This window comes from Paraburkholderia sp. J41 (assembly GCF_905220235.1).
In the GTDB taxonomy this organism is placed as follows: Bacteria; Pseudomonadota; Gammaproteobacteria; order Burkholderiales; family Burkholderiaceae; genus Paraburkholderia.
In genome coordinates this window covers 57,192-114,862 of record NZ_CAJMZE010000008.1, presented here as the reverse complement: position 1 = coordinate 114,862, position 57,671 = coordinate 57,192, and the positions used below count along the sequence as shown (strand labels likewise).

The window sequence follows — 57,671 nt, the reverse complement described above, 5'->3', positions numbered from 1 at the left end:
CAAATGCGCGCCGCCCCTCCGGCGTATCGAGATCCATTGCGTCACGTAGATCGTCGCGCGAATCGTGCAACGCCCGCATCCCTACCGTTATCGTCAAGCTTGCGTCCTGCGGGAGATCGTCGGCGGGACGCTCATAGGCTTCTCGCGGCATGAAGCTCGCCATCACGGGGTCCATGCGCCCTTCCCTGATCCACCAGTTCATCAAGCCGCGCCGGCCGTCCACGCTCTCGAGGTCGAAACGCCAAAGGTCGTCGCGTACGCAATGCAACGCGCTCAGGCCGCGCGTTATCGGAACGCCAACGTCCTGTGTCACCCCGGAATCCGTTTCGGAATAGGTATGCGCAGGCATGAACGACTCGAACGAAGGGTCGTGACGCCCCACGCTCAACCACCAGCGGAGCAGGTGAAGCCGGCCGTCCCGCGTGGAGAGATCGAGCGACGCCAGATCCGGGCGGCTGAGTTGCAGCGCGTGCAGGCCGCGCGTGACGGGCAGCGCAAGATCCTGAATCACCCCGGGGTCCGGCTCGCCGTAGGCAGAAGCAGGAATGAAGGCCGTCAACGCGGGATCGCCCCTGCCGGCCTCCATCCACCACGCGATCAGCTTCTGCCGACCGCTGTGGGTCGTCAGATCGAAAACCGCAAGGTCCTCGCGCGCCATGTGCAGTGCGAGCAAGCCGCGCGTAATGGGCAGCGCGGCGTCCTGCTCGATCTGAACTGCCACTTGCGAGTAGTACTCCGCAGGCAAGAAACGGCTCACGTGAGGATCGCGCATGCCGTCCTGCATCCACCAGACGACCAGGGCGCGGCGCCCTTCGGGCGTATTCGTGTCGATCGCCTCGCGCAAATCGGGACGTGCATCGGCGAGAGCACGCATGCCACGCGTGACAGGCAGCGGCATGTCCTGGCGCAGCGCCGGATCGACTTCCCGGCACGCGTCGAGGCTCACGAACTCGACGTAACGCGCGTCGTAGCTTCCGGCCAGCATCCACCAGCGCAACGCGTCGCGCCGCCCTTGTGCCGACTCCATGTCGAAAGATTCGCGCAAATCATCGCGGGCAAGCCACGTTGCGTGCAAACCGCGCGAAATTGGCAATATGGCGTCTTGCGGCAGTTCGTCGTCGGCTTGCGCGAGCCACGCAGTTTGCCTCGCGTCGATTGCGATGCCCTGATTCAGATAGACGGCCGCGCAGTGCAAGGGCCGCATCGGGTCGAGATACGCCTGCAACACGCGATTGCCCAGCCACAGGCCATCGATGATGGGCGTTCGCGCGAACGGCCTGTCGCCTTCGCTGGCGAACACCGCGTCGAACCCGCCGGGGCGCCGGTGGTCGCGCAAGTCGCGGCCCGGCTGGACGATCGGGTTGTTGAAGAGAAAAACGTTGCGCTCGACAACCTGCGTAAGCTCGTCGGGAATCGTACGCGCGTCGCGGGACAACCCCCGCGAATGAAGCCACGTGTAATCGACGATGCGTGCGCCGCTCTCGCGCAGGCGCATGGAAAGCCCGTGCTCGTCCAGAATCGACATCGCCTTCGACTGAAAGCGCACGAGATTGGCCGCTCCCATCTCGAATACGGAATGCCACTTGCCGTGCGGCAAACCTTCTCCGGTCAGCCAGTCGACAAGATATTCGCGATAGTTGGCGGAGAGCGGAGCGTCATCGCGAAACGGTGTCGACGCGTCGGTACTGAAAACGTCGTCAAAGCCCAGTTGCCCCGTGAAAGAACCCAGCGCGCGAATGCGCCGAGGATGCGCCAGCAGAAACTTCGAACATCCCCACGTCTGGAAGGTGCGGCCCAGCATGCGTGCCGGCGCGGGATACGCATCCACATGCGCCAGCACGACCTGCGGATTCAGCGCCGCATAATCGAACATTGCACGATTGATGTACGGATAGAAGCCGTTGTACTCGTTTTCGAAAGCCGACGTGACGACATGCACCAGATCGTAGGACTCGAGCGCGTCCCCCACTTTCGCGAGCGCGCTGTCCCAGCCGCTGAACTCGCGGCGTGTATTGTCGCCGCCGATCAGCATCGCACGCGATCCGAGCGGCACCGCGCAATCGAGCGGCATCGCGGTGTCGATCAGAAGCGCATCGTAGTCGATGCCGTCGATCCGTTCGTACATTTCGCACAGGCGCTTGAACGCACCGCGATAGTCCTTGTCCGCGTAGCGGACAAATAGCGTCAGCACCTTCATTCTTCCAGCTCCACTTCGAAGATGATTTTGTTCTGGTCAGCGTTGGTCCAGCCCACGCGCTCGACATCGAACTGCTCGGTGCGATAGAAGAATTCGAGCCGCTCGAGGCAGCGATCCGTCGAGACTTCTTCGATGAGACGGCTGGCAAGCGTCAGAAGGTCTTCGGCGGCCGCACGCCAGCCGTAGGGCGCAGCGGGCGCGAGCGGCTGGCTGCGACGAGCCGTCCAGCCCGCGGCGTCGTCGAGCACGTCGGCCACGGCGGTCAACAATTCGTTGCGCGATTCGAACGGCACGATGCCCTCGACCGGGCTCACGCGCGCGCCGATCTCGTCCAGCAGCGTGCTGTTGCGCGCGATAACGCGTTTGCCGAAGGAAAGCGCCTTGATGATCGGCAGTCCGAATCCCTCGTAGTGCGACGGAAACACGAGGCAGGCCGACTCGCGAAAGAGGCTGTCGACATCTTCGTGCGAAAGCTGGCCCGAAGGATGTTGCTCGACGTTCGGATACTGTTCCGCGATTTCGCCCAGCACCTTGAAGCGCGTTTGCGGAAACGAAGCCGCCAACACATGCACGACCTCGTACAGCCCCTTGTGATAGTACTGGTTGCCGACAATCAAGACATAGGGCTCGTCCGCGGCCTGCGCCGGCTCTGCGGGCGCCGCCACGAAATATTCCGCCGGATCGAGCGAGCACCATGACACGACGGACGGCGCCTTCGCCGCCTGCGGAAAACGCTGCGCGAACGCGCGCTGCGTGTAGCCGCTGTTGTAGACGAAACCATCGGCGGTCGCGGCGGCCGTGCGCCAGACCCCGTCGATATGCGGCATGCGGATGTAGTGGCAGTCCCACGCGATCGCATCCATGATCAAGTACATGTTGACGAGCGCGAGTTTCGTCTGATCGCGCAGCTCGCTAAAACTCCAGGGCTGCGACAGACGCACGCAGGCATCGTATAGCGCATCGGCGGGCAGTTCGTAGACGAGCCGCTCGTGCATCGACCGATCGAGACCGTGAAATTGCGCCGACTGCGGCGAGACCCAGAACGACGGCTCGATGCCAAACGTTTGAGCCAGTTCGAGCAGCGGCGGAATCAGCGAGAGGATGTGCTGCGCCGTGCCGTTGAAGCCCGGCGCCAGGTTGCGGATGTCGAACAGCACGCGCCGCGCCGGCTTGGACTTGAGGCGATACCACAGCAGCTTCTCGAGCACCTGCTCCGGGAACGCGGCGCGGCGCTCGATCGCCCGATAAAGATCGCTTGCCCGCGCAAGCGCGGGCGCGGCCGCCGGCCCCTCGTAGCGGCCCGTTTCCGGAGCGAAAAACATCGCGCGATGACTGACGACCGCGCTATGCCCACGGCGGTTCGCTCGAATGAACAAACGTGCGAGCGCGTCGGAAAGATCGAACGAGTCGCCCTCGAGCCGTCCGAAATTGTCGAGCACGCTTGCTCGCACGAGAGCGGGCGCGGCCACCACGATACCGCCGCCCGCGTATTGCGGCAGATGCGCGAGCAGGGCGTCGAACGCCTGCGCCGTGGCGACGGGTTCGTCGCCACGCGTGCGCGGAATCGGCGCCGAGCCGCCCACGTTAGTTCGCGGCACGGAGAAACCGTACAAAGGGTCCGCGCTCATTGCGTGGCGCAAGGCATCGACCGCGGTCTCGTCGAACTGATATTGCGGCGAGGAAAAGAGCACGTCGGTGCGGCTCTCGATCAGCGGATACAGCACGCGATTGAGCGACGAGTGCCATCCACGCGCGTCTTCGACGATGACGATCTCGACGCGCGCGGCGTCGAGGCTGCCCAGCGCCGCCACGTCGGTGCCGGCCGTGACGAATACGACGACTTTCGACGCAAGCGCCGCGAGACGCCTGACTTGCGCGGCTTGTGGCAGGCAGCCCTCGGCGGGCGTAAATACGACGGCAAACTCGTTATTCAGCATGCGCTTCTTCCGTTTCAAGTAACCGGCAGTTGTCGATCGCCTCCGCGAAGGATCGGTAGACGTTGCCCGCTTCGAAATGCTCGCCAATGAAAGCATGGGCCGCAAGTTGCAGCGACTGGCGCCGCGTGTCGCTTTCGAGCACCGAGGCAATGTCCCGCGCGAATTCGACTACGTTTGTCGCGATCAGCACCGGAACGTCGCCCAGTTCGCGCAGGCCGTCGGCGGCCGAGGGCCACGCCACGTGCGCTTTGCCCCAGGCGAGGGCCTCGATGGTCTTGATCTTCAGGCCGGTCCCGACCCGGCAAGGATTCACCACGACCTGGGCCTCTTCGTACTCGCGCTCCAGATTCTCGACGAAACCGAGCAACGACACCGAAGGATCGTCGCACCAGACCTCGCGGCACACGCGGCCGATCACGTGCAAATGCGCGCCAGGATTGCGTGCCTTGACGAGCGGCCACGTGTAGCTGAGAAAGTCCTGCGTGCCGCGAACGTTGAACTCGTTGCCCGACGCGACGATGAGCACGCGCCCCGCCACCATGCGCGAGGGAACGGCGTGATGGATATCCAGATCGAAGCTCGTCAACAGCGCCTTGCGCTCGGGAACCAGCTTTTCGATTTCGTCCTGCTCGACGCGCTGAATCGCGAGAATCGCATCGGCGCGCTTCAATAGCTTGCGCTCCTGCTCGTCAGTGAGACTGAGCCCGTAGTCCTTGATGCCGTATTGCTCGACCGTTGCCTGCTTGCGGCAAAAAAGGTCGTGCGCGTCGATCACACGCAGCGTATCGGCGCATTCGGGCAGCGTGAGAATGCGGCTCATGAACACATACTGGGAGACCACGACATCGGGCCGCACGGCGGCGGCGATCGCCGCGATCTCATCGACGAACCATGCCGGACAGAATCCGTCCTGCAACTCGCTGAGCCGCGCGTCGTCGAGGTCGGAGTCGATCAGGGCGGAGGTGCGCGCGTTCGGGCCCGCGGGGCGCGGAATCACGCGATTGTCGAATACATAAAGATTATCGACGACGCCGCGCAGACCGGAAATGCACTCGTTCGACACTTCCTCGTCGCCGAGCGGCTTGATCACGAGCGTCATGGCGTAACCCTGCGCGCGCAACCAGCGCAACATCTTGTAGATGCGAATTTCGTTGCCCGCAGCGGGCGGGTAAGGCAACACGTGCGTCACCATCATCAAATGATGCTTCGCTCGTTGACCTTGCTCTAGTTTGAAAAATGCCGGGTTCATGTCAGCGCGTGTTTTGCTCTTCATGAGTAGTCGCGCGCGGGACGCTTCTACTCCGAAAGGGGTGAATGGGGCCGTCAAGCCAGTTCGTGGTACACGTCACGCAGTGCCGCCGTCGTCTTCGCCCACGTGAGGGCCGCTGCGTCGAAGCTTCCGGAGCCGGGGGCGCTCGTGCGCAGCGCGCCGCCCAGCGCGGCCGCCAGCACCGCGTCGTCACCCGGCGCAACGTAATGCGCATGCGCTCCAAAGTATTCGGCGCACGAACCTTCGCTCGTGATCAGGAGCGGCGCGCGTTGGGCCGCGGCTTCGAGCGCGGCGAGCCCCGGCGTCTCCAGCGTGCTCGGCAGGCAGAACAGGTCGCAGCCCGCGTAGGCGGAAAGCAGCATCTCGTCGTGCGGCGTGGGGCCGAGGTAAAGCACCTGATCGGCGCCTTCACGCAGAACGGCTTGCGAATACTCGGTGTCGCGCTGCTGCCCGATCAGCACGAGCTTGACGTCCGGATGCGCCTTCATGGCCCGCACGAGGCTCAACTGGTTCTTGCGCGGCTCGATATTGCCGACGTTCAGCACAAAGCGGCCTTCCAGCCCATGCGCCTCGCGAAACTTCGTGGGGTGCCCCGGCGTCAGGAAGAACTCGTCGATTCCGTTATAAACGGTCCTGAACTTCTCGCGCGGCAGGTTCAGCACCTGGGCAAGCGTGTCGCTTTCGATGTCGGAGTTCGTCACCACGCGATCGGCGATATCGAGCTGATAGCGGATTTCGTCAATCGGATACAGATGGCGCGTGGCATCGGTGATCCACAAACTCGCCGACACCACGAGCGGCAGCCCCAAACGCTTCGCGAACAGGCAGAAGTGCGCCGAGCCGCCCATGCACGAGAAGAAGTGCACGACGTCATGCTCGAGAAAACGCGGTTCCCACAGGTTGAACAGCGTGACGTCCACCGCGTGCAGCGGCAGGTGCTTACGATACGCAAGCAGTTGCACCTCGCCGCCGCCCGGCGTGTGAAACGCCATCGGATAGGTTGAGAACAGCACCTTCATGAAACGGGCCTCGCCGGTTGAATGGACGCCAGCATCTTCGCCGTGCGTGCGTCCCAGGTGTTGTCGCCCACGTAGCGCCGGGCTTCCTCCGCGCTCAGACGGCCGCGCGCGAGTTGCCGTTCGATGGCCGCGGCGAATTCGGGCGCGCTCGCGCCGATTTCGAGGCCCTCGGCAACGTCGGCGGTGAACGCAAGCGGCGTCGAAACCACCGGCAGGCCCGCGGCCAGATATTCGTAGAACTTCATCGGAAACATCGAGCGCGTGTAGTCGTTGAGCAGCGTGGGCAGCATGCCGACCTGGATGCCGCGCAGATAAGCGGGCAAACGCGCATAGCTGCGGTAGCCGAGCAGATGCACGTTAGGCAGCCTGGCGAGTTCCGCGACGAGCGGGCTCTGCTGACCTTCGCGCTCCTGGCCGATCAGCACGAGTTGCCAGTCGGGCCGCATCTTCGCCACTGCGATCAACAGCGCGAGATCCACCTTGAAGTCCGACAGCACGCCGTGATAGACGATGCGAGGCTCGGGAATCGCGGCGAGTTCCGGCGGCAGTTCGCCCGGCTCCGTCGCCTGGCCGAAATGCAGGGCATCGACGACGTTCGGGAAATAATGCGTGTTCGCGTTCAGGCGCGCGCAACGATCGCGCAGCGACTGCGCCGTGGTGAACACCGCCGTGGCTTCGCCGAGCAAGCGCTCCTCCGCCGCGTTGAACGCCGCGACATCGACGCCCGGAATTTCGCGCAGATCGTCCACGCAGTGATAGACGAGCCCGCCGCGATCCAGCGTGGCGATGGCGTCGAGCAAATAAGGGTGGTACGTCCACACGACGGGCTTTTCGAAGCCGAGCGCGTTGGCGCTGCGGTTCACGGTGAAGCGCAGCAGCGCGCGGTTGAACGAGCGCACGAGCGGCCAGTGATGGCGCGCGGGAAACGTGAGCGGCGACATCACCCAGATGTTGTCCGCGCGCGCGGGCGCACCGAGCACGACCGAACGCACGCCGCGCCACAGTCGCCTCCACAAACGCTTCCAGTCGCGCCCGCTCGCGACGCGCGGCGAACGAATGCCCACGCTTTCCACGTACAGCACGCGCCAGCCGCGCTTCGCGAGTTCGACGGCCGTGTGCTGCTTGTTGGTCCAGTACGGCTCGTCCCAGTCGGCGGTCGAAAAGAGGATGCAGTCGCGCGCTTCGCCGGCCGGCGCCCGATTCGCGCCGTGAGCGCCGTGCGCCGGATTGGACGGATCGTGCGCCGAAGGCGCCGCGTTGAACGCCGCGCTCGCCTCAGCCATCGAAATCCTCCAGCGGCATGCCGAGCAGATCGCCCGCGATGCGTTCGGCCGCGCGGCCGTCGCCGTACGGATTCGCGCGCGCACGCACGCTCGCGAGGCGCTCCGGCGCATCGAGCCATGCGCGCACGGCCGCTTCGATACTCGCGGCGCTCTGCCCCGCCAGCACCGACACGCCCGCATCGACGCCTTCCCGCCGCTCGGTGTGATTGCGCATCACCACCGTCGGCACGCCGAAAGTCGGCGCTTCTTCCTGAATGCCGCCCGAATCGGTCACGACCAGCGTGCTGCGGCTGATCAGATAGAGGCTGCTCGCATAATCGACCGGTTCGATCAAATGCAGATTGGTCACGTCCTTCAATTCGCGCATCACCGGCTCGCGCACGGCCGGATTCAGATGCACCGGGAAAACCCACTCGTAGCCTGCGTATGCCGCGCAAAGCGTGCGCAAGGCGGCGCAGATTTCGACCATCACGCCGCCGAAGTTCTCGCGGCGATGGCAGGTGACGAGAATGCGCGGCACCCCGGCGCTGAAGCGCTGCGCGATCGGCAGGCCTTCGAGCGCGCCGCCGCGGCGCATCGATTCGATCGCATCGACGACGGTGTTGCCGGTCACGACGATCGACGCCTCGCTCACGTGCTCGCGCAGCAGATGCTCGCGCGCGGCCGCCGTGGGCGCAAAGCTGCGCGTGGCGATGCGTGCGAGCATGCTGCGATTCGCTTCTTCGGGAAACGGGCTCGCGAGATTGCCGGTGCGCAAGCCCGCTTCGACATGCGCGACGCGAATGCCGCGATGGAATGCGGCGAGCGCGGCGCAAAACGCCGTGGTCGTGTCGCCTTGCACGATCACCCACTCGGGGCAAGCGTCGGCGAAAGCGGTATCGAGCCCGGCAATCAGCCGCGCGGACAGTTCGTTGAGTGTCTGGCCGGGACGCATGCAGTCGAGATCGACGTCCGGCGCAAGGCCGAACGACTGCAACGCCTGATCGAGCATCTCGCGATGCTGGCCGGTGCTGATCACGCGCACGTCGGCGCGGCCGCGCAATCGCGCCGCCACGGGCGCGAGCTTGATGACCTCGGGACGCGTACCGAGCACGATCGCGATGCGCGTCATTGCAACGCTCCCGTTTCAAGCGGCATGGCGCGGCCCCGGTATTCGACCGTCAGCCGCAGCGCGGGCGCGCCTGCGGGCAGCCGCGGCGCTACGCCGAAAAAACCGCCGTTTTCTTCAACGACGCGAGCTTGGGCGCGCGCGGCGAGAAAGTCGAGCGCGTCGTCTTCGTTGAGAAACAGCGGGTTGTCGGCCTTCGCGCGAATGTGCGCGATCAGGCCGCGGTGAGCGGCGATGCGCGCGGCTTCGTCGTTCCAGCCATAGGCGTAGCGCGGCGAGAACGGGTGATCGAGATAGCCGAACAGGGTCGAGGTTTCGTAGGCGAGATCGAACGCCTGCTTGAATACGGCGAGCGCGTCGCCTTCGGCCAGCATCGAAAAACCGTGCAGCATGCACTGCTGCGTATGGCCGATAAAACCGTCCGCCATGTGCGCGAGCGCGCCGCTGCGCGCCAGCACGAATTCGGGATCGTTGCGGATCAAACCGCCGACGCAGCCCGAATAGCCGGCATCGGCGAGCGCGTGCAACGCATACGGCGGCGACTGGTGAAACGGCGAAACCGCGTAGCGCACCGGCTTGCCCGTAATCTGGCGCAGCCGTTGCGCCGATTCGAGCGCTTCGTGCAGCGCCGCTTCGTAGCTGCCGCCCCAGTTGCCCGCGTGCGTCGCGCTATGCGAGAGCACCGCGCCGCCCGCTTCTGCCAGCTCGGCGAGAATCGCATGATTGCGCGCATCAGCAAGGTTGCCCGTGTGCACGGCGAGCGAGAACGGCACCTTCTCCGCGCGATACGCGTCCCATAGCGGGCGCGCCGATTCGACGTCTTCGTCGCAATCGAGCCGCGACGTGACGGCCGCGTCGTAGCCCCACGGCACTTCCGTGAGTACCGGATGGCACGGCAATTCGCCCGCGCGGTGGTAGCTCAGGAACCGCTCGACGGCACGCCATTCGAACGAATCGGCCGGACCCACCGAGCGGTTGAACCAGAGCACGCTGCCGTGCTCGATGTCGGTGAGCGCCGCGTACGAGGCCACGCGCTGCCCGTCGATCTCGACGCACGCGATTTCTCCCCAGCCCGTATCGAGCGCATCCGACAAGCCCCACAACGGTTCGGCCGCGCGAATCGCACCGTAGCCGAGGTTGTTCCATTCGTCGGTGAAATCGAAACGCTCGAACGGACGCCTCCAGCCTTGCGCTTGCAGCAACGCCGCGCGCTCGCCGTAGACCACCGTGGCCGCGCTCTCGCGCGAAGCGTACGAAGGCGCGCTTTCGCTGCGGCTCGCCCGCGCGAGCGACTCGGGCCACGCAAGCGGCTTCCATTGCAGATGCTCGACCAGATGATCGGCCACGCGGCCGAAGATCACGAGCTTGCGCGCGCCGCCGCGCAGCCACATCACGACTTCGGTTCCCCACGCGTCGGGCAGGTCCACCACCACCAGTGTTTCTACGCTCGCCAGATGCGCGCGCGCGATCGGCCGCACCTGTTCGCGCGTGACGCTGCGCGCGAACGCGGCCGTCACGAGCGCCCCCTGCTCGCGTGCGGCATAGGGATACAGAACGCCGATCATGCCGTCACCACGTGCCGGAATTTCGCACGGCGGCCCACGCGCACGAGCGCGTCGTGACCGACGAATTCGACCTTGAACGCTTCGCCCCAGAACGCGCGCAGCTTGCCGAGCGTGTCTTCCTGGCTCGCCCACGGCTCGGGCACGATGCGCAGCGTCGGCGGCTCGGTGCGCAGGTCGATCTGGAACTCCTGGATGCCGCCCACGCGATGGTCGAGCATGTCCTGAATGTGATGCGTCGGATGCGCCACGCCGTTGATGGGCACGACGTCGTGAATGCGCCCGACCACGTTGGTCAGGAAAAAGCCGTCGGCACGCGCTTCGACCGTTGCGAGATCGCCCGTGGCGTAGCGGATCAGCGGCATCAAGCGATTGCGGAAACCCGTGAACACGAGTTCGCGTGCGCCATCCGAATGATCTTCGACAAGACGGTTTTCGGCCCAGCCTTCCGATTCGAAAATCTGGAAACCCGCCTCGTGGCCGTCCACTTCATAAGCCATCACGCCGAGTTCGGCGAGGCCGTAGCGATCGATTACGCGGCAGCGCAACGCGCGCGCGATCACTTCGCGCATGTGAGGCTCGAGCAGTTCGCCGCTCGACTCGAACACCTCGAAGGTCTTGCTCGGCCCATACTTGCGCTCGATATAGCATGCGAGCGCGTAAATGGTGGACGGATGCGCATGCACGAGGTACGGCTTGCGCAGTCGCAGCGTGCGCCAGATTTCCTCGAGGCCGACGTCGTCGATACGATCGAAGAAGATGTTGCTGCGGTTATTGACGAAGCATTTGAAGTCTTCGCGCGACGGCCACTGCGGCACGGCCGCGTCGGGAAACCGGCACGCGAAGTGAAGCTCGGAACGCCACGCGTGCTTGCCCGCGCACAGCCGCGCGTAACGCGTGACCGCCGACGAATAATCGGCGGATTCCTGGTCGTAGAAGATCGTGCACGAAAGGCCGGTCGAGCCGCCCGTCTTGCACGCGTGATGGCGCAGTTCCGCGAGCGGACGCGAAAGCAGGCGGTCGCCCTGTTCGCGAATGATGTCCTTCGTCAGATACGGCAGCGCTTCGAGCCGCGCCGGATCGTCGAGCACGCTCAGCGGGTCGAACTGCTTCTCGCGAAAGAGATCGCGATAGTAAGGCACCTGCGCGCCCGCGAACTGAAGTATCTCGCTCAGGCGCTTGAGCGCGATCTGCCGGCGCTCGGCGAACGGCAACGCATAGTGCCGCTCCAGCTCGTGCACCTTCGGCGTGACGCTGCGCTGCTCGCGCCGCTCCGCGATGGGATAGCCGATATAGCCGCCCACGACGCCCTTGAGCGCGCGCAAAGGCTGGTACGACAACGCGCGGGTGCCGCAGCGAAGCAAGGGATGATCAGCTCGCATAACGAATCCGTGATGATGTTTACAACAAAGCAGCAAAGGACGATCGGGCGCTTTCGCCGCTCACGTCCTTTGCGCACCAGTTCCGGCTCCGGTTCCGGCTTCGGCTGGCTTCTGCGAGCGCAGCGCGGTCAGGTGTCGTCTTTCTCGTCTTCCGCCTTGGCCACCACGGCCGCATCCGACACGATGCGGCCATGCTGCATTTCGATGCGGCGCGTGCAGACACGCGATATGAGTTGGGGATCATGCGTCGCGACGACAAGGATCGACGCATTGCCGACGAGTTCGTCGAGGCGCTTGCGCGCCTTGGCGCTGAAGTCGGCGTCGCCGACGCTCAACCACTCGTCCATGATCAGGATGTCCGCTTCCACGCTCGTCGAAATCGCGAACGCGAGGCGCAGCATCATCCCGCTCGAGTAGGTGCGCACCGGCAGATTCAGGTACTCGCCCAGCTCGCTGAACGCCGCGATCTCCTCGATCTTGCTCCGGATCGTGGCAGGCCGCAAACCGTCCAGAATGCCGCGCAGATAGATGTTCTCGAAGCCCGTGGCGTCGGGGTCGAGGCCCATCGACACGTCGAGCAGCGAAGCCACCTTGCCCTGCATTTCGAGGCGGCCGCTCACGGGCGCGTACACGCCGGCGAGCGCGCGCAACAGCGTGGTCTTGCCCGAACCGTTGTGCCCGACGAGCCCGACGCGCTCGCCGTCGCGAATGCTGAACGACAGTTGGTCGAGCGCGGTCACGACCGCATGACGGCCGGCGTCGCGCCCGATGCGTCCGCCGGTCGTCAGGTTGAGCACCGCTTTCTTGAGCGAGCGGTGCGAATTTTCGTAGATGGGAAATGCAACCGAGATTTCCCGCGCGACAATGGATGAACTCACGTTTTTTTCAAAGCCAGTAAGGGACGCGGTCGCGATACTTGCGCATCAGGAACTGTGCGAACGCGAAACCCACCACCAGAAGCCCGATCGACCAGACCCACGACTCCCACAGGATCGGGCGGCCGGTCAACGGCGCGCGAATGGTTTCGATCAGGTGATAAAGCGGGTTGTATTCCGCGACCCAGGCGCGATCCTTTAAAATTTCCGGCGACCACATCACGGGCGTGAAGAAGAACACGACCTGCACCAGGTTGGTCACGATCGGCGGTATGTCGCGAAAGCGCGCGCACAGCACGCCAAGAGCCACGCCGAGCCACACCCCGTGCAAAAACAGCAGCGCAAGCCCGATCGGCACGAGCAGCATTTCCACGGTCGGCCATTTGCCGAAGCTCACCATCAACACGATGATGACGGGCAGGCTATGCAGCAGGATCACGAAATTGCGCCACGCGATGCGGCACACGTGCACCGTGAGCGGTATGCGGATCTGCTTGATGAGATACGCCGAGGCAATGAAGGACACGCAGCCTTCGTTCGCCATCGAGCCGAGGTACTGCCACACGACGAGACCGACGGCGAGATACGGCAGGTAATTCGAGATTTCCTGATGCAGCAGCGTCGAGTACAGCGCGCCCAGCACGACGACCATGATCGCCGTGCTCAGCGTGAACCAGAACGGCCCGATGACCGAGCGGCGATAACGCTGCTTGATGTCGTGCCAGCCCAGCGTGCCCCAGATGCGCGACGCCTTCAGCCCGACGATCAGATCGTCGCCGCCTGAGTGATCGGTGAGGGCGTCGCTCACGCGATCTGCGGAAACCAGTTCAACCATGTTTACGCACGTCCATAGATGTCCTGGAAGCGGACGATGTCGTCCTCGCCCAGATACTCGCCGCTTTGCACCTCGATCATGACGAGATCGATCACGCCCGGGTTTTCCAGCCGATGCTTGTGGCCCGCAGGAATGTAGGTCGATTCGTTGGTCGAGATGAAAAGCTCCTGCTCGCCGTTGACGACCTTCGCCATGCCGCTCACCACGATCCAGTGCTCGCTGCGATGATGGTGCATCTGCAAGCTCAGGCTCGCGCCGGGGCGCACCTCGATGCGCTTGATCTTGAAGCGCGTCCCCTCTTCCAGCACCGTGTAGGTGCCCCAAGGGCGATGCACGGTGCGATGCAGCTTGTAGGCTTCGTGGCCGCTGGCCTTGAGGCTCGCGTAGATCTGCTTGACGTCCTGAGTGCGATGACGGTTTGCGACCAGCAGCGCGTCGGGCGTATCGATCACGATCAGGTCTTGCACGCCGACCGCACCGATCAGGCGGTCTTCGCTCACGAGATAGCAGTCGCGCACGTCATGCAGCAGCGCTTCGCCTTCCACGCGGTTGCCTTGCTCGTCGGCGGCGGCGAGTTCGCTCACGGCGGCCCACGAACCCACGTCGCTCCAACCGATCGTGCACGGCACCACGGCGGCTTGCGTGCAGCGTTCCATGATCGCGTAGTCGATCGAGTCTTCGCGCACCTTGCCGAAGCCGTCGGCCTTCAGCTCGACCTGGCTCCAGCCGCTCGCCTGGGCGACGCGCGCATCGGCGAGCGTGGCTTCGACCGCTTCGAGAATATCGTTCGCATGCTGCCTGAACTCGCGCAGGATCGCGCCGCCGGTAAAGCAGAACATGCCCGAATTCCACAGGAAGCGCTGCGAATCCACATACTCGCGTGCCTTTTCGAGCGAGGGCTTTTCGACGAAGCGCACGACCTTGTCGCCGTCCGCTTCGATGTAGCCGTAGCCGGTTTCCGGCGATTCGGGGCGAATCCCGAAGGTAACGATCTTGCCCGCGGCGGCCAGCGCCTGCGCGCGCTCCACCGCGGCTGCGAACGCGGCCTGGTCGTGGATCAGGTGGTCGGCGGCGAGCACCAGCATGGTGGCGTCTTCGCCGTGCGTGGCCACGACGCGCAGCGCGGCGGCGGCCACGGCCGCGGCCGTGTTACGGCCGAACGGTTCGAGAATGAACGACGTCGCGCGGTTGTTGCGATTGACCTCGCGGAACTCGTCCTCGGTCTTGAAGGACAGCTCGCGGTTCGTGACCGTCAGCACTTCCTCCACGCCGGGCAGATCGACGGCGCGCAGAAATGCCTTTTGCAGCAGGCTCTGACCGTCCGCGAGCCGCATGAAAGGCTTCGGATGCAGTTCGCGGGAAACCGGCCACAGACGCGAGCCGGCACCGCCGCACAGGATTACAGGAATCAATTTCACAAGACCCTCGTCATTCGTTCGTATCTCTCAACACGCCGCGCGCGAAGCGCGGCGCCCGCGCGGCCCGGCTCAGGCACCGGACCACGCTTAAACAGGCGTTGCAGCCAGCCCCGGATCGCTTTCGAACACTTCCGCCTCGGCGAGGCGCTTGCCGGCGGCGTCCTTGGCCGCGACCTGCGGCTCGCCGTCGACCGGCCAGTCGATCGCCAGCGCCGGGTCGCTCCACAGCAGGCTGCGCTCGTGCTCCGGGAACCAGTAGTCGGTGGTCTTGTAGAGAAATTCGGCATGTTCCGAAACCACCACGAAGCCGTGCGCGAAGCCCTCGGGCACCCACAGCTGTCGCTTGTTTTCAGCGGACAGCGTGACGCCGACCCACTTGCCGAACGTCGGCGACCCGCGGCGCAGATCGACCGCGACGTCGAACACCTCGCCGCTCGTCACGCGCACGAGCTTGCCCTGCGGATGCCGGATCTGATAATGCAAACCGCGCAGCACATTGCGCGCCGAGCGCGAATGGTTGTCCTGCACGAATTCCCGCTTCACTCCGGTCGCCGCTTCGAACGCCTTCGCGTTGAAGCTTTCGAAGAAGAACCCGCGATCGTCGCCGAACACTTTCGGTTCGACGATCATGACATCGGGAATCGCCGTGCGTGTTATTGTCAAATTCATGGCGGCCTACCTGTTCGATTCGACGACGACGCGCTTCAGATACTGGCCGTAGCCGTTCTTGAGCAACGGTTGCGCGAGGCGCTCGACCTGCTCCGCGCTGATCCATTTCGCGTGATACGCGATCTCCTCCGGGCACGCGACCATCAACCCCTGACGCTTCTGTAGCGTAGCGATAAAACTCGACGCTTCGAGCAGCGAATCGTGCGTGCCGGTATCGAGCCACGCATAGCCGCGCCCCATGATCTCGACGTCGAGCTGCTGCATCGCGAGATAGCGCCGGTTCACGTCGGTGATTTCGAGCTCGCCGCGCGCCGAGGGTTTGATGTCGGCGGCGATGTCGCACACCTGGCGGTCGTAGAAATAAAGACCCGTGACCGCGTAGCTCGAACGCGGCTTGACGGGCTTTTCCTCGAGCGAACGCGCCCGGCAGTGCTCGTCGAATTCGACCACGCCGTAACGCTCCGGATCGTGCACGTGGTAAGCGAACACCGTGGCGCCCTCTTCGCGCGCGCTCGCGCTGCGAAGCTGGCGCACGAGATCGTGGCCGTGAAAGATGTTGTCGCCGAGGATCAGCGTGGAGGTGTCGTTGCCCACGAAGTCGCGGCCGATCACGAACGCCTGCGCGAGACCGTCGGGCGAGGGCTGCACGGCGTACTGGAGATTGATGCCCCAGTTGCTGCCATCACCGAGCATGGCCGAGAAGCGCGCGGTGTCTTCATTCGTCGAGATGATAAGAATGTCGCGAATGCCCGCGAGCATGAGCGTCGACAGCGGATAGTAGATCATCGGCTTGTCGTACACCGGCAGCAGCTGCTTCGACACAGAATGTGTGATCGGATAGAGCCGCGTGCCAGACCCGCCCGCGAGTATGATGCCTTTTCTCATGATTGTCGGGACAGAATCGATTCGATCAGATGACGCACGCCGCCCTGCCACTCGGGCAGATGCAGGCCGAACGCCTCGCGCAGCTTCTGCGTATTGAGCCGGGAATTGGCGGGACGCGGCGCGGGCAGCGGGTAATCGCTCGTCGCGATGCCTTCCACACGGTCGGGGAGAACCTTGAGCTCGACGCCCAGCGCCTGCGCGCAGCGCAGCACTTCCACGGCGTAGCCGTGCCAGCTCGTTTCGCCCGCGGCCGCGAGGTGATAGATGCCGCCGGGCGCCGTTTGCGCACGATGGCGGCGCACGATATGCGCGGTCACGTCGGCGATCAACGCGGCCGTGGTGGGCGCGCCGATCTGGTCCGCCACCACGCGCAGGGCGTCGCGCTCGCGCACGAGCCTGAGCATGGTCTTTGCGAAATTGCCGCCGTACGCGCCAGCCACCCAGCTCGTGCGCAACACGAATGCATCGGCGCCCTGCGCCAGCACGGCCTGTTCGCCCGCCAGCTTGCTCTTGCCGTAGACCGAGCGCGGCGCGGGCGTGTCGGTTTCCACATAGGGCGCGTCTTTCGTGCCGTCGAACACGTAGTCGGTCGAGTAATGCACGAGCATCGCGCCCAGCGCCTTCGCTTCCTCGGCGAGAATGCCGGGCGCAGTGCCGTTGATCGCGAACGCCGTGGCTTCGTCGGCTTCCGCCTTGTCGACGGCCGTGTAGGCCGCTGCGTTGACGATCACATCGGGACGCACTTCGCGCACCACGCGGCGCAGCATATCGGCGTCGGCAAGATCGCATCGTGCGCGCTCGAGCGCGACCACGCGGCCAAGCGGCGCGAGACTGCGGCGCAGCTCGAACCCGACTTGTCCGCCCTTACCCGTCACGAGGAAGGTGGGAGTCTCACTCGGCATATTGCTTCTTCACCCAGTTCTGATATTCGCCCGATTGCACGTCGGCGACCCATTCCTCGTTATCCAGATACCAGCGCACCGTCTTCGCCAGACCCGTTTCGAAGGTTTCGGCGGGCTTCCAGCCCAGCTCGCGCTCGAGCTTGCGCGCGTCGATCGCATAACGGCGATCGTGGCCGGGGCGATCGGTCACGTAGGTAATCTGGTCGCGATACGAGCCGGCCGCCTTCGGGCGCATTTGATCGAGCAGGTCGCACAGCGTGTGCACGACTTCGAGATTCTTCTTCTCGTTCCAGCCGCCCACGTTGTAGGTTTCGCCGGCCCGGCCGCGCGCGAGCACTTCGCGGATCGCGCTGCAATGGTCGCCCACGTACAGCCAGTCGCGCACGTTCTGGCCATCGCCGTACACCGGCAGCGGCTTGCCCGCGAGCGCGTTCGCGATCATCAGCGGAATGAGCTTTTCGGGGAACTGGTACGGGCCGTAATTGTTCGAGCAGTTCGTGGTCAGCACGGGCAAGCCGTACGTGTGGTGATACGCGCGCACGAGATGATCGGAGCCGGCCTTGGTCGCTGAGTACGGGCTGTTGGGCGCGTAGGGCGTGGTTTCCGAGAATTGCGGATCGGTCGCGGACAGCGAGCCGAACACTTCGTCGGTGGAAACGTGCAGAAAGCGGAACGCGGATTTTTCGCCGGCGGGAAGTTGATTCCAGAACTGACGCGCGGCTTCGAGCAGCGTGAAGGTGCCGACCACATTCGTCTGAACAAAATCGGCGGGTCCGTGGATCGAGCGATCGACGTGGCTTTCGGCGGCGAAGTGCAGGACCGCGCGCGGCTTGTGCTCCGCAAACAGGGCGTCGAGCGCGGCCCGGTCGCAGATGTCCGTGCGACTGAACACGTGGTTCGAATTACCTTGCAGCGACTTCAACGTCCCAAGATTGCCCGCGTAGGTCAGCTTATCGACGTTCAGGACGGCTTCGTCCGATTGACGGAACCAGTCAAGCACAAAGTTGGCACCGATAAAGCCGGCACCGCCCGTAACCAGGATCATGAAACTCCTTCTTTGGCGCGAGATGGAAGCGCGTCTGACTTTTTGCAAATCCCCGAGTCAGACAAGCCTGATGGATATGTATGTGGCTTCCGCAGAAAAAGAGCGCCAAATCTATCTTATTAGCATATTCCGACGCTCATTTTTGTACCGGAGATTATAAGGATAGCCGGGGCAAAAGCTATACCACTAACATCTTGAAACAGCTTGACAAATTCTAACATCGCGTGGTCGAGACCTCATAACCTCAGCGCAGGACCGCCGCGCCGGCCGTCGAGCCCTGCCAGCCTAGCCTCGACGCTCCGCCCCGCGCCACGATCCCCGTCCTGTGATACCTTCACACCCCTGCTTTCCCACGCTTTCCCGCTAAGCGCCGTACCCGAACCGACTCCAACCCGATGAAGAAGCAAGCGCCGTTCCCGGCCCCGCTCGCCTTTGGCGACTTGCAGGGCTGCATCACCCCGTTTCGCCAGTTGCTCGCCAAAGCCGCCCCCGCTCCCGGCACGCCGCTGTGGTTCGCCGGCGACCTCATCAACCGCGGCCCGGCGTCGCTGGAAACGCTGCGCGAGGTGATCGCGCTCGGCGAGCGCGGCGTCGCGGTGCTGGGCAATCACGATCTGCATCTGCTTTCGGTGTCAGCGGGCATCCGCAAGTCGAAGAAAGGCGACACCATCGACGACATTCTCAACGCCCCCGACGCCAAGGATTTGCTCCATTGGGTGCGCCATCGCCCCATCGCGCACTACGAAAGCGGCATGCTGATGGTTCACGCGGGCGTATTGCCGCAGTGGGACGTCGATCTGACGATGGAACTCGCGCGCGATTTTGAAAAAGCGTTACGCCGCGACGACTGGAAAACGACGCTCGCGGGACTTTACGGCAACGAGCCCAACCGTTGGTCGAAGGATCTGAAAGGCATCGAGCGCTTGCGCGTCACCTGCACGGCGCTCACGCGCATGCGCTTTTGCAACGCCGACGGCGCGATGGATTTCACCTCGAGCGGCGGCCTCGATTCGGCGCCGCCGGGATTCATGCCGTGGTTCGACGTGCCTGGCCGCAAAACCGCCGACATCACCGTGGTGTTCGGTCACTGGGCCGCGCTCGGGCTCACGTTGCGCAAGAACCTGATCGGCCTCGATTCGGGCTGCGTGTGGGGCGAACGGCTTTCCGCCGTGCAGCTCGAAGCCGACCCGCAGCAGCGCGTGCTCACACAGGTGCCGTGCGAAAGCTGCCGGGCGGTCAGCGGCTGATCAACGGCTCATCACCGGCTCATCAACGATTGAAGCGATCGGGCCGATCCAGCCTGGCTGAATCCAGCGCCTGACTCCGTCGATCCAACCCGCCGTTCAAGCCTGCGCGCCGTGGGCATCGCGGGCATCGGCCAACGGCTTCGAATCGGCCGGCGCCTCATCCGCCGCGCCAGCCAAAACCGGCCCGCGCATCGTTTCCAGCGCCGCGTTCACGGCTTCCTGCGCGCGCGCCGCGAGCGTACGGCGATCGTCGGCGGCAATCGGCTCGCCCACGTACACGTGCGCGGTGAGCGGGCCGGCCTTCAGCATCGCGTCGAGCGATTCCTTGAGCGACAGATCGTCGATATAGGCGGGCGCCGTGGACTGCCGGCCCTGCGCATCCTCGTAATAGATGCACAGCGGCTGCACCGGCTTGCCCGCCGCCACCGCCGCCTGGAACATGTTCGAGTGAAACGGCAACAGCGCGACGCCGCTCGAAGTCGTGCCTTCCGGGAACACGCACATCAGTTCGCCGCGTTCGAGCCGCGACGACAACTCCTGCATGATGCGGCGCGCGTCGCTGCGTTTCTCGCGCTCGATGAACACCGTGTCGAGGTTCTGCGCGAACCAGCCGATCAGCGGCCAGTGGCGAATCTCGGCCTTCGAGACGAACGGCGTCGGGCGCCACGCATTGATCACGTAGATGTCGATCCACGAAACATGATTGCTGACGACCAGCGCACCCGCGTCCAGCCGCGCCGAATCGTTGTGGACGACGAGTTTCATGCCGCACAGCGCGAGCATCTTGAGGGACCACGCGCGATTCATGGCGTGACGCGCGTCGGCGCTTGCGCGCGGAAAGCGCGTGGCCACGGTCCACGCGCCGCGCAGCAGATGCGCGAGCAAACGGGTCTTGCGGATAAAAAGGCTCATTGTCGGCGATAGGCTGAATCGGACGATGCTAACAGAGCTGCATGATACGAATCTGTCATGCGTGCCCGAGAGTGCGTCCAACAGTGGACCCAGCGGCGGACCCAACGGTGGACCCAACAGCGCGCTCGAAGCCCACGCGCCCCGCCACCAGCGTCGCGCGCACGACGGCGGGCAGCTCGTAGCCGAGGAACGGCGTATTGTGGCCCTGGCTCCTGAGCGCGCGCGGCTCGACGCGCCAATGCCCATGCGCGTCGAACACGCACAGGTCGGCGCTTGCCCCCACGGCCACGCGCCCCGCCGCTTCTGCGTGCGCCTCCGCGTGCGCCTTGGCGGGCGCCTCCTTGCGCACGCTCGATGCCGCCGACACGATCGCCGCCGGCGCCGCCGTGACGAGCGCGAGCGCCTTGGCGAGCGGCACCCCCGCGTCCTGCGCCCATTTCACCGTGAGCGAGAGGAACAGCTCAAGGCCGGTCGCGCCCGGCGTGGCTTCGGCGAACGGCAGCAGCTTTTCGTCGTCGTCGACGGGCGTGTGCTGCGAGCAGATCGCGTCGATGGTGCCGTCGGCCAGTCCCGCGCGTATCGCCTCGCGATCGCGCTGCTGGCGCAGCGGCGGATCGAGCCGGAACTGCGCGTCGAAATAGCCGATATCCATGTCGATCAAATGCACATGGTTGATCGTCACGTCGCACGTCACAGGCAAGCCCTCGGCTTTCGCGGCGCGCACGAGCGCCACGCCCGCCGCCGACGACACGTGCTGGATATGCACGCGCGCGCCCGTCACGCGCACGAGTTCGAACAGCGTGTGCAGCGCGATGGTTTCCGCGCTCACCGGCACGCCCGACAGCCCGAGCCGCGACGCCAGCGCGCCGCTCGCGGCCACGCCGCCCTTCGCGAGATACGCGTCCTGCGGGCGCAGCCACACGGCGTAGCCGTAAGTGCTCGCGTATTGCAGCGCGCGCAGCAGCACCTGGGTGTCGGCGATGGGCGAGTCGGCCTGCGTGAAGCCGATGCAGCCGGCCTCGGTCAGCGACACCATTTCCGTGATGACCTGCCCTTTCAGCCCGACCGTGAGCGCGCCGAGCGGATGCACGTTCGCGCGCCCGAGCTTGCCCGCGCGGTACTTGAGCATTTCGACAAGGCCCGCTTCGTCGAGCACCGGATCGGTGTCGGGCGGACACACGAGGCTCGTCACGCCGCCCGCGAGCGCCGCGTGCAGTTCCGAATCGAGCGTGGCCTTGTGTTCGTAGCCGGGCTCGCGCAAGCGCGCGCTCAGATCGACGAGACCCGGCGCGACCGTCAACCCGCGCGCGTCGATGACTTTATCGGCGTGAAAACCGCCGGGCGCCTGGCCGATCGCCGCGATCCTGCCCGCCTCGATGAACACGTCCTGCTTTTGCTCGGTGCCCGCCGCCGGGTCGATCAGCGTGCCGCCTTGAATATGGATCTTCATGCTGTACCGGATTAGTCGTTGTTGCCCGCGACGATGCCCATCACCGCCATGCGCACGGCAATGCCGAAGCTCACCTGATTGAGAATCACCGACTGCGGGCCGTCCGCGACCTGCGAGTCGATTTCGACGCCGCGATTCATCGGCCCCGGATGCATCACGATCGCGTCGGGCGCGGCCAGCGCGAGGCGCTCGGGCGTCAGGCCCCAGCTTTTGAAATACTCTTGCGCCGAAGGCAGCAGCGCGCCGCTCATGCGCTCGTTCTGCAAGCGCAGCATGATGATGACGTCCACGCCCTTCAAGCCTTCGTCGAGGTTGTGGAACACCCGCACGCCCATTTGCTCGAGGCCGCCCGGCAAGAGCGTGCGCGGGCCGATCGCGCGCACTTCGGGCACGCCGAGCGTGGTGAGCGCGTGAATGTCGGAGCGCGCCACGCGCGAATGCAGAATGTCGCCGACGATCGCCACGCGCAGCTTCGTGAAATCGCGCTTGTAATGGCGAATCGTGTACATGTCGAGCAAGCCTTGCGTCGGATGCGCATGACGGCCGTCGCCCGCGTTGATCACGTGTACGTGCGGCGCGCAGTGTTCGGCGATCAGATACGGCGCGCCGCTCGATGCGTGGCGCACCACGAAGAGGTCGGCATGCATCGCCGAAAGATTGCCGATGGTGTCGAGGAGCGACTCGCCCTTGCTCGTGGACGACGCGTTGATGTTCAGGTTCAGCACGTCGGCGGAAAGGCGCGTGGCCGCGATCTCGAAGGTCGTGCGCGTGCGCGTGGAGTTTTCGAAGAACAGGTTGAACACCGACTTGCCGCGCAGGAGCGGCACCTTTTTCACCTCGCGGTCGGTGACGCTCACGAACTGCGCGGCCGTGTCGAGAATGTGCGTGACGATCGACTTCGGCAAACCTTCGATCGACAGCAGGTGTTTCAGCTCGCCGTTTTTCGTGAGCTGCGGATTGCCCTTGAGAAAGCCGTAGCGAAAGCGCTCGTCTGGCGTGGGCTGTGTGTTCATCGCGTGAATCCTGGAGGTGATGCCGTGAAAGCGTGGCAACGTAAAACGTGCATGCGGACGATGCGCGGGCGTCAGGCGCCGCCGAGCGGCTCGGCATGAGGCTCGGTATGAAACGCGAAGCGGCCGTCGTCGCCGCGCGCGAGCACGAGGTTCGCGTTCTCGGGCAAGCGCACTTCGCCGCCGGTGAAGCGCGCCGCGACCGGCAGTTCCCGCCCGCCGCGATCGGCGAGCACCGCCAGCACGACCGCGGCCGGGCGACCGTAATCGTAGAGTTCGTTGAGCGCCGCGCGCACGGTGCGGCCAGTGGAAAGCACGTCGTCCACGAGCAGGATGCGGCGACCTTCCACCTCGAACGGCAAGGACGTGGGCCGCGCCTGGCCGTGCAAGCCCTTCTTCGCGTAGTCGTCGCGATGGAGCGCGACGTTCGCCACACCCCACTGCGCCGCGTCGAGATCCTGCGCGAGACGCTGCGCGACCCACGCGCCGCCGCTATGAATGCCGACGATGGCGAAGCCGCCGGGCGCGCTGAACGCGTCGGCGGCAAGGCCCGCGCGAATCTGGTCGAGAACGGCGCGATACAGCGCCTCGGCGTCGGGAAGCATCATGGCAGCTCGTCGAGGTATTGCTGAAGGATCACGCACGCGGCTTCGGCGTCCACATGCACGTCGCGCCCGACACGCTCGCCGCGCTCGCGCATGCGCGCTTCGGCATCGACGGAAGAATAGCGCTCGTCGACCCAGACCACGGGCAGGTTGAAGCGGCCGTTCAACTGGTTGCCGAAGCGCTGGGCGTGCTGGGTCATGAAGTGCGGCGCGCCGTCGGGGTGGCTCGGCAAACCTACCACGAGCACGTCGGGCCGCCATTCGCGCAGCAATGCGCCGATGGCTTCGAAACGATAGTCGCGGCTTTTGTTGGCGATGACCGTGAGCGCGCGCGCGTTGCGCGTGAGCACGTTGCCGAGCGCCACGCCGATGCGCTTTTCGCCGTAATCGAACGCCAGCAGGGTGGATTCGCCGGTCAGGGAGCGCGGCACCGCGCCGGCCGTCCGGCCGCTTTCCCGCCCAGCCGCGACGCTCATGCGTGACCCGCTTCGCCCGACAGCATGGACGACGAAATGCCGAGCAGCGCGAGCGCCGCTTCGAGGCGGTCTTCCGCCGGCACGTCGAACACGATCTTGGGGTCGGCTTCGACCGTGAGCCAGCCGTTCTTCGAGATTTCCTCTTCGAGCTGGCCCGCGCCCCAGCCCGCATGGCCGAGCGTGAGCAGGAAGCGCTCGGGGCCGCTGCCGTTGGCGACGGCTTCGAGCACGTCTTTCGACGTGGTCATTTCGAGCCCGCCCGGTACCGACATGGACGACGTGTAGTTCGTGCCTTCGGTGGGCGCGTGCAGCACGAAGCCGCGCTCGGTTTGCACCGGGCCGCCGAAATAAACGGGCACATGCAGGAGCGGCTCGATTTCGAGCTTCAGGTCGATGCGCGAGAACAGCGCTTCGAGGTCGATGTCGGTGGGGCGATTGATGACGAGGCCGAGCGCGCCGCGCTCCGAATGATCGCAAAGGTAAACCACCGTTCCCGAAAACGTGGGGTCCGCCATGCTGGGCATGGCAATCAGGAACTGGTTCGTCAGATTGATGCGATCGGTACTCTTGGACATGGTCTGAATTCTAGCAAAGACGATGCGCGGCAACGGCACGCGGGCAACTCGCGCGGCGCGCGCCGCACGCGCATGGCAGGGAATGACTCACTCTAACACGCGCGCGCCGTTCGGCTGCAAGGCGCGCGGCGCGTTGGCCGTCCGGCCAGGAGCGTGCAAGCGCGATACCCGGCGCGGTACGGCTCGCGCGGGGCCGCGAAGGCGATCGGGCTTGTGCGAGGAACGCCGCACCGCACCTGCCGACGCACTCCAAGGCAGCACTTAATGCAGCACGCCGCCGGCGATCGCCGCGCCGAGTGCGCGCACGGCCGGCGTGGCGTCGGGTTGCGCGATGCCGGCCGCGACCTTGTGCAGCATCGCGCGCAAGGTTTCGCTCGCTTCCTCGATGGCTTCGGCGCCCGGCACCGCCACCGCCGGCGCGGCCTGATCGGCATGCGACAGATGCGCCTGCGCGGCCAGCGTGGCCGCGTGCGCGGTGCGGCGCCAGGCAAGGCCCAACGCGTCGGCGAGCAGGCCCACATGGCCGAGACCCAGCGCCCACGCCGCCGCGCCGATGCGGTACGCCGCTTCGGCGGCCGTCAGCGCGTCGGAGGGATCGGCGTGCGCGCCCTCGCCGCGCAGCGCGAACGTGCGCGCATGCGTGCCGATGGCGAGCATGGCGGCGTCGGCGGTTTGCAGGAAATCTTCGTACGCATTGCCGTTGACGACGAGCGCGCCCAAGTCGCGCGATGGCGCCACGCGCGCCGCGACCGCCTCGGCGCGCGCGCTGTCCGCTTCCCACAGTGCCTCGGAGGCTTGCGTGCCGGCCACGTGCCAGTCGACCGTCAAGCCGTAGTCGTGCAGCAGATCGACGTCGTCGGTATCTTCGGCGGCCGCGCCGAACAGCGCGTAGTCGCGCCAGAGCCACGCGAGCGTCGACCTCACGAGCGATTGCGGCGCGTAACGCAGGCCGCGCGCATGCTCGCCGATCAGCAGATTGCAGCGCGCGTAAAAACGCCGCACGGCTTCGTCGCCCCACGAATCCGCGCCGCGCCGCAGCACGCGTCCGCACGCGGCGGCAAGACGCCAGAAGTCGTAGGGATCGGCGCTCGCAAGCTCGCTCATGCAGGCGTCCATCTCGTCGAATGCCGCGAGCGCGAGCGCGTCGGCGGCGCGGCTGCCGTTGCCGAGGCGGGCCTTGAGCGCGGGCAGCAGCGCGGCCTCGTAGCGCGCGCGCACCTGGCCGAAACGCTGCGTGGGCTGCGCGCGCAGCGAGGCCGGCGCGAGCGGCCGGCCGTGCAGCGCCACCTCGTCGTACGCGAGCGCCACGCCCGGCATATGCTCGCCGAGCGCCGCAACGAGCGCGTGCTGGCGCGCGAACAGCGCGGGCGAGCACGCGAGTTCGCGCAGATTGTGCCGATCGAGCGCCGCGGCGAGCGCTTCGAGCGCCTCGCGGAACGCGTCGCGCACGTGGGCGCCTTCGGGTTCGTCGGGCGTGTGCAGCGGGCGCGCGGGCATGCCCGGCGGCGGCGTCACGGCAACCGGCGCGGCAAGCGCGAGCGGCGAAGCCAGCAGCAGCGTGTCGGCGAAACGCGCGGCCGGCAGCCAGCCCGCGTCGCGCAGCGTGCGCGCCGCCTGGCGCAACGGCCGCGCGACATCGCGCTGCTCGTCGAGCGCGGCGAGCGCCTGGGCCAGCGCGCCGTGCGCGAACGGCACCTGGCCGCCGCGTGGATTGGGCAACGCTTCGAAGGATGCGAAAGAGGAAGAACGCAGACTCATGGGGCAGCGCCGGGAACGTTTGCGGGCCGCCTCGCTTCGCGGCGTCGGCGCATCGAGCGGCGCCATGCCGGCGAGGGCGGGCGGAGCGAAGCAGGCGGTGCGAATCGCGCCACCGCGTATCGAAATATCGACGTATCGACTTATTGACGTATCGACTTGCCGACCTTCGTACCCGCGTAGTGCGCGATTGCGGTGCTACGCCGCCGTTGTCATGCTGACGACGACGATCACCGGTACGCGAACGCCGCGCGCGTCACGCGAAACCTGGCGCGCAGTTAAGTATTCGATCACCGCGGCCGGCATCGCGCCGTGCGCGACAGCACAGTCCGGCGGCATTTCATCGACGGCCACCGCTTGGGCAATTTTCAGCAGTCCGTGCCGAAGCGATGAAAAACGCGCAAACCGTTACGCGGCATGCGCAATTTTTACGCCCGTACCGGTTGCCGACAGCCCGTTCAACGGTGCTTGATTGAAAACCGGCGCGGAGCCGGCGCGCGCGAGGCGCGCCGGCCGCCCGGCAAATCGGCTCGGCTCAGATCTGGACCATTTCGAAGTCTTCCTTGCGCGCGCCGCACTCGGGACACGTCCAGTTGATGGGTACATCCTCCCAGCGCGTGCCGGGGGCGATACCTTCGTCTGGCAAACCGGCTTCTTCGTCGTAGATCCAGCCGCAGATCAGGCACATCCAGCTTCTATATTCCATTCTTATGCCGCGTGAAAAAGTCCAAAAGCAGTGTGGGAAACGAGAGCCATGATGGTACCGTGTTGGCGTTTTTATGCCTAGCGACGCAGGGTCGGAAACGCCGGCCGCGCCGTCCGGGCGCACGCGAAGAGACGCCCGCCGCGCGAATGTGCGGCCAGCCGCGCAAAAATCCGCGACACGCGCGAGCCATCCGTCCCCCGGAAGCCGCATAATTGGAAACCGGCGACGCGCCGGCGCGGCACGCCGCGCGCCCGAAGCCCCTATCCTTTCGCCACGTTCATGCCCAGCGACACCCCTCCCATCGTCCTCACCTTCGGCCTTTCCGATCCCACCGGCGGCGGCGGCCTGCAAGCCGACCTGCTCACGCTCGCAAGCATGGGTTGCCACGGCGTTTGCGCGCTGACGGGCTACACCGTGCGCGACTCCGCGGGCTGCGACGAAGTCACCGGCCTCGATCCCGAAACCGTCGCCACGCAGGCTCGCATGCTGCTGGAAGACATGCCCATCGCCGCATTCAAGGTGGGCGCGGGCGCGCGCGCGGAAGTGGTGAGCGCGATTGCCGAAGTCGTCGCCGATTACGACGACGTGCCGCTCATCCTCGCGCCCGACTTCACGCTCGACGACGAACACGTGCTCGCCGCCGACGAATTGCGCGAAGCGATGGCCGACCTGCTCGTGCCGCAAACCACGCTGCTGGTCGCCGACGCCGCCACGCTGATCGCGCTCGCGCAGCCCGACGGCGACGCCGACGCGCCGAGCGTCGACGCGGCCATCGCCCACCTGCTCTCCACTGGCTGCGAATATATTCTGGCGATGGAAACGGGCACGCACCGCGTCGTCAACACGCTTTATTGCGAGGACGGCCAGTTGCGCCAGGATTTGTGGGACCGCGCCGCGCAACCGATGATGGGCGTGACCGACACGCTGGGCGCCGCCATCGCCGCATTGCTCGCGAATGGCCAGGAGCCGCCCGAAGCGGTGCGCGAGGCGCAGGAATATCTGTATCAGGCCGTGCAGAGCGCGTTCCGGCCCGGCATGGGCGCGTGGCTCCCCGACCGGTTTTTCTGGGCGCGCAGCAACGACAACGAAGAAGGCGGCGAAGCGCCCCCGCGCCCCGGCAGCGAGTTGCCGCCCGGCGAAGCCAAGCATTGAGCGCAAGCGCTCGATGAAGGCGCGGCGCGAAAGCCATTCGCGACGCCACGCAAAAACCACGCAGAAACCACGTAAAAGCCACGCGAAAACGCACCGTGGAGACGAAAAAAAACCCGCATCGCTGCGGGTTTTTTCTTTGGGAAAGCACCTCGCGATGCTTTCCCCGCACTTCGACGTCATTTCGGTCGAAACCGGAATTACATGTCCATGCCCATGCCGCCCATGCCGCCGGGCATGCCGCCGGGCATCGGTGCATCTTCCTTCGGCACTTCGGCAACGGCTGCGTCCGTCGTCAGCAGCAGGCCTGCGACCGAAGCTGCGTTTTGCAGCGCGGTGCGCGTGACCTTCGTCGGGTCGACCACGCCGGCTTCGACCATGTCGACGTACTCGCCCGTGGCTGCGTTGTAGCCGTAGTTGCCCGAACCCTGAGCAACCGCTGCCACCACGACCGATGCTTCCTCGCCGCCGTTCGTGACGATCTGGCGCAGCGGTTCTTCCATCGCGCGCAGGACGATCTTGATACCGGCGTCCTGGTCTGCGTTCGAGCCCTTCAGGCCCGAGACGGCCACGCGGGCACGGATCAGGGCAACACCGCCGCCGGGGACGATGCCTTCCTCAACCGCAGCGCGCGTTGCGTGCAGCGCGTCTTCCACGCGTGCCTTCTTTTCCTTCATTTCGACTTCGGTCGCAGCGCCGACCTTGATCACTGCCACGCCGCCTGCCAGCTTGGCAACGCGCTCTTGCAGCTTTTCACGGTCGTAGTCCGAGGTCGCTTCTTCGATTTGCGTGCGGATTTGCTTCACGCGCGCTTCGATATTCACGGCTTCGCCGGCGCCGTCGATGATCGTCGTGTTTTCCTTGCCCACTTCGATACGCTTGGCTTGACCCAGTTCTTGCAGCGTTGCCTTTTCGAGCGTGAGGCCGGTTTCTTCGGCGATGACCTGGCCGCCGGTCAGGATCGCGATGTCTTCCAGCATGGCCTTGCGGCGGTCGCCGAAGCCCGGAGCCTTGACGGCGACGGTCTTGAGGATGCCGCGGATGTTGTTGACGACCAGCGTGGCGAGCGCTTCGCCTTCGACGTCTTCAGCGATGATCAGCAGCGGACGGCCAGCCTTCGCGACTTGTTCCAGAACCGGCAGCAGATCGCGGATGTTCGAGATCTTCTTGTCGAACAGCAGGACGAACGGGCTTTCCAGCACGGCGACTTGCTTGTCCGGGTTGTTGATGAAGTACGGCGAGAGGTAGCCGCGGTCGAACTGCATGCCTTCGACCACTTCCAGCTCGTCTTGCAGCGACTTGCCGTCTTCGACGGTGATGACGCCTTCCTTGCCGACCTTGTCCATCGCTTCAGCGATACGGTCGCCGATCGACGAATCGCTGTTCGCCGAGATCGAGCCGACTTGCGCGATTTCCTTGTTGGTCGTGCAGGGCTTGCTCAGCTTGCGCAGTTCTTCGATTGCTGCCGCAACCGCCTTGTCGATGCCGCGCTTGAGGTCCATCGGGTTCATGCCCGATGCGACGTACTTCATGCCTTCGCGAACGATCGACTGCGCGAGGACCGTTGCCGTCGTCGTGCCGTCGCCGGCGTTGTCGCTGGTCTTGGAAGCGACTTCCTTGACCATTTGCGCGCCCATGTTCTGGAGCTTGTCCTTCAGCTCGATTTCCTTCGCGACCGAGACACCGTCCTTGGTGACCGTCGGGCCGCCGAACGAGCGCTCGAGGACCACGTTGCGGCCCTTCGGACCCAGCGTGACCTTCACTGCGTTGGCGAGAATGTTCACGCCTTCAACCATCTTGGAACGGGCGGAATCGCCGAACACGACGTCTTTAGCTGCCATCTTCTAACTCCTTGGGATTCTTGAATGGTGTGCGGTGGAATGAACTTACTTGTTCACCACGGCCATGATGTCTTCTTCGCGCATCACGAGCAGTTCGCTGCCGTCGACCTTGACGGTCTGACCAGCGTACTTGCCGAACAGGACGCGGTCGCCGACCTTGACGTCGAGCGCGATCAGCGCGCCCTTGTCGTCGCGCTTGCCCGGGCCCGTGGCCAGCACTTCGCCTTGGTCCGGCTTTTCTGCCGCTGCGTCCGGAATCACGATGCCGGAAGCCGTCTTGGTTTCCTGATCCAGGCGCTTGACGATCACGCGATCATGCAAAGGACGAAGGTTCATGGATAGATCCTCTCTCTCTTGATTAGGACTTGAAGCCGACTGAAGAAAACCTGGCTGCCGTGGATCGCCAGCCAGAGATGTAAGTGCACCGAGCGTTGTTAGCACTCTCATGCGGTGAGTGCTAATTATATGGACGGGTGGTGACAAATTCAAGAACGGGGGCGGATGACGTGGACCTGGGGAAATCCCTGACAAGATCGCATCGAACGTAAAACGGTGTCAAATCATCCGAACCCGAGAAGCCGCTGTTTTAGGCCGACGCTTAAGTCGTCGCGCCACGCTCGAGCCGCCTGGCTACGGAACGGCCGAACCGCATGGCCGGTTTTTCGACCAGAAAATACGAGACGTGGGCAACCGCCAGCGATATGGCAATGCATACGACCAGCATCAAAAGCGGCGAGAAAGCATGCGGCGCAGCAAAGGGCGGCGAGGAAAGCAGCAAATCGATGACCATCGAATGCAGGAGGTAGAGCGAATAACTGCATAGGCCTATCCACGCCAGGACTTTGCTGCGAACCGGCGTGACGAACGCAAGGAGCAGAAAGAGCGCAAGCGCAGTCGCCCACGAGCCATACATGCTGAAAAGCCCGATGTCCTGCGTTTTCAAATAGCAGACGATGCCCATCGCCGGCAGCAAGACCAGCCACCCGAAACACAGCAAGCCGATCGCCATTTTTCCTGCTGTCCGCAACTTGCCCTCGGACCACCTCCGCAAACACGCGCCGAGAAACATCGCGGAAAAATACGCGCAAAAATTTCCCCAGTTCATGTTGAGAATGCCGGGAATCGGATGGTTCCCTGCTGCGCCAGTGCTGCTGGCAATAGCGCCACCCAGATGCAGGGCGGCCGCGATGTGATGACCGATGGCCGTGACGTTTGTCCAGTAATCCAGATACAGAAGAAAAACGCAGAACAGCCCGCCGGAAATCGCGGCGAGAGCGAACGCGCTATCTATTAGCCCAAAGAGAAAAAGCCCATAGGCCATCACATAGAAAACCAGCTCCAGCTTGAGTGTCCAGTAGACGCCCAGCACGTTCTCGTAATGAAAGAAGTTCTGAAGCATCGTGGCGTTGGCCAGCGCCTGCGCGCCACCAATGGCCTCCCGGGAAACCACCGACTGAAGGACGACCGCGAGAATGAGCGAAATCCAGTAAGCCGGATACAGCCGGGTGACCCGCTTGACCCAAAAGTCACCGAGGTGACGATTTTTCTTCAGGCTGAAGGGAATGACAAACCCGGATATCAGGAAGAAAACGACCACGCCGATACGCCCCAGATCGAGGCCGGCAACGACGCTCTGCGCCCAGGTGTGCCCGGATGCAATCGAAGGTGCGGCATAGAAGTGTTCAACCAGCACGCTAACGGCGGCGAACGCGCGAATGGCGTCGATATGGTCTAGTCGGTGTTCCAACCAATGGCTCCGGTTCTTCGTTGGGCGTCAATTATAGGGATAAGTGCATCGTGTTCGCCTTTGCCAATGGGAGGCTCGCCCCAGCCCATTGCCGGTCGACGTCGAGATCGGCGCACAACCAGCGTTCGCGCGCGTACAAACACCGCGTCACCGTTTGTTCACAATGCGGCCAAACCTCCGACGCAATCCATCGACAGACAGCGCCATGCCCTCCTCTTCGCTCCCGCCGCCCTCGCCCGACGAGGTACACGTCTGGCAGTGGGATCTGGACGCGCCCGGCGGCGACTTCGAGCGTCACTGGCAAACGCTTTCGGCGCAGGAGCGCGAGCGCGCCGGCCAATTCCGCTTCGAGCAGCATCGCCGCCGCTACGTGGCGGGACGCGCGGAACTCCGGCGGCTCCTTGGCCGCTATCTGGCGATTCCCGCGCACGCCGTCGCGCTCGGAACCGGCGCCGAGGGCAAGCCGTTCTGCGCGACACAGCCGGCCGGCTGGCAACTGCGCTTCAACCTGAGCCACACCGCAAACGCGGCGGCGCTCGCGGTCGCGAACGGCTTCGAAGTGGGCATCGACGTGGAAAACCTGCGGCCCATCGAGGACTGCGTGCCGCTCGAAGTGTTCACCGCGCGCGAACTCGCGACGTACCGCGCCTTGACGCCGGCGCAGCAGCACGCCGTTTTCTTCGAAACCTGGGCGCGCAAGGAAGCCGGCCTGAAGGCGCTCGGCACCGGCTTCGTGCTGCCGCCGGGTCATTTCGAATTCGACCTCTCGATACACGGCGACACGACGCCACGGCTCGTCGGCGGCGAGGCGCGAGAGGCCGCGCAATGGCGCATTCGCGCGCTGCCGTTCCACGCGGCGCGCGCGGGCGCGGTGGCGGCGCGGCGCACGGACTGGTCGATCGTCAACATGAACTGAGCGGCGGCGGCTCGCGAACGCGGCGGCACGGCCAGCACCGCTAACACCCACCTTACGGCCGGCGCGGCGAACGGGACCCAAACGGCTCCTGCGCGTGCGACGCGCGCCACGCCAACGTGGGATACCGCACATCCGCGCAAACGTTGTCCCGCGACCGCCAAAGCCCCGCCGCCGCCGCCTTGCGCGCGGCCCTCAGCCTTGCGGGCCGTGGCTCTCCCGCCGTCGCGCGCGACCTGCTTGCTCCGCTCGTGTGTGCGAAGCCGAACGGAGCGCCATCCCGTAGACGATTAACTTTCACTTACAACATATTTCGCGCCCCGGACACGGATCGGGCGACGAAAGCTTGGCGCAATCGACCACTTCCGTGTCTGGCCGCGAAACGTATGCAACGGCGGTATGCAACGGCGCATGCGCAATCGCGAGGCGGGGGTTTTGAAAGATGACGGGAGACCGGCAAATGTCACACAGAGACGGATATTTAAGCGACTGGCCAGGCGGAACAGGTCAAGTCCCCGGCGTGGCGGCGCGCTTCGATGCCGTATGCGCGCAATTCGGCGATCGGCTGGCCGCGCTCGACGCGAGCGGCGAAACCACTTATGCGGCGCTCGGCGAGCGCTCGGCGCGTCTTGCGACGGTGCTCGCGCGCAAGGGGCTGGAACCCGGCGAGCGCTGCGCGATCATGGTGCCGCGCAGCCGCGACACGCTCGCGCTGATGCTCGCGATCCTGCGCGTGGGCGCGGTCTACGTGCCGCTCGATCCCGCGTATCCGCGCGCACAACTCGACTTTATCGTCGCCGATTGCGCGCCGAAGCTGATCGTCGCCGAAAGCGCGGCGCTCGCGAGCTTCGGCGAACGGGGCGAGAGCGGCGAGAGCGAAGGCACGCTGCTCGATCTCGCCGATCTCATGGCGGCGGCCGAGGCCATCGACGCCACCGAAGCCGCCGCGCTGCGGCCGTGCGCCGGCAACGACGCCGCGTACATCATGTACACCTCGGGCTCCACGGGCAAACCGAAGGGCGTGATCGTGCCGCACCGCGCGATTTTGCGCCTCGTGCGCGGTCAAACCTTCACCGCGCTCTCGCCGCAAACGCGCTTTCTCAATCTCGCGCCGCTCGCCTTCGACGCAAGCACGCTCGAAATCTGGGGGCCGCTGCTCAACGGCGGTTGCGCCGCGATCGTCAACGAAGTGCAGCCGTCGCTCGACGTCATCGCCGCTGAAATCGCGCGGCTGGGCGCCACGAGCGCATGGTTCACGGCGGGCCTCTTCAACGCGCTCGCCGATTACCGCATCGAGGCGTTCGCGCCGCTCCAGGAAGCGCTCACGGGCGGCGACGTGCTCTCGCCCCCGCACGTGCGCAAGGTCATGGCCGCGCATCCGGGGCTGCAAATCGTCAACGGCTACGGCCCGACCGAGAACACCACGTTCACCTGCTGCTACCGCATTCCGCGCGACGGCGAAGCGCTCGCGAACGGCGAAGCCATTCCGATCGGCGAGGCCATCGCGGGCACGCAGGTGTATCTGCTCGACGACAAGCTCGCGCCGGTGGCCGAAGGCGAGATCGGCGAACTGGTCGCGGGCGGCGAAGGCGTCGCGCTCGGCTATCTGAACCGCGCCGAACTCAGCGCCGAAAAGTTCGTCGACGATCCGTTCACGCCGGGCGCGAAGCTCTATCGCACCGGCGACCTCGTGCGCCGCCGCACCGACGGCGCGATCGAATTTCTCGGCCGCAACGACCGCCAGATCAAGATCGCGGGCAAGCGCATCGAACTCGACGAGATCGAGCACGCCCTGCGCGCGGCGCCCGGCGTGGCCGACGCCGCCGTGGCCGCGTTCGACGGCCGCAACGGCAAGGCCATCGCCGGATTCGTGAAAGCCGAAGCCGCCGAAGCCGACGCCGCAGCCCACGCCGCAGCCTTCGTGGCCGCGCTTCGCGCGCATCTCAAGCAAGCGCTGCCCGACTACATGGCGCCCGCCGAACTGCGCGTGTTCGCCGACTTTCCGCTCACGCCGAACGGCAAGATCGACCGCAAGGCGCTGCTGCGCGAACTCGAAGCACAAGCGCAGGCCACGGCCGCCGCGCCGGCCGCCGACGACGACGTCGCCGCGCAGCTCGCCGCCGTGTTCGAGCGGATGCTCGGCAAGCCCATCGACCGCCGCGCCAACTTCTTCGATCTCGGCCTGCGCTCGCTCGACCTGATGCGCTCGCACGCGATCATCGCGCGCGAAGTGACGGCCAAGGTCGCGCTCGTCGATCTGTTCCGCCATCCGAACGTGGAGGCGCTGGCCGCGCATCTGCGCGACGCGGGCGGCGCGGCGAACGCGCAAGCCGTTCGTCACGGCAATGGCGGCAACGGCGGCAACGGCGGCCGTGACGCGCACGACGGCGCGATTGCCGTGGTCGGCATGGCCGGGCGCTTTCCGGGCGCGCGCAACGTGGCGCAGTTGTGGGCCAACCTGCTCGCGGGCCGCGACAGCATCACGCATTTCGACGTGGCCGAACTCGAGGACAGCTTCGACGACAAGTCGCGCCGCGACCCGAGCTACGTGAAGGCGCGGCCGATCCTGCCCGACGTCGACCGCTTCGACGCGGGCTTCTTCGGCATGCTCGCGCGCGAGGCCGCGCTCACCGATCCGCAGCAGCGCCTCTTCCTGGAAATCGCGTGGGAAGCGTTCGAGGACGCGGGCTACGACCCGGCGCGGATCGCCGGCGCCGTGGGCGTGTTCGCGGGCACTTCGATGAACACGTACTTCCTCAAGCACGTCCTCACCGACCGCGGCGTGATCGACGAATTCACGAGCCAGTTCCAGATCGGCGAATATCAGAAGCTGATGGGCGCGGGCGATTTCGTCGCCACGCGCACGGCTTACAAGCTCGGCCTGACGGGACCGGCGGTCTCGGTGCAAACGGCCTGCTCGACCTCGCTCACGGCCATCGGCCTCGCCGTCGAAAACCTGCGCGCCGGGCGCTGCGACATGGCGCTCGCGGGCGGCGTGTCGATCACCTTCCCGCAAAAGCGCGGCTACTTCTACCAGGAAGGCGGCATGGGCGCGCCCGACGGCGTATGCCGTCCGTTCGACGCGGGCGCGCAAGGCACGGTGTTCGGCAGCGGCGCGGGCGTGGTGCTGCTCAAGCGCCTCGACGACGCCCTCGCCGACGAAGACCCGATCTACGCCGTGATTCGCGGCGTGGGCATCAACAACGACGGTTCGGACAAGGTGGGCTTCACCGCGCCGAGCGTCGATGCGCAAGCGCGCGCCGTCGCCATCGCGCACGCCGAGGCGGGCATCGACCCGGCTTCGATCGGCTATATCGAAGCGCACGGCACGGCCACGCCGCTCGGCGACCCGATCGAATTCGCGGGACTCGTGCAGGCGTTCCGCCTGGGCGGCGTGGACGGCGGCGAGCGCGGCCAGTTCTGCGCGCTCGGCTCGGCGAAGGCTATCGTCGGGCACCTGGACGCCGCCGCGGGCGTGACGGGCTTCATCGCCGCATCGCTCGCGCTGCGCCATCGCACGCTGCCGCCGCTCACGCACTTCCGCACGCCGAACCCCGGCATCGAACTCGCGAACAGCCCGTTCTTCTTCAACACGGCCGCGCGCGCGTGGGACGCGGGCGACGCGCCGCGCCGCGCGGGCGTGAGTTCGCTCGGCGTCGGCGGAACGAACGTACACATGGTGCTGGAGGAAGCGCCCGAGCGCGCGGCGAGCGCGGCCCGGAGCGATGAGGATTCCGGCAACGTCGATGGCGTCGATGGCGTCGATCGGGCCGTGCAGATCCTGCCGATCTCGGCGCGCAGCGCGGCCGCGCTCGAACGCGCGAAGGCGAATCTCGCGGCGCACCTGAGCGCGCACGCCGATCTCGCCCTCGCCGACGTCGCCGCGACGCTGCAAACGGGCCGCCGCGCGTTCGCGCATCGCGCCGTGGTGGTCGCGGAGAACCTGGAGCAGGCGCAGGCGAGGCTCGCGGGCGCGAGCAAAGGCGCGCTCGAAGCGCAAGCGCCGCAAGCCGCGCCGCCGGTCGTGTTCATGTTCCCCGGCCAGGGCGCGCAGTATCCCGGCATGGGCAACGCGCTCTATCGCACCGAACCGGTGTACCGCGAGTGGATCGACAAGGGCGCCGCCGTGCTCGCGCCGCACGTCGGCCTCGACATTCGCACGCTGATGTTCAGCGCCGCGCCCGAAGGCGACGACACGCCGCATCCGATCCGCTCGACGATCTACGCGCAGCCCGCGCTCTTTCTCGTCGAATACGCGCTCGCGCAGTTGTGGATCTCGCGCGGCGTGAAGCCCGCGGCCATGATCGGCCATAGCGTCGGCGAACTGGTCGCGGCCTGCGTGGCCGAAGCCATCGCGTTCGAGGACGCGCTTTCGCTGATCGCGCAGCGCGGCGCGCTGATGCAGTCGGCGGAACCGGGCGCGATGCTGGTCGTGCGCCTTTCCGAAGCCGAACTCGCGCCCATGCTGCCCGCCGACGTCGATCTCGCCGCCGTCAACGCGCCCGCGCTGAGCGTGGTGGCCGGTCCGTTCGCGGCCATCGAGGCGTTCGAGGCCACGCTGAAGGCAGGCGACATCGAGCATCGCCGCCTGCATACGTCGCACGCGTTCCATTCGCGCATGATGTCGGGCGTGGTGGAGGACCTCGCGAAGCTCGCCGGCACGCTCGCGTTCGCGCCGCCGAAGATTCCTTACGTGTCCTCCGTGACGGGCCAATGGGCGGCGATGGACCAGCCCGTGACCGGCCACTACTGGGCGCACCATTGCCGCAACGTGGTGCGCTTCAGCGACGCGCTCGCCACCGTGACCTCGGCCGCCGAAACCCGGCCGCTGCTGCTCGAAATCGGTCCCGGCCGCACGCTCGCGACGTTTGCCGCGCAAGGCTTGCCGAAGGACCGCTATCAGGCCGCCGTCGCCTCGCTGCCCGACTTCGCGCTGCGCGAGCGCGAGCTGGCCACGTTCGCCGAAGCCACCGGCCGGCTTTGGCTCAACGGCGTGACGCCCGACTGGAACATCGTGCAAAGCCGCAGCGCGCGCCGCATCCCGCTGCCGACGTACCCGTTCGAACCGGAGCGCCACTGGATCGACGCGCCCGCTCCTGCATCCCATTCCCAAACGACGACGACGCAAGCCGCGGCCGCGCCCCAAACCGCACCCGCCTCCCCGGCTGCGGCGGTTGCCCCCGCGGCCGCGCCTGCTTCGCCCGAGACCCACACCACCATCGCCCCGACCGCCATGTCCCAACCCGCCCAAATCGACCGCAAACCGCGTCTTGTCGCCGAACTGGCCTCGCTGCTCGCCGAAATGTCCGGCGAGGCGCCCGATCTGTCCAACCCCGACGTGACGTTCTGGGATCTCGGCTACGACTCGCTGTTCATGGGTCAGGTGTCGCGCCAGTTGCGCCGCCGCTACGACGTGACCATCAGCTTCCGCCAGATCATGAGCGACTACCCGACGCTGCCCGCGCTCGCCGGGTTCATGGACGGCGCGATGCCGCCCGATCCGGAACCGGCGGCGCAAGCCGCGCCCGCGGCGCTCGAAGCGCCCGCTGCCGCCGCCGCGCCTGCCGCAGCCGTGACCGCGCCCGCAGCGGCGGTCGCCGTGCCGGTTCTTGCACCGGTTCTTGCACCGGTTCTTGCACAAACCGCCGCGCCGCTCGCCGCGCAATTCGCCGCCGCGCCCGCCACGGGCGATCTGCAATCGGTGATTCGCGACCAGCTTGCCGCGATGCAAACCGTGATGTCGCGTCAGCTCGACGTGCTGCAAGGCGCGCCGCTGGCCGCCGCGCAACCGGCCGTGACCGCGCCCGCCGCGCCCGCCGCGCCCGCCGTCGCTGCACAAATCGCCGCGCCCGTTGCCGCGCCTTCCGCGCAAGTCGCCGCGCAAACTGCCGCAGCAGCCGCCCCCGCGCGCGCCGCCGGCCCCGAGATCAAGTTCGAGGAAAACCGCCCCTCGCGCTTCACGGCTTACAAGCCCGGCGCGACGGCCTCGGCGCAAACCACCGACGCGCAAAGCGCGTTCATCGCCGATTTCGCGCAGCGCTACTCGGCCAAATCGCCCACTTCGAAGGCGCGCACGCAGCAGTATCGCGCCGTGCTGGCCGACCCGCGCACCGCGAGCGGCTTTCGCGAAGAGTGGAAGGAACTCGTGTATCCGATCGTCGCGCAACGCTCGAAAGGCTCGAAGATCTGGGACATCGACGGCAACGAATACGTCGACGTCGTGAACGGCTACGGCCAAACCGCGTTCGGCCACACGCCCGATTTCGTCGTCGATGCGGTCAAGGCGCAGATGGACGAAGGCTTCGCGATCGGGCCGCAGTCGCCGCTCGCGGGCGAAGTCGCGCAAATGTTCGCCGAGATGACGGGCCACGAGCGCGTGACCTTCTGCAACACCGGCTCGGAAGCCGTGATGGCCGCCATGCGCCTCGCGCGCACCGTCACCGGCAAGGACAAGGTGGTGTGCTTCGACGGCGACTATCACGGCCAGTTCGACGAAGTGCTCGTGAAGCCGGGCAGCGAGGCGGGCGTGCCGCGCGCGTTCCCGCTCGCCCCCGGCATCCCGTCGCAGTCGGTCGGCAACATGGTCGTGCTGCCCTACGCCAAGGCCGAAAGCCTCGAATGGATCAAGGCCAATATCGACGACATCGCCGCCGTGCTGATCGAGCCGGTGCAGTCGCGCCACCCGAACCTGCGCCCGAAGGAATTCGTGCAGCAGTTGCGCGAGGTGACGACCGCGAACGACTCCGCGCTGATCTTCGACGAAGTGGTCACGGGCTTTCGCGTGCATCCGGCCGGCATGCAAGGCTACTGGGGCATCAAGGGCGACATGGCGACCTACGGCAAGGTGGTCGGCGGCGGCCTGCCGATCGGCGTGCTCGCGGGCAACGCGCAATACATGGACGCGCTCGACGGCGGCCAGTGGCAATTCGGCGATGCTTCGGTGCCCGAAGTGCCGCCCACGTTCTTCGCGGGCACCTTCGTGCGCCACCCGGTCGTGCTCGCGGCGATGAAGGCCGTGCTGCTGCATCTGAAGGAAGCCGGCCCGGCGCTGCAAGAGCAGCTCGGCGCGCGCATGCAGGCGCTCGTGCAACGCATCAACGCGCATCTGGAAAAAGCGGGCATCGCCACGCGCGCCGAAACGTTCTCGAGCTGGTTCTACGTGAACCTCGCGGGCGAGGATCGCCTGGGCAGCCTGTTCTATCCGTACATGCGCTACCTCGGCGTACACATCATGGAAGGCTTCCCCTGCTTCCTGACGACGAGCCACACCGACGAGGACATCCGCAAGATCGGCGACGCCTTCGTCGAAGCCATCGACGCGCTGCAACGCGTGGGCATTTTCGGCGGCACGGCGCACGCCGCAGCCGCCGCGCCGCGCATCGCCGCACCGGCGCCGCAACTCGCGCAAGCCGCGCAAGCCGCGCAGCCGCAGCTCACGCAAGCGCCGCTCACCGAGCCGCAGAAGGAAATCTGGATGTCGGCGCAGCAGAGCCACGAGGCGTCGCTCGCGTTCAACGAATCGTTCACGCTCGAACTCGCGGGCAATCTGAACGAAGCCGCGTTCGAGCGCGCGTTCGCCGCGACGGTCGCGCGCCACGACGCGCTGCGCGTCCACTTCTCGCGCGTGGGCGACACGATGATCGTCGATCCGGCCACCACGGTGCCGCTCGTCACCATCGACCTGGCCGGTCATGCCGATGCGGCGGGCGAACTCGCGGCCATCGTCGACGGCGAGGCGCGCGCGGTGTTCGACCTCACGCGCGCGCCGCTCGTGCGCGCCGCGCTGATCCGCCTCGAAAGCCAGAAGTGGGCGTTCGTGTTCACGGCGCATCACATCGTCTGCGACGGCTGGTCGATCAACATCATCCTGCGCGATCTGGCCGCGCTCTATGCCGCCGACGTTTCGGGCAAGCCCGCCGAACTCGACGACGTGCAGAGCTTCCTCGCCTTCGCGCAAGCGCAGAACAACGAAGGCGTGGACGCCGAAACGCGCCAGTTCTGGCTCGACCTCCATCGCACGCCCGCGCCGCAGCCCGAGCTGCCCGGCGACCGCGCGCGCCCGGAAATCAAAAGCTCGAACGGCGCTTCCACCACGCGTCATATCGGCGCCGACCTGCTCAAGCAGGTGAAAGCCGCTTCGTCGAAGCAAGGCTGCTCGCTGTTCGCGACGCTGTTCGGCGCGGCGCAGGTGCTGTTCGGCCGCCTCGCGGGCAACGACGACGTGGTGATCGCCGCGCCGATGGCCGGCCAGTCGAACGCGGGCGAAGCGCTGCTTGTCGGCCACTGCGTGAACTTCCTGCCGCTGCGCGTGAAATTCGATCGCCAGCAGCCGTTCGCCACGCACATGAAGGCCGTGCGCGACCATCTCTACGACGCCGGCGACCGCCAGAACTACACCTACGGCGCGCTCGTGCGCGACCTCGGCATCAAGCGCGACTTCAATCGGCTGCCGCTCACCGACCTTCAGTTCAACCTGGAGAAAGTCGACGGCGAACTCGACCTGAACGGCGTGACCACGCGCTTCGCGCCCAACGCCAAAGCCTATGCGAACTTCGATCTGTTCCTGAACGTGATCGAGTCGTCGCAAGGGCTGCGTCTCGATTGCGACTTCATCACCGACGTGTACGACGAAGCCACGATCCAGCGCTGGCTCGGCCACTACGAAACGCTGCTGGCCGCCATCGCCCGCGACGCCGAAACGCCGATCGCCGCGCTGCCGCTCCTGAGCGACGCCGAAGTGCGCTATTTGCGCGACGATCTGAACGCTTCGCAGTGCGATTTCGATCTTTCGCAAACCACGCCCGCGCTGATCGCCGCGCAAGCCGGAAGAACCCCCGACGCGCCCGCCGTCGCCGACGCCGCCACGAGCCTCACGTACCGCCAGCTCGACGCGCGCGCCGACCGGATCGCCCGCGCGCTAGTCGCGGCCGGCATCACGCCGCGCGGCCGCGTGGCGATCGCGATGGGCCGCGGCGCGCTCACGGTGGCCGCGATGATCGGCGTGTGGCGCGCGGGCTGCGCCTACGTGCCGCTCGACATGACGATGCCGGCCGCGCGCCTCGCGCAGATTCTCGACAACGCCGGCATTGCCGCGATCCTGAGCGACAGCGCGAGCCGCGACGTGCTCGAAGCGGGCGCGCACCGCGTGCTCGACGTCGAAGCGCTGCTCGCGCAAACCGGCGACACGGCGGCATTGCCCGCCGTGACGGACGCCGATTCGGCCTACGTGATCTTCACTTCGGGGTCGACGGGCCAGCCCAAGGGCGTGGAAATCCCGCATCGCGCGCTCAGCAACTTCCTGCTTTCGATGGCGCATGCGCCGGGCTTCACGGCCGACGACCGCATCGTGGCCGTGACCACGTTCTCGTTCGATATCTCCGGGCTGGAGCTGTTCCTGCCGCTGATCGCCGGCGGCCGGACGTTCGTCGCGGGCCATGAGGAAGTGCGCACCGGTTTCGAACTCGTCGCGCGCTTGCAGGAGCAGGCGGCCACGGTGCTGCAAGCCACGCCTTCGCTGTGGCGCATGCTGCTCGAAGCGGGCTTCAAGGCGCCGCAAGGCTTCAAGATCCTGTGCGGCGGCGAACCGCTGCCGCGCGATCTCGCCGACGCGCTGCTCGCCACCGGCTCGGACGTGTGGAACCTCTACGGCCCGACCGAAACCACGATCTGGTCGTCGGCGTCGCGCGTGGCGGCGAGCGGCCCGATCGTGATCGGCGCGCCCATCGCCAACACCGAACTGCACGTGCTCACCGACGACCTGCGGCTCGCGCCGCAAGGCGTGGCGGGCGAACTGTGGATCGGCGGCGAAGGGCTCGCGAAGGGCTACTTCAACGGCCTCGTGCTGACCAACAACGCGTTCCAGACGATTGCCATCGAAGGCGCCGCGCCGCGCCGCCTCTATCGCACGGGCGACCTCGCGAAACGCCTGCCCGACGGCTCGCTCCAGCATCTGGGCCGGCGCGACCAGCAGATCAAGCTGCGCGGCTTTCGCATCGAGATCGAGGACATCGAGGCCGCCTTGCGCAAGGCGCCGGGCGTGGCCGCCGCCGCCGTCGCGCTCCATACGGTGAACGACAGCGCGCGCCTCGTGGGCTATCTCGTCGGCAACGTCGATCAAGGCGCGGTCGCGGCGCATGCGGCCGCGCAACTGCCGGGCTACATGGTGCCGACCTTGTGGATGACGCTCGACGCGCTGCCGCAAACGGCCAACGGCAAGCTCGACCGCAAGGCGCTGCCGGTGCCGAGCGCCGACATGGTGGCGACGCCGGCGCGAGCGCCGCACGCCGCGCTGAAAGTCGTGCCGGTGGAAGCCGAAGCGAAGGCTGCGCTTGAATCTGTCGAAGCGGCCGAAGCGCCTGAAGCGGCCGAACCTGCGGCCGCCGCGCAGCCGGCCCCGGCGCAACCCGCGCTCACGCCCACGCAAGCCGGCATCGCCGCGATCTGGGGCGAGGTGCTCGGTCTCGCGCACGTGGGCATCGACCAGCCGTTCTTCAGCCTCGGCGCGGACAGCCTGCAACTCTTTCGCATCGTGGCGCGCATGAACGAGCGCGGCTTCGGCGTGGATGCGCGGCAGTTGATGAAGAACGTGACGATCGCCGAACTCGCCGCAAGCCTCGACGGCACGGCCAGCGCCGCGCCCGCCGAAGCGCCCGCCGCCGCCCGGCCGTCGATCCTGAACTTCAAGCGCCGGGTGGCCGAAGGAGTCTGAGCGATGAACGCACCCGCCCTGAAAATCGTCCATAGCGAAGCCGCCGAAGCGAGCCACGCGCTCTTTCCGGCCACGGCCTGCCAGGCGCGGTTCTGGCAGGAGCAGAAGGCGTCGCCGCAAGCCTCGGCGCTGAACATCGCGTTCCGGCTGCAACTTTCGGGACCGCTCGACGCCGCGCGCATCGAGCAGGTGCTCGGCGAACTGGTCGCGCGCCACGAGGTGTTGCGCACCGGCTTCCTGATGACGGGCGCGGGCCTGCGTCAGCAGGTCTGGAGCCGCGTGCCGTTCCGGCTCGACGAGGTGGACCTGCGCGGTTACGAGGAGCAAGCCGCGCGCGCCGAGGCGCAACGCGTGGGCGGCATGCAGGCGCGCACGCCGTTCGCGCTGAACGCGCCGTCGTTCTTTCGCGCGGTGTGGCTGCCGCGCTCGGCCACGCAGGGCGAATTGCAACTGACGTTCCATTCGCTCGTGATGGACGGCTGGTCGTTCGCCATCGTCGTGCGCGAACTCGTGGAAGGGCTCGCCGCGCTGCATGCGGGCCGCGAGATCGAATTCGCCGACGTCGACCTGCATCATGGCGATTACGCGCTGTGGAAAGGCGAATTCCTCGCGAGCGGCGCGCTCGAGCGCGCCCGCGCGCACTGGCGCGCCGAACTGAAGGACTTCGCGCGCTTCGACGTGCCGGGCGACCGTGCGCGACCGCCCGCGCGGCGCTTCCAGGGCGCGATCCGCTCCGTCCTGCTGCCGAACGCGTTGAGCGAGCGCATGATCGCGGCCGCCAAGGCGCAAGGCGTGACGCTGTTCAGCGTGGCCGCGGCAGGGCTGGCGATCGCGCTGCGCGACGCGGCCGGTCAGGCGAAAGTCGCGATCGGCACGCAGATGTCGGTGCGCGATCAGCAGGAACTCGAAGGCGTGGTCGGGCCGCTCATCAACACGGTGATCCTGCGGCTCGACGTGCCCGATGGCGCGACGCTCGCGGCCGTCACCGCGCAGTGCGGCGCGAAGCTCAGCGACGCCATCGAGCATCTGCACGTGCCGTTCGAGGAGATGATGGAAATGGCCGGCGAAACAGCGAGCGAAGCGGCCAACGAAGCGGCTGGCGCGAACCGCCCGCCGCTGTGCTCCGTGAACTTCGCGTTGCAGCAGAGTTTCGTGGGCGTGGGCGACGAAGTGCGCCGCGAAGCGTTCGCCGCCACCACCTCGCCGTCCTTCAACGCGGGCGCGCTCTACGACCTGAACTTCTTCATGGTGCGGCGCCCGGAAGGCTGGCGCATCTCGTGCGAGGGCGACACCGATCTGTACGACCTCGAAACCGTCGACGCGTATCTCGCCCGTTGGCGCGAGGTGCTGGAAACCGTCGAGATCGAAGCGGCCAGGCCCGCGGCCGCCGTTGCACCGCGTTCCGCACCGCCGGTTGCATCGGTTGCAGCGGTTGCGCCGATCGCGTCGGTTGCCGCGGTTGCGGCGGTTGCGTCCGCCGCCGCGCAAACCGCCCTGCCCGCCGGCGTGGGCGCGAGCGGCTTCATGAGCCAGGCCGATCTGGCCGCGCAAGCCGCCAACATCGTGCAGTTCAACGAAAACGCGCCCGGCACGCCGGTCATCGCGCTCAACAACACGGCCGTGTTCTACGAATTCTCGCGGCAAGTGGGCGGCGAGCGGCCCGTCATCGACATTCCGATGATCCCGCCCGGGCCGCCGCGCGCGTTCCCCGACCGCGCCTACGAGGACATTGCCGCCGACGCCGTGCGCCTGATCCGCATGGCGCGCCCGCAAGGCCCGTACATTCTGATGGGCCATTGCGTGCTGGGCGCGATCGCGCTGGAGGCCGCGCACCAGTTGCGCCGCGAAGGCGAAACGGTCGAACTCGTGGTGCTCAACGACACGTGGTGCCCCGGCTATCGCGAGTCGATGCCGCTTCTCGACCGCCTGTGGCGCAAGGTGCGCGTGCGCGCGCACGACATTCCGCGCGACTTTCGCGCGGCGCGGCGGCGCGAGACGTCCATGAAGGTGTTCCTCAAGCAGTTCCGCACGGTGCGCGCGCTGCGTCTGCTGCCGCTCGCCGAACGGCTCGGTCTTTTCAGGAACGACGGCCCGAACAACGAACTCGCCGAAAACCTCTGGTATATCGGCCATCTGCGCGAACAGCAGGTGCGTTACCGCGCCGCGCCCTATGACGGCGACGTGCAGGTGTTCCGCAGCGCGCAGGTGCTCAAGGGACGGCAGTTCGCGCACGATCTCGGCTGGGGCGCGGTGGTCACGGGCAAGCTCGTCGTCACCGAAATTCCGGGCATGCACGACGCGATGTTCCGCGCGCCGGGCGTGGCCGCCATCGGCAGGCAGTTGCGCGAGCGGCTGGCCGGAATCGAGTCGCGCGGCGCGGCGGCGGCGAACGGCGGCGCGCAGGACGAAGCGCACGACGGAACGCACGCGGCGCCGGGGCAGTTGAGGCATGCGGGCGCGTAGCGCGGCGCATGCACGGCCCATGCGTACCCGCCGGATGCTGCTGATCGCGTTGGGCGGCGTGCTCGTGGTGGCCGGCTTCATGTTCGCGAAACTTGCCGTGCCCGGCCTCTTTCGCCGCATGCCCGCGGCGGTCGCGGCGGAAACCGCGCCGCCGCCGGGCCGTATCCGCTTTGCCGTGCTCGGCGACTCGGACAGCCAGTCGTACCACGACACGCTGATGCTGGCCCCCGACGCGCGCGGCGGCCCGTGGCGCGCGACCACGTGGCAATGGACCGAGGTGCTCGCGCGGCTGCGCGGCAACGAGGTCGATCTCGGCGACTGGGGCGCGTGGGGCAGCGGCAAATATCGCGCGTATATCGAAGAGGCCGCGGGCGCTTCGGCGCGCACGCCGCGCAAGGAGGACTACCGCTACGACTACGCCGTGAGCGGCGCGGGTTGCAGCCAGTTGATGGGGCGCTCGCAACGTCAGGCGCTGCGCCTCGTCGAGCTGATGGACACCGAACCGCAGGCATGGCGCGGCGGCGTGGTGCTGATTCGCATCGGCATCAACGACGTCGGCGCGCACGACGTGCTCGACGCCCTGGCGCGCGATCCCGGCGCGGCGCGCCCCGCCGCCATCATCGACGCCTGCGTGAAGGCGATCGGCGACACGGTGACGCTGATCCGCAAGACGCATCCCGACACCAACGTGGCATTGACAGGCATCCTGAGCAATGCCGACTGGTCGGCCGAATTCGACAGTTGGCAGTCGGCCCGGCAGATCGCCAATATCGACGCCGGTCTCGACCGCTTCGACAACGGCTTGCGCAAGATCGCGGCCGGCGATCGGCATGTCGCCTTTCTCGACGACCGCGCGTGGTTCCGAAGCCAGTGGGGCGAGCGCGACGCTCACGGCCGCCCGGTGTACAAGACGGTGAAGCTCGCGCCGGGCTGGGCCGTCACCAACACGTCCGGCGACGACCCGCACAACGCCGTGCTCGACGACGGTCACGCGGGCGTGGTCTGGAACACGCTATGGGCGCAGCACCTCGTGGCTTCGCTCGACGCCGCCTTCGGCCTGCGCATCTCGCCGATCACCGACGCCGAAGTCGTCCGCTTCCTGCAACCGGCTTTTTCCGGCGGCCCGAAGTAGCGCCGCCGCGCGCGACTCGCGCGCCGCGGCGCCGGAGTTCAGCGCTTCATCAAGCGCCGAACCGTTCTGAGCGGCGCCTTCAACCGGTTCATCGGCGCGAAAACGACTTCGGAGTAAGTCGTGGGATTACGCTGTTCGAGCGTCGAGATCAACGCGCGCTTCACGCCGTCGCGCAACGGCGAAACGCCGGGCGGCACCGGCTTCAATCCGAGCGAGCGAAGCAGATAGTTCGCCTGATAGACGCGCGCCCGCCGTTCCAGCGGCCGCATGCAATAGCCGATGCTCACGCTCACCGAAATGTTGTCGTCGTTCTTGACCCAGTGCGGCGCGAGCGGCGGGTGATGCACGACCTCGCCCGGCGCGAGACGGTACACGGTGCCGCGCGCCTGCATCTGCCGGCGGTAACGCGCGGCTTCGGCGTTGCCGTTGTAGAAGCGCTCGACTTCCTGGTCCGGCACCAGCTCGCGGTCGGCGGCGGGAAAGAGACACACGTCTTTCGCGCCCTGCACCTGAAACAGGAAGTTGGTTTCGTGATCGATATGAAACGGCGTGGTGATGTTGGGCGAGGCGAGAAACAGCGTCATCGTGGCCCACGTGATGTCCTTTCGCAGCGGCAAGCCGGAAAGCGCTTCCAGCTCCGAGGTCATCGCGTCGAGCACTTCGGCGTAGTCGGCGTCGTAGTCCTGCGCGCGGCTGAGCTTGACCCAGGTGCCCATTTCGCCCAGCCGCGACACGGTTTCGGCCAGCCGCTCGCCTTGCGCCCGCGCGTTGAATTTCGCGTCGCTGAATTTTTCGTCGACGCTGGCGCGCTTCAGATTGAGCGCCACGAAACCGCTGTCGCCTTGTCTGTCGATCACTTTCTGCGCCAGTTCGACGATGCGCGGAATCTCGAACAGGCCGGTGCGATGCAGGCTGTGACCGAACTTGAACGAATGCTGGTTGAAATGACTCCGGAACGCCGCTTCGTCGACATGAAGAAGCGCGCCGGCGGCGCGCGGCGTGGGCGGGGTATCGGCGAGAACGGCGCCGTCGGCAGGAACGAACATGTGACACCTTCACGGTTATGAAAGACACGTATGCGGGCGAGCGCGCCGCGCGGCACGAAGCGAACGTCAGGCGCCCTGCATGCTCATGCCCGCGGCGAAGCGAGGCGCGGGCACGGGAGGAATCGCTTCGCGCTCGAAATGCAGCCCTTCGAGAACCGGCACGGTTCGCTCGGGATGAAACGGAATGTCCACGCTCAATTCCGGCACCGTCCACCGGTCGCGCAGCCGGTAGCCGTGCGACTCGAAATACGCCATCACCTTCCGGCGATTGAAAAGCCGGTAAGGCATCGCCGACGTGACGTGATTCTGGATCGTCCAGACTTCGCCTTCGTCGAGCAACGGCAGCTTGTTGATGAGGATGTGCGAGGGCAGCGCCGCGACCGTTTCGAGAACGCCCGGCCCGTTTTCGCCGAGCGGATCGGGCAGGTACTGCATCACGCCCAGCATCAGCATGATGGCGGACGGCGGCGCTTCGCCCAGCTCGGTGCCGAAGCTGATCATCGACGACTTGAGCCGCTGATGGCGCGCGATGCCGCGCTTGACCATTTCCGGCACGTCCACCACATGCCAGCGCATGGGCGCGGGCAGCAAATCGTAGCGCGAACAGATTTCGTAGAAGACGCCGCCCGCGCCGCCCATGTCGAGCACCGCCTGGTCCGACTTGAGCAGCCGCGAAAGCCAGAGCATCACGGCGAACTGCGATGTCTGAAAGCCTGGCGGCGCGGCGTCCGCTTCCTCGTGAACCAGCACCTTCGCAATGCCTTCGTCGTTCCAGCCCACGGTGTTGAATCCGGTCGCGGCACGCTCCGCGTGCGCGAAACTCCCATACACGCCGAAGTACAGATTCATTTGCCTCGCCCAGACGAACCGCGCATAAAGCCGCGACACGCCCGGCAATCTGCCGAGCCACGCGCCCACGACGCTATGCATCAAGAGAGCCTTCAGCACTTTCTTCATGAGACCTCCCGGAACCCGTCGCCGCACGGCACGGGATTCACGCTGGTTTTTTCGACGCGAACCGATTCGAAAAAACACGACTCACTTCGCAAAGCGGCGTAACGGCAATTGCGCTCGCGGCGGCGCTCGTGGGCAGCTCGCGCCATGAACGCTGGGTTCAGGCTACTGCGCCGCGAAAGGTCTCAATGTGCGTTGGCGAACCTACTCCGCTATTCGGCTCGCCCTATCCTGTTAAGGAATTTCTGTATAAATCGGCCGATGCCGAAGCGGCTTTTTAGCCGCCCCTTCACGGCATTCAACCGATCTTTTCGACGAGCGCACGCCAGCTCGCCAGAATGGATTCGCGCTCGAACGTGCGCAGATGCGCGCGCGCCTGCGCATTCCTGATCGCGCGCTGGTCGCCGGGCATCGCCGCCAGCGCATGCAGGCCCGCAATGATCGACGGCACCTCGAGCGGATCGGCGCCGAGCATCGAATCGCCGCCGATTTCCGTCAAGATGCTCGAACTCGAAACGAGACAGGGCAAGTCATACTCGATGGCCTCGATCACCGGCATGCCGAATCCTTCCAGCAGACTCATCAGGACAAAACCCGCTGCGTTGCGATACAGCCAGCGCAGTTCTTCGTCGCTCGTATAGCCCGGCATGACGACGCCGGGCGTTTGCTTCGCCAGTTCGATGGCGGCGTCGGCACCCGGCTCGCGTCCGCCGACGATCACGTATTGCCAGCCTTGTTCGGCGAGCCGGCTCGCCGCGAATGCCTCGATGCAGCGCACCTGATTCTTGCGGTCGCCCACGCTTCCCACGGTGAGAAAGAACGGCGCGGCAATGCCTTCGACGCGGCGCCCCTCGCCTTCCTTCACGCCAAGCCGGGTTGGAATGTAGATGACGCTCGACGAAGCGAAATCGTCGCCGTAGAGCTTGTGAAATTCCTGCTGCGAGGTCTTGCTCACGAACACCATGTGCGGCTTGATGCGCTGGATTTGCGCATAGGCGAGCACATACATGTCCTTCACGCCGGGCGCGAAGTATTGCGGATGCGTGATCGGCCCCACGTCGTGACAGAGCACGATGTCGCGCGCCTCCAGCCGGTGACGCACGACGCTGAGCGGGTCGAGATGCAGCGTGGGACGCGGATTGCGGATCACGGGCAGCAGCGACGCCGCGCGCGAGCGGTAGACGCGCGCGAGCGTTTCCTTGTGCGTGAGCCGCCCCACGACGCGGCGCATGAAGTCGTGGCGCGGAAACTCGTGGAATCGGCCGTAGCGCACGCGCGATACGCGGCTGCCGAGCGTCGAAATAATATCCTTGCCCAAAAACAGCTTGCCGGTGCGATCGTTCAGCGCCAGCGAGAAATCCACGTCGATCGACATTGCCTAACCCCAGCTCTCTTTCTTGAAGGAATCAACCGGTCACGGCCCGGACCGCTTCGCACAGGCTGCGCGCCGCCTGTTTCCAGGTGAATTCGGCGGCCTGCCTTCGCCCCGCGGCAATCAGGCTTTGCCGCGCGGCTTCGTCGTCGAGCGCCGTGAGAATATTCGCGCGCCACGCCGGCGGGCTGAACGGGTCCGCATACAGCGCCGCGTTGCCGCACACCTCCGGCAGCGCGCCGAACGGCGCGGCCACGACGGGGCAGCCCAGCGCCATCGCTTCCAGCGGCGGCAAGCCGAATCCTTCGGTCAGCGACGGAAACGCGAGCGCGCCCGCATCGGCCATCAGCCCGACCAGTTCGGGATCGCCGATACGGCCGGCAAAGCGCACGTTCGGCGGCACGACGTGCCCGAGCGCTTCGAAGTCGGCCCGCGTCGCGCCGCCGAACAGCACGAGTTCGACCTGCGCGAGTTCCGCGCCCGCGAAAGCCTCGAACAGCACGCCGATATTCTTGTGCTTCTGCGTATTCGCGAGCGCGAGCACGTAGCGCCCGGGCACGAGGTTCAAGACCGAAAGCTGCCGGCTGTCGGGGCGGATCTGCAAGACATGATCGCAACCGTTATGCACGACGACGATCTTGTCGGCGGGCGCAATGCCGTAACGCACGAGTTCCTGCTTCGAGAATTCCGAAACCGTGAAGATGACCTTGTGCCGCTTGCCGATAAAAAAGAACAGAAACTTGTACCAGAGCCGAAACGGCAGCGAGTAGGATTCCGGCGCGGAATACACCTGGGCGTCGTGAATCATCGTGGCGGAATTGCGATGAAACAGCGGGCCGAGATTGCAGAGATTGAGGATGAAATCCTTTCTGCGCGCCAGCGGAAAATAGATCTGCTCCCACGCGATGCGGTGCATCTTGCGCACCTTGGGATCTTCGCGAATGCACGAAATCGCGCGGAAAGGCGGAATTTCCACGCATTCCCTCACCATCACGGCATAGTCCATGCCGTCGGCGGCGCGCGCGGCGAGCAGCGTGTCAGTGGCGGCCATGAGTTGCTCGGCAACCCTGTGTACGCCCGTCGGCGCCGCGCCGAAAAATTTCCCGTTGAACGCTATCGTCTTCGATGCGACCGTTTTCATGGCTTTTTTCCGCATACCCACGCTTCAATCGTCTCGCTACGGTAGCGGCTCGACGAGCGCGGCACTGCTGCCTAACGTACGAAAGGTACGAAACGGTACGAAGCGGTACGAAACGGATAAAGGCGCGATGACGCGAACCGCGCCTGCCGCAGCGCGTCACGGCGTTTCGGCACGAATTGCCGAAGGAATCCGAAAGCGCCGTCAAATCAGGTAATTAAGGCACCCGCCCAGCGTTCGCCGACGCACAAACACGCCAGGCCGCCTCCGCCAGAATGTCCGTGACGCGCACCGGACCTTCTCATGACCAGACCCAGCCTGAAACGCAGCGCCACGTTCAACTTCATCGGTGGCTTTCTGCCCATGCTGGTCGCCTTCGCGACCACGCCCATTTACCTTCACCATATCGGTGCGGCGCGCTATGGCGTGCTCGCGATCGTCTGGATGGTGCAAGGCTATTTCGGCTTTCTCGATCTGGGGCTGTCCTCGGCCACGTCCAACCGCATCGCGCAACTTGGCGAGGCGCCGCACGGCGAGCGCGAATCCGTGCTGTGGACCGCGTTGATCCTCAACGCCGCGCTCGGTCTCGCGGGCGGCGTCGCGCTGTTTGCCGTCATGCACGTCTTGCTCGCGTACTTCGACATGGGCGCGTCGCTGCGCACCGAGCTGCTGCCCGCGCTTCCCTTGGTGGCGTGCCTCGTGCCGCTCTCGAATCTCATCAGCGTGCTGAACGGCACGTTGATCGGCCGCGAGCGCTTCGGCACGCTCAACGCGGTGTCGTTTCCCGTCACGCTCATGTATCAGCTCGTGCCGCTCGGCGCGGCGCTCCTCTTCGGGCCGAATCTCTTCTATCTCGTGTGCGGCACGCTCGTGGCCGGCATCGCGGCGCTCACGCTCACGGCGCTCGTCGTCTGGCGCGTCTTTCCGCTCAACTTCTCCGGCGGCCCGCGCCGCGCGCTGGTGCGCCCGCTATTTTCGTACGGCGCATGGATCAGCGTGACGACGCTCGCGCAGCCGCTGCTCGAAACCGCCGACCGTCTGATGATCGGCCATGCGCTCGGGCCGCAGGCCGTCACGTACTATCAGGTGCCGTTCAACCTCGCGGGGCGCGTGCGGCTCTTTCCCGCCGTGATCGCGCGCGCGCTGTTCCCGCGCCTTTCGTCGCTCGACGCCGCGAGCGCCGCCACGCTTTCGGCCAATGCCATGCGCAGTCTTGCCGCCGGACTCACGCCGATGATGGTGTTCGGCATCTTCCTCATGCAGCCGTTTCTCACGCTGTGGCTGGGCGCCGAATTCGCCGCGCGGGCCGCTTCGGTCGGCGAGACGATCCTGCTCGGAATCTGGATCAATTCGATCGCGATGATCCCGACCTGCCATCTGCAAGCCACGGGACGCCCCGGCATCGTCGCGCGATTTCAAACCTACGAGATGTTGCCGTTCTTTGCGTTCCTGTGGTGGATGATGCAGTGCTTCGGCGTGTTCGGCGCGGCCATTGCGTGGAGCGCGCGCTGTCTCGTCGACGGCGTGCTGCTCATCTACGTCGCGCGCCTCGATGCGCGGCCCGTGCGCATGCTGGCCGCGCCCGCGCTGATCCTGTGCGCCGCGTTCGCCGCCACGCTCGCGTTCGCGCCGCTTTCGTGGCAGAGCATCGCGGCATGCCTCGGCACGACGGCGCTTTCGCTCGCGTGGAGCGCACGCGCCGAACCGGCCGCGGCGGCGCGCGTGCGCGACATGCTGGCGTCGATGCGCAACTACACGCGGCGCTGGGCGCAAAGCCAATGACGCGGCCGCGCGCGACCGCTTTCGCCAGCCACCATCATCGCGATTCATGAAGGAATCCGAATCAATCGCCCACAGCGGCGTGAACTTCATCCGCTACGCGATGTCGGATTGACCACGGCGATGCAGGCGGGCGCCGGTCGACATTTTCCAACCGTGACACTACGCGTGACATTGCGCGTGAGACCGCGCCAGACATGAACAAGCTCCGTTCCCTTACCGTGTTGCGCGCCATTGCGGCCACCACGGTCATCGTCTTTCATATTCTCGTCAACACGGCGCACACCTTCGGTCAGTTCGGCGTCGACATCTTCTTCGTGCTGAGCGGCTTCGTGATCGCGCTCGTGCTCGACAGCCGCGAGCTGAGCGTGGGCCGTTTTCTCGCCGATCGCATCGCGCGCATCGTGCCGCTCTATTGGCTGCTCACGTGCTGCGTATTCGCGGGCACGCTCGTCGCGCCGGCGCTTTTCAATTCGACCACGGCCGACTTCGGCAATCTGCTGCGCTCGCTATTCTTCGTTCCGTATCGCAAGGAAAGCGGCGAACTCTTTCCCATGCTGTTCGTGGGCTGGACGCTCAACTACGAAATGATGTTTTATCTCGTGGCCGCGCTCTCGCTCGTTCTCATGCGCCGCTACCGCCTGCTGTTCGCCGCCGCGCTGCTCGCGGCGATCTTTTGCGCGGCGCGCGCATTCAACGCGGGCGATGCGCTTTCGGCGTTCTATTCGTCGCAACGCATCTTCGAGTTTCCGCTCGGCTTTATCGCATGGCGGCTGTGGCGCCAGGGTTTTCGCCTGCCGCCGGCACTCGCGGCCGGCGTCGCCGTGCTTGCTTATGCGTGCATGGCTTATGTGGACTGGAACGCGATCGCGGATTTTCCGTTGCTGTGCTTCGGCATCCCGGCGTTCCTCATGGTGATGGCCGCGCTGAGCCTCGAAGCGTCGCTCGGCAACGGGCCGCTCACGCGCGGTTTCGTGTTCGTCGGCGATGCGAGCTACGCGATTTATTTGAGCCATCCGTATTGCGTCGAAGCCGCGCGCCGGTTTCTGCCGAAGATGGTGGACGGTTTCGATGCCACGGCGCCGCTGGGCGCCGCGTTCATCGTCGCCGCGGCCATTGCCGTGGGCGGCGCGATGTACCGGTTCGTCGACGCACCGCTGCATGCGCAGGCGCGCACGGCGTTGCGGCGCTGGCTCAAGCGCCCCGCGCGGGCTTCGGCGCAGGCCGCCATCGCCGGCAGCGAAGCGCCGCAGCACAATGGGCCGCTCGAACAAAAGGCGCATTGAGGGCGCGGACGCGGGAGGGGTGGTGAGGTTGGCGCTGGTGGCGGTGGTGGCGATGGCGGCAATAGTGGCGATAGCGGCGTGCGCATAGGCGCCCCATGAGCGTCGTGACTTTTGTTAGCGGCGATAGTGGCGTATCGCGCGTTTCGCCTTAGCGGCAATAGCGGCGCAGCAGTGTGAGTGCCGTAATCGACGTTAGGGACGCAATCGACGTTAGCCGTGTAGTCGGGATAACCAGCGTAATCGGCACTAGCGGCGTTAGCGGCGTTAGCGGCGTTAGCGGCGTAATCGGCGTAATCGGCGTAATCGGCGTAATCGGCGTAATCGGCGTAATCGGCGTTAGCGTAATCGGCATTAGCGGCATTAGCGTTAGCGGCATTAGCGGCATTAGCGGTGCAACCCGCTCACCCCGCTCAACCCGCTCCAGCAACGATAACAACCTCATCAGCGACAGCAGCGCAAAGCCCGCCACCCCCGCAAACGACTCGTCCAACGCTTCCAACGCAAGCTACCCCAATCCCACCCGCTTCCACAGCCGCCACGCCGCAAAAAGAAAAACGGGCGACTACGCCCGTTCTTCATCGCCAGCCATCCCGCACTCGCCTCACGTTCCCGCTTGCGGCGTGACGGGCGCCGCGCTTTCCACCCGCTCCGGCTTGCTGAGCCACGCGCGCAGCATGCGGCGCCCCAGGCGCATGGTCGGCACCTCGAACTTGCGATAAGACAGTATGGAAACGCCCACCGCAACCGGAACGAACACCGCGAAAAACACCGCCGGCCGCCACGCCGCGCCCACCGGCAAATGATTCACCGCGATCGAGGTCGCGCGCATCACGAAAAGATGCGTGAGATACAGGCTGTACGAGGCATCGCCGATCAGCAGCAGCAGCTTAGGATAAGCGGCCTCGCGTCGGCCCAGCACCACGCCCGCGAAAATCAGCGCGGCGGGCGGTCCCCAAACGAGGCCGCGCAGGTCGAACTCGCCGTGAATGGGCAACCCCGTGAAAAGCCAGCCCGCCACGCCCGCCGCGAACAACACGATCTGCGCGGGCAAGCCGAGGCGAAATCCCGAGATGCGCAACTGCGCGAACAACGCGCCGAACATGAATTCGAGAATGATCGTGTGCGTCCAGCTTTTCAGCACGATGGTCTCGGGATGCAGCCACGCGCCCGCCGCGACGAGCGCCGCGAAGATCGCCACCAGCGCGAGATAGACGCGGCGGATGCCGAGCAGCAGCACCACGGAAATCACCACGTAGAAGAACATTTCGTAGTTCAGCGTCCAGCCGAGCCCGAGCACCGGCTCGGGCGCACCGGTCGCCGGATTGGTGGACGGCAGGAACGCGAGCGAGCGCAGCACGTAGGGCAGCGTGACGAAGCTCTTGTGCTTGAGCGCGGGCACCACGAGGCCGATGGCCACCGAAAGCAGCGTGACGACCCAATAGAGCGGCACGACGCGCACGATGCGCTCGCTGATGAACCACGTGGCGCTGGTCGTGGCGCCGGCGCCGCCCGCGCGCTGGCCCGAGATGATGTACATCATCACGAAGCCGCTGACGACGAAGAAGATGTCCACGCCGAACTGCCCTTTCGCGTTCACGAGCAGCCAGAGGTTGGACGCGGAAGCCGACGCGCCCGCGTCCACTTCCGTCGCCGCATGGCAGATCATGACGAGCAAGGCCGCGACCGCGCGCAGCGCCTGAATCGAATCCAGTCTTTTCATTGCATTGCCCCTCGAATCCGATGACCGGCGATCGTTCGCGCGAACGCGTCCGCGCGAGTCATCCATGCGAAATCGCCGCTGTTCAAAGCCGCGCCGCGCGCTCGGGCGTGAGCCTGCCGCGCACGAAATCCCACAGGCCGATAAGGTTGCCGCCCAGCCGCCCGCGCCGGTCGACCCATGGCTCCGGCGCGAAACTCCTCACCACATTGCTCGCCACGTTGCGCATGACGTGATCGAGCGCGTCGCGCATCGGCATGGTTTTCTTGCTGACGAGATAGAGCGGATTGATGACCTGCGAATAGCCGAGCTTGCGGCCCGACACGCGCCCGCGCTTCACGCCCAGATGCACGCCGAGCGCCGTGTTGATGCGCACGACGCGATAGCCGCGATTCCAGATCTGGCCGCCGAAGTCGCGGTCTTCCTGCCAGCCGTACAGCACGAGGCGCTCGTCGAACCGGATGTCGACGATCGCGCTCGCGCGAAACGCCATGTTGCAGCCGTACGGGCCGCCCGTCGGCGCCACGTTCAAATGCTTCGGCACCTCGTGCGTGCGCGCGAGAATCGCGCAGCCTTCCTCGAACGAATAGCCGGGGCCGTGAATGCCGTCGGCGATCACGGTGCCCGTCACGCAGGCAATGGCCGGATCGGTGTCGAAGGCGCGCAGCACTTGCGCGATCCACGTGGGATGCATGAGGAAGTCGTCGTCGAGGATGATCACCACGTCGAAGTCCTCGGGCACCTGGTCGAGCGCGTGATTGCGCTGCACCGTGCTGCCCGGCTGGCCCATGATGACGCGCAGTCCCGGCCGGCTCGCGAGGTTGCCCACGTCCTCGTCGCTCACGCACGAGACGATGACGAGGTCCGGCTTGACGGTCTGCGTGTCGACGAACGCCACCACGCGTTCGAGCACGGCGGCGCGGCCGCGCGTGGGAAAGATCACGCAGACTTTAGGTTGTTTTTCGGTCAACGGCAGATGTTGTTCCAGATGTTGTTCTATGGTCATGGTCACTCGCGAACAGAGACTCGAATCCATCCCTTGCCTTTTCCCGCGAACCGGAACGAGCCGCGCCGGGAAAAGCATCGTGTTGATACGGCCGATCCTACCGATACGGCAGACGAATGAATGCTGCCTGCCCCACGCACGCGCACGCAAACACGAACGCGGCATCGAACCCATCCGGCGCGCGCGCGGGAGGCGTCATTCCTTCACGCCTTGCGGCACCCACACTTCGCGCGACACGGCCCGGCGCGGCGCGCGCGAAGGCAGCGCTCCCGCCGCCGCCGCGAACAGATAGAAGCA

Annotated in this window: 41 protein-coding genes and 1 pseudogene (2 of these 42 cut by a window edge); 9 read left to right on the top strand and 33 right to left on the bottom strand. The window is 66.1% G+C overall.

Annotation, left to right across the window (positions count from 1 at the left end):
• From U5805_RS10685 to rfbB, 15 genes are all read right to left on the bottom strand, one after another.
• Positions 1-2,197, bottom strand: the 5' portion of a protein-coding gene (locus U5805_RS10685; protein ID WP_322103447.1) for a glycosyltransferase family 4 protein. 1,814 nt of this gene lie to the left of the window's left edge; only the first 2,197 of its 4,011 coding nucleotides appear in the window; its start codon is at positions 2,195-2,197; its stop codon lies off the left edge, out of view.
• A complete protein-coding gene (locus U5805_RS10680) occupies positions 2,194-4,134 on the bottom strand; it encodes a glycosyltransferase (RefSeq protein ID WP_322103446.1) in 1,941 nt (646 codons plus the stop codon). Before U5805_RS10680 ends, U5805_RS10685 begins: the two co-directional genes overlap by 4 nt.
• Positions 4,124-5,329 carry a glycosyltransferase gene (locus U5805_RS10675; protein WP_322103445.1) on the bottom strand — a complete coding sequence of 402 codons (1,206 nt, stop codon included), beginning with the start codon at positions 5,327-5,329 and terminating at the stop codon, positions 4,124-4,126. The genes U5805_RS10680 and U5805_RS10675 overlap by 11 nt, the downstream gene beginning before the upstream one ends.
• Positions 5,330-5,457: 128 nt before the next feature.
• The gene (locus tag U5805_RS10670) at positions 5,458-6,423 is read right to left on the bottom strand and encodes a glycosyltransferase family 4 protein (protein ID WP_322103444.1); all 966 of its coding nucleotides are present in this window, start codon (positions 6,421-6,423) and stop codon (positions 5,458-5,460) included.
• The gene (locus U5805_RS10665; protein WP_322103443.1) at positions 6,420-7,706 is read right to left on the bottom strand and encodes a glycosyltransferase; all 1,287 of its coding nucleotides are present in this window, start codon (positions 7,704-7,706) and stop codon (positions 6,420-6,422) included. Before U5805_RS10665 ends, U5805_RS10670 begins: the two co-directional genes overlap by 4 nt.
• Positions 7,699-8,817: a non-hydrolyzing UDP-N-acetylglucosamine 2-epimerase gene (gene wecB, locus U5805_RS10660; protein ID WP_322103442.1), complete on the bottom strand. Its 1,119-nt coding sequence runs from the start codon at positions 8,815-8,817 to the stop codon at positions 7,699-7,701. The genes U5805_RS10665 and wecB overlap by 8 nt, the downstream gene beginning before the upstream one ends.
• Positions 8,814-10,379, bottom strand: coding sequence for a polysaccharide deacetylase family protein (locus U5805_RS10655; protein ID WP_322103441.1), 1,566 nt, complete (start codon positions 10,377-10,379; stop codon positions 8,814-8,816). The genes wecB and U5805_RS10655 overlap by 4 nt, the downstream gene beginning before the upstream one ends.
• On the bottom strand, positions 10,376-11,758 hold the full coding sequence (locus U5805_RS10650) for a phenylacetate--CoA ligase family protein (protein WP_322103440.1): 1,383 nt from the start codon (positions 11,756-11,758) through the stop codon (positions 10,376-10,378). Before U5805_RS10650 ends, U5805_RS10655 begins: the two co-directional genes overlap by 4 nt.
• Before the next feature lie 128 nt (positions 11,759-11,886).
• A complete protein-coding gene (locus tag U5805_RS10645; RefSeq protein ID WP_322103439.1) occupies positions 11,887-12,636 on the bottom strand; it encodes an ABC transporter ATP-binding protein in 750 nt (249 codons plus the stop codon).
• A 7-nt stretch (positions 12,637-12,643) separates the two neighbouring features.
• The gene (locus U5805_RS10640; protein WP_322103438.1) at positions 12,644-13,468 is read right to left on the bottom strand and encodes an ABC transporter permease; all 825 of its coding nucleotides are present in this window, start codon (positions 13,466-13,468) and stop codon (positions 12,644-12,646) included.
• Positions 13,469-13,470: 2 nt separating this feature from the next.
• Complete coding sequence (locus tag U5805_RS10635) at positions 13,471-14,886, bottom strand: mannose-1-phosphate guanylyltransferase/mannose-6-phosphate isomerase (RefSeq protein ID WP_322103437.1); 1,416 nt, start codon at positions 14,884-14,886, stop codon at positions 13,471-13,473.
• Positions 14,887-14,973: 87 nt separating this feature from the next.
• Positions 14,974-15,555: a dTDP-4-dehydrorhamnose 3,5-epimerase gene (gene rfbC / locus U5805_RS10630; RefSeq protein WP_322103436.1), complete on the bottom strand. Its 582-nt coding sequence runs from the start codon at positions 15,553-15,555 to the stop codon at positions 14,974-14,976.
• A 6-nt stretch (positions 15,556-15,561) separates the two neighbouring features.
• Positions 15,562-16,440: a glucose-1-phosphate thymidylyltransferase RfbA gene (rfbA, locus tag U5805_RS10625; RefSeq protein WP_322103435.1), complete on the bottom strand. Its 879-nt coding sequence runs from the start codon at positions 16,438-16,440 to the stop codon at positions 15,562-15,564.
• Positions 16,437-17,342, bottom strand: a complete 906-nt coding sequence (gene rfbD / locus U5805_RS10620) for a dTDP-4-dehydrorhamnose reductase (RefSeq protein ID WP_322103434.1) — start codon at positions 17,340-17,342, stop codon at positions 16,437-16,439. Before rfbD ends, rfbA begins: the two co-directional genes overlap by 4 nt.
• The gene (gene rfbB / locus U5805_RS10615; protein ID WP_322103433.1) at positions 17,332-18,387 is read right to left on the bottom strand and encodes a dTDP-glucose 4,6-dehydratase; all 1,056 of its coding nucleotides are present in this window, start codon (positions 18,385-18,387) and stop codon (positions 17,332-17,334) included. Before rfbB ends, rfbD begins: the two co-directional genes overlap by 11 nt.
• Positions 18,388-18,782: 395 nt before the next feature.
• On the opposite strand from rfbB, the gene U5805_RS10610 reads away from it, so the two are divergent.
• Complete coding sequence (locus U5805_RS10610; RefSeq protein ID WP_322103432.1) at positions 18,783-19,634, top strand: symmetrical bis(5'-nucleosyl)-tetraphosphatase; 852 nt, start codon at positions 18,783-18,785, stop codon at positions 19,632-19,634.
• A 96-nt stretch (positions 19,635-19,730) separates the two neighbouring features.
• Here the strand turns inward: U5805_RS10610 and U5805_RS10605 are convergent, their stop codons facing one another.
• The 7 genes and pseudogenes from U5805_RS10605 to U5805_RS10575 form a co-directional block, all read right to left on the bottom strand.
• A complete protein-coding gene (locus U5805_RS10605) occupies positions 19,731-20,546 on the bottom strand; it encodes a lysophospholipid acyltransferase family protein (RefSeq protein WP_322103431.1) in 816 nt (271 codons plus the stop codon).
• Between the two features lie 121 nt (positions 20,547-20,667).
• Positions 20,668-21,996 (bottom strand): annotated as a pseudogene (locus U5805_RS10600) (dihydroorotase); the annotation flags it as partial.
• Positions 21,997-22,007: 11 nt separating this feature from the next.
• Positions 22,008-23,009 carry an aspartate carbamoyltransferase catalytic subunit gene (locus U5805_RS10595; RefSeq protein ID WP_322103430.1) on the bottom strand — a complete coding sequence of 334 codons (1,002 nt, stop codon included), beginning with the start codon at positions 23,007-23,009 and terminating at the stop codon, positions 22,008-22,010.
• A gap of 71 nt (positions 23,010-23,080) precedes the next feature.
• Entirely contained in the window at positions 23,081-23,614 is a 534-nt protein-coding gene (gene pyrR / locus U5805_RS10590; protein WP_322103429.1) for a bifunctional pyr operon transcriptional regulator/uracil phosphoribosyltransferase PyrR, read from the bottom strand.
• Positions 23,611-24,042, bottom strand: a complete 432-nt coding sequence (gene ruvX / locus U5805_RS10585; RefSeq protein WP_322103428.1) for a Holliday junction resolvase RuvX — start codon at positions 24,040-24,042, stop codon at positions 23,611-23,613. The genes pyrR and ruvX overlap by 4 nt, the downstream gene beginning before the upstream one ends.
• A gap of 41 nt (positions 24,043-24,083) precedes the next feature.
• Positions 24,084-24,662: a YqgE/AlgH family protein gene (locus U5805_RS10580; protein ID WP_322103427.1), complete on the bottom strand. Its 579-nt coding sequence runs from the start codon at positions 24,660-24,662 to the stop codon at positions 24,084-24,086.
• Positions 24,663-24,923: 261 nt separating this feature from the next.
• On the bottom strand, positions 24,924-26,420 hold the full coding sequence (locus U5805_RS10575) for a hypothetical protein (protein ID WP_322103426.1): 1,497 nt from the start codon (positions 26,418-26,420) through the stop codon (positions 24,924-24,926).
• A 211-nt stretch (positions 26,421-26,631) separates the two neighbouring features.
• On the opposite strand from U5805_RS10575, the gene U5805_RS10570 reads away from it, so the two are divergent.
• Positions 26,632-26,889, top strand: a complete 258-nt coding sequence (locus tag U5805_RS10570) for a hypothetical protein (protein WP_322103425.1) — start codon at positions 26,632-26,634, stop codon at positions 26,887-26,889.
• A gap of 63 nt (positions 26,890-26,952) precedes the next feature.
• Here the strand turns inward: U5805_RS10570 and U5805_RS10565 are convergent, their stop codons facing one another.
• On the bottom strand, positions 26,953-27,123 hold the full coding sequence (locus U5805_RS10565) for a rubredoxin (RefSeq protein ID WP_008342674.1): 171 nt from the start codon (positions 27,121-27,123) through the stop codon (positions 26,953-26,955).
• A 279-nt stretch (positions 27,124-27,402) separates the two neighbouring features.
• On the opposite strand from U5805_RS10565, the gene U5805_RS10560 reads away from it, so the two are divergent.
• Positions 27,403-28,275 (top strand): hydroxymethylpyrimidine/phosphomethylpyrimidine kinase, encoded by an 873-nt coding sequence (locus tag U5805_RS10560; RefSeq protein WP_322103424.1) that lies wholly within the window; start codon positions 27,403-27,405, stop codon positions 28,273-28,275.
• Positions 28,276-28,472: 197 nt separating this feature from the next.
• Here the strand turns inward: U5805_RS10560 and groL are convergent, their stop codons facing one another.
• The 3 genes from groL to U5805_RS10545 all read right to left on the bottom strand — a co-directional run bounded on the left by groL (position 28,473) and on the right by U5805_RS10545 (position 31,860).
• The gene (gene groL, locus U5805_RS10555; RefSeq protein WP_322103423.1) at positions 28,473-30,113 is read right to left on the bottom strand and encodes a chaperonin GroEL; all 1,641 of its coding nucleotides are present in this window, start codon (positions 30,111-30,113) and stop codon (positions 28,473-28,475) included.
• A gap of 45 nt (positions 30,114-30,158) precedes the next feature.
• Positions 30,159-30,449, bottom strand: a complete 291-nt coding sequence (locus tag U5805_RS10550; protein WP_322103422.1) for a co-chaperone GroES — start codon at positions 30,447-30,449, stop codon at positions 30,159-30,161.
• A 262-nt stretch (positions 30,450-30,711) separates the two neighbouring features.
• Positions 30,712-31,860 carry an acyltransferase gene (locus U5805_RS10545; protein ID WP_322103421.1) on the bottom strand — a complete coding sequence of 383 codons (1,149 nt, stop codon included), beginning with the start codon at positions 31,858-31,860 and terminating at the stop codon, positions 30,712-30,714.
• 205 nt (positions 31,861-32,065) lie between these two features.
• Between U5805_RS10545 and U5805_RS10540 the strand changes: the two genes are divergently transcribed.
• The 4 genes from U5805_RS10540 to U5805_RS10525 all read left to right on the top strand — a co-directional run bounded on the left by U5805_RS10540 (position 32,066) and on the right by U5805_RS10525 (position 47,076).
• On the top strand, positions 32,066-32,776 hold the full coding sequence (locus U5805_RS10540; protein WP_322103420.1) for a 4'-phosphopantetheinyl transferase family protein: 711 nt from the start codon (positions 32,066-32,068) through the stop codon (positions 32,774-32,776).
• A 457-nt stretch (positions 32,777-33,233) separates the two neighbouring features.
• Positions 33,234-43,481 carry a non-ribosomal peptide synthetase/type I polyketide synthase gene (locus U5805_RS10535; RefSeq protein ID WP_322103419.1) on the top strand — a complete coding sequence of 3,416 codons (10,248 nt, stop codon included), beginning with the start codon at positions 33,234-33,236 and terminating at the stop codon, positions 43,479-43,481.
• A gap of 3 nt (positions 43,482-43,484) precedes the next feature.
• Positions 43,485-45,944 carry a condensation domain-containing protein gene (locus tag U5805_RS10530; RefSeq protein ID WP_322103418.1) on the top strand — a complete coding sequence of 820 codons (2,460 nt, stop codon included), beginning with the start codon at positions 43,485-43,487 and terminating at the stop codon, positions 45,942-45,944.
• Between the two features lie 19 nt (positions 45,945-45,963).
• Positions 45,964-47,076, top strand: coding sequence for an SGNH/GDSL hydrolase family protein (locus U5805_RS10525; protein ID WP_322103417.1), 1,113 nt, complete (start codon positions 45,964-45,966; stop codon positions 47,074-47,076).
• Positions 47,077-47,114: 38 nt separating this feature from the next.
• Here the strand turns inward: U5805_RS10525 and U5805_RS10520 are convergent, their stop codons facing one another.
• The 4 genes from U5805_RS10520 to U5805_RS10505 all read right to left on the bottom strand — a co-directional run bounded on the left by U5805_RS10520 (position 47,115) and on the right by U5805_RS10505 (position 51,589).
• Positions 47,115-48,122: a cupin-like domain-containing protein gene (locus U5805_RS10520; RefSeq protein ID WP_322103416.1), complete on the bottom strand. Its 1,008-nt coding sequence runs from the start codon at positions 48,120-48,122 to the stop codon at positions 47,115-47,117.
• Positions 48,123-48,188: 66 nt separating this feature from the next.
• On the bottom strand, positions 48,189-49,079 hold the full coding sequence (locus U5805_RS10515; RefSeq protein WP_322103415.1) for a methyltransferase, TIGR04325 family: 891 nt from the start codon (positions 49,077-49,079) through the stop codon (positions 48,189-48,191).
• 295 nt (positions 49,080-49,374) lie between these two features.
• Positions 49,375-50,451: a glycosyltransferase gene (locus tag U5805_RS10510; RefSeq protein ID WP_322103414.1), complete on the bottom strand. Its 1,077-nt coding sequence runs from the start codon at positions 50,449-50,451 to the stop codon at positions 49,375-49,377.
• Positions 50,452-50,482: 31 nt separating this feature from the next.
• Positions 50,483-51,589 (bottom strand): glycosyltransferase family 1 protein, encoded by a 1,107-nt coding sequence (locus tag U5805_RS10505; RefSeq protein WP_322103413.1) that lies wholly within the window; start codon positions 51,587-51,589, stop codon positions 50,483-50,485.
• A gap of 300 nt (positions 51,590-51,889) precedes the next feature.
• Between U5805_RS10505 and U5805_RS10500 the strand changes: the two genes are divergently transcribed.
• Both U5805_RS10500 and U5805_RS10495 read left to right on the top strand, forming a co-directional pair.
• Entirely contained in the window at positions 51,890-53,368 is a 1,479-nt protein-coding gene (locus tag U5805_RS10500; RefSeq protein ID WP_322103412.1) for a flippase, read from the top strand.
• 194 nt (positions 53,369-53,562) lie between these two features.
• A complete protein-coding gene (locus U5805_RS10495; RefSeq protein WP_322103411.1) occupies positions 53,563-54,651 on the top strand; it encodes an acyltransferase in 1,089 nt (362 codons plus the stop codon).
• 601 nt (positions 54,652-55,252) lie between these two features.
• On the opposite strand, the gene U5805_RS10490 is transcribed toward U5805_RS10495, so the two are convergent.
• From U5805_RS10490 to U5805_RS10480, 3 genes are all read right to left on the bottom strand, one after another.
• Positions 55,253-56,371: an acyltransferase gene (locus U5805_RS10490; protein ID WP_322103410.1), complete on the bottom strand. Its 1,119-nt coding sequence runs from the start codon at positions 56,369-56,371 to the stop codon at positions 55,253-55,255.
• Between the two features lie 82 nt (positions 56,372-56,453).
• Entirely contained in the window at positions 56,454-57,374 is a 921-nt protein-coding gene (locus U5805_RS10485) for a glycosyltransferase family 2 protein (RefSeq protein WP_322103409.1), read from the bottom strand.
• Between the two features lie 195 nt (positions 57,375-57,569).
• On the bottom strand, positions 57,570-57,671 hold the 3' portion of the coding sequence (locus tag U5805_RS10480) for a hypothetical protein (protein ID WP_322103408.1). The gene runs 1,311 nt beyond the window's last position; 102 of the gene's 1,413 nt are visible here — the last part of the coding sequence; its start codon lies off the right edge, out of view — the gene reads right to left on this strand; it ends in the stop codon at positions 57,570-57,572.

Excerpts from the sequence above, each read along its gene's own strand:
- rfbD (WP_322103434.1), bottom strand. The coding sequence starts at position 17,342 with ATGCCGAGTGAGACTCCCACCTTCCTCGTGACGGGTAAGGGCGGACAA.
- U5805_RS10575 (WP_322103426.1), bottom strand. The coding sequence starts at position 26,420 with ATGAGTCTGCGTTCTTCCTCTTTCGCATCCTTCGAAGCGTTGCCCAAT.
- U5805_RS10680 (WP_322103446.1), bottom strand. The coding sequence starts at position 4,134 with ATGCTGAATAACGAGTTTGCCGTCGTATTTACGCCCGCCGAGGGCTGC.
- U5805_RS10525 (WP_322103417.1), top strand. The coding sequence starts at position 45,964 with ATGCGTACCCGCCGGATGCTGCTGATCGCGTTGGGCGGCGTGCTCGTG.
- rfbA (WP_322103435.1), bottom strand. The coding sequence starts at position 16,440 with ATGAGAAAAGGCATCATACTCGCGGGCGGGTCTGGCACGCGGCTCTAT.
- U5805_RS10540 (WP_322103420.1), top strand. The coding sequence starts at position 32,066 with ATGCCCTCCTCTTCGCTCCCGCCGCCCTCGCCCGACGAGGTACACGTC.
- U5805_RS10670 (WP_322103444.1), bottom strand. The coding sequence starts at position 6,423 with ATGAAGGTGCTGTTCTCAACCTATCCGATGGCGTTTCACACGCCGGGC.
- U5805_RS10565 (WP_008342674.1), bottom strand. The coding sequence starts at position 27,123 with ATGGAATATAGAAGCTGGATGTGCCTGATCTGCGGCTGGATCTACGAC.
- U5805_RS10570 (WP_322103425.1), top strand. The coding sequence starts at position 26,632 with ATGCTGACGACGACGATCACCGGTACGCGAACGCCGCGCGCGTCACGC.
- U5805_RS10500 (WP_322103412.1), top strand. The coding sequence starts at position 51,890 with ATGACCAGACCCAGCCTGAAACGCAGCGCCACGTTCAACTTCATCGGT.
- U5805_RS10490 (WP_322103410.1), bottom strand. The coding sequence starts at position 56,371 with ATGAAAAGACTGGATTCGATTCAGGCGCTGCGCGCGGTCGCGGCCTTG.
- U5805_RS10530 (WP_322103418.1), top strand. The coding sequence starts at position 43,485 with ATGAACGCACCCGCCCTGAAAATCGTCCATAGCGAAGCCGCCGAAGCG.
- U5805_RS10520 (WP_322103416.1), bottom strand. The coding sequence starts at position 48,122 with ATGTTCGTTCCTGCCGACGGCGCCGTTCTCGCCGATACCCCGCCCACG.
- U5805_RS10580 (WP_322103427.1), bottom strand. The coding sequence starts at position 24,662 with ATGTCCAAGAGTACCGATCGCATCAATCTGACGAACCAGTTCCTGATT.
- U5805_RS10515 (WP_322103415.1), bottom strand. The coding sequence starts at position 49,079 with ATGAAGAAAGTGCTGAAGGCTCTCTTGATGCATAGCGTCGTGGGCGCG.
- pyrR (WP_322103429.1), bottom strand. The coding sequence starts at position 23,614 with ATGATGCTTCCCGACGCCGAGGCGCTGTATCGCGCCGTTCTCGACCAG.
- U5805_RS10510 (WP_322103414.1), bottom strand. The coding sequence starts at position 50,451 with ATGTCGATCGACGTGGATTTCTCGCTGGCGCTGAACGATCGCACCGGC.
- U5805_RS10640 (WP_322103438.1), bottom strand. The coding sequence starts at position 13,468 with ATGGTTGAACTGGTTTCCGCAGATCGCGTGAGCGACGCCCTCACCGAT.
- U5805_RS10610 (WP_322103432.1), top strand. The coding sequence starts at position 18,783 with ATGAAGAAGCAAGCGCCGTTCCCGGCCCCGCTCGCCTTTGGCGACTTG.
- U5805_RS10655 (WP_322103441.1), bottom strand. The coding sequence starts at position 10,379 with ATGATCGGCGTTCTGTATCCCTATGCCGCACGCGAGCAGGGGGCGCTC.
- rfbC (WP_322103436.1), bottom strand. The coding sequence starts at position 15,555 with ATGAATTTGACAATAACACGCACGGCGATTCCCGATGTCATGATCGTC.
- U5805_RS10535 (WP_322103419.1), top strand. The coding sequence starts at position 33,234 with ATGTCACACAGAGACGGATATTTAAGCGACTGGCCAGGCGGAACAGGT.
- U5805_RS10495 (WP_322103411.1), top strand. The coding sequence starts at position 53,563 with ATGAACAAGCTCCGTTCCCTTACCGTGTTGCGCGCCATTGCGGCCACC.
- groL (WP_322103423.1), bottom strand. The coding sequence starts at position 30,113 with ATGGCAGCTAAAGACGTCGTGTTCGGCGATTCCGCCCGTTCCAAGATG.
- U5805_RS10595 (WP_322103430.1), bottom strand. The coding sequence starts at position 23,009 with ATGAACACACAGCCCACGCCAGACGAGCGCTTTCGCTACGGCTTTCTC.
- U5805_RS10605 (WP_322103431.1), bottom strand. The coding sequence starts at position 20,546 with ATGAGCCTTTTTATCCGCAAGACCCGTTTGCTCGCGCATCTGCTGCGC.
- wecB (WP_322103442.1), bottom strand. The coding sequence starts at position 8,817 with ATGACGCGCATCGCGATCGTGCTCGGTACGCGTCCCGAGGTCATCAAG.
- U5805_RS10650 (WP_322103440.1), bottom strand. The coding sequence starts at position 11,758 with ATGCGAGCTGATCATCCCTTGCTTCGCTGCGGCACCCGCGCGTTGTCG.
- U5805_RS10485 (WP_322103409.1), bottom strand. The coding sequence starts at position 57,374 with ATGACCATAGAACAACATCTGGAACAACATCTGCCGTTGACCGAAAAA.
- U5805_RS10675 (WP_322103445.1), bottom strand. The coding sequence starts at position 5,329 with ATGATGGTGACGCACGTGTTGCCTTACCCGCCCGCTGCGGGCAACGAA.
- U5805_RS10665 (WP_322103443.1), bottom strand. The coding sequence starts at position 7,706 with ATGGCTGAGGCGAGCGCGGCGTTCAACGCGGCGCCTTCGGCGCACGAT.
- U5805_RS10560 (WP_322103424.1), top strand. The coding sequence starts at position 27,403 with ATGCCCAGCGACACCCCTCCCATCGTCCTCACCTTCGGCCTTTCCGAT.
- U5805_RS10505 (WP_322103413.1), bottom strand. The coding sequence starts at position 51,589 with ATGAAAACGGTCGCATCGAAGACGATAGCGTTCAACGGGAAATTTTTC.
- U5805_RS10550 (WP_322103422.1), bottom strand. The coding sequence starts at position 30,449 with ATGAACCTTCGTCCTTTGCATGATCGCGTGATCGTCAAGCGCCTGGAT.
- rfbB (WP_322103433.1), bottom strand. The coding sequence starts at position 18,387 with ATGATCCTGGTTACGGGCGGTGCCGGCTTTATCGGTGCCAACTTTGTG.